Origin of the sequence: Streptomyces sp. NBC_01260, from assembly GCF_036226405.1 — a bacterium.
Lineage (GTDB): Bacteria > Actinomycetota > Actinomycetes > Streptomycetales > Streptomycetaceae > Streptomyces > Streptomyces laculatispora.
In genome coordinates, this window is the sequence record NZ_CP108464.1 from 1,720,650 (window position 1) to 1,777,036 (window position 56,387).

The following is a 56,387-nucleotide window of genomic DNA, read 5'->3' on the forward strand; positions in this document are numbered from 1 at the left end:
CACGACCGCGCGCATCAGTTGCATCACCGCGAGGCCGGTCTCCGCGTCGAGCTGTCCGGTCGGCTCGTCGGCGATCAGCAGCGCGGGCCGGTTGGCCAGCGCGCGGGCGATCGCCACCCGCTGCTGCTGGCCGCCGGAGAGCTCGCCGGGCCGCTGGGCCGCGTGGTCGGCGAGGCCGACCAGGGAGAGCAGCAGCGACACCCGCTCCTCGCGCTCGCGCGGGTCGGCCTTGCGCAGCCGCATGGGCACGCCGACGTTCTCCGCCGCGGTCAGGATCGGGATCAGGCCGAACGACTGGAAGATGAAGCCGATCCGGTCGCGGCGCAGTTCCAGCAGTCCGTTCTCGCCGAGCGCGGAGAGGTCGGTGCCGTCCACGATGATCCGGCCGCTGTCGGGGCTGTCGAGCCCACCGACGAGGTTCAGCAGGGTGGTCTTGCCGGAGCCGGAGCGCCCCTTGAGTGCGACGAGCTCACCGCGCGGTACCTCGAAGGACACTCCGCGCAGCGCGTGCACGGCCGCGGCGCCGGAGCCGTAGGAGCGGTGCAGGTCCTCGATCCGGACCATGGGCCTCTCGGCGACTGCCGTGCCGCTCTCCCCGCCGTTGCCCGCCGCGTCGATGCTCTCGGTCATGTCGCTCCCCGTACGTCCTTGGTCCTGTCGGCCGCCAGTATGTCCATGAGGCCCGGGTACGGGCAATGCCCGGTACCGGCCGCGGGCGGCCGGTACCGGGCATCGCGGGCGGTCAGCGTCCCGCGGTTTCGCTCACGAGCTGCCGCAGCGCGATGTTCAGCCGCAGGACGTTGACCCGCGGCTCACCCACGAAACCGAGGATCCGGCCGTCGGTGTGCTGGTCCACCAGCTTCGCCACCTGCCCCGCGTCCAGGTGATTGCGCTCGGCGACCCGGCGGACCTGGAGCTGTGCGTAGGCCGGGGAGATGTCCGGGTCGAGGCCGGAGCCCGAGGAGGTGACGGCGTCGGCCGGCACCTGCGCGGGGCGCACGGGGTGGCCGGGGACGGAGTTGTCCTTCACCACCGCGGCCTTGGCGGCCGTGACCCAGTCGATCAGCTCCTTGTTGTCGCCGGAGCGGTTGGTCGCGCCGGAGACGAGGAGGGAATACTGGGTGTTGACGCTGTTGGTGCCGAGGCCGTTGGAGGGGCGCGGCTGGAACCACTTGAGATCGGGGTCCGGCGTCTCCTGGCCCTTCTTCTGCGGCAGGTCGTAGCGCTGGCCGATGAGTTCGGAGCCGACGGCCTTGCCGTTCGCCGTGATCTCGGAGCCGTTGGCCCGGCCGGGCATCAGGCCCTGGGCGATCCCGGTGACGGCGAGCGGGTAGAGGACGCCGCAGACCAGGGTGAGGACGAGCAGGGCGCGCAGTCCGGCCCACAGGAGCCGGGCGGAGTTTCCTACGGAGCTGTTCATGGCAGGTCAGCCGATTCCGGGGATGAGGGAGATGATCAGGTCGATGATCTTGATGCCGATGAAGGGGGCGATCAGGCCGCCGAGTCCGTAGATCCCGAGGTTGCGCCGGAGCATCGAGTCGGCGCCCGCGGGCCGGTAGCGCACGCCCTTGAGCGCGAGCGGCACCAGCGCGACGATGATCAGCGCGTTGAAGATCACGGCGGACAGGATCGCGGACCGGGGCGAGGACAGGTCCATGATGTTGAGCCGGTCCAGACCCGGATAGACCACGGCGAACATCGCGGGGATGATCGCGAAGTACTTCGCGACGTCGTTGGCGATGGAGAACGTCGTCAGCGCACCACGGGTGATCAGGAGCTGTTTGCCGATCTCGACGATCTCGATCAGCTTGGTCGGGTCGGAGTCCAGGTCCACCATGTTCCCGGCCTCCTTGGCGGCCGAGGTGCCGGTGTTCATGGCCACACCGACGTCGGCCTGGGCGAGCGCAGGCGCGTCGTTCGTCCCGTCGCCGGTCATCGCGACGAGCTTGCCGCCCGCCTGCTCGCGCTTGATGAGGGCCATCTTGTCCTCGGGCGTGGCCTCGGCGAGGAAGTCGTCGACCCCCGCCTCCTCGGCGATGGCCTTCGCGGTCAGCGGGTTGTCGCCGGTGATCATGACCGTGCGGATGCCCATCCGGCGCAGTTCGTCGAACCGCTCGCGCATGCCCTCCTTGACGACGTCCTTGAGGTGGATGACGCCGAGGACCCGGGCGCCGTCCCCGTCGTCGACCGCGACCGGCAGGGGTGTGCCGCCCTCACGGGAGATCCGGTCGGTGAGTACGGCCACGTCGGGGTGGACCGTGCCGCCGCGCTCCCGGACCCAGGCGACGACCGAACCGGTGGCCCCCTTGCGGATCCGGCGTCCGCCGACATCCACCCCGGACATCCGGGTCTGGGCGGTGAAGCCCACCCACTGCGCGCTGGCCAGTTGCCCCTGATGCCGTTCCCGGAGCCCGTACGCCTCCTTCGCAAGGACGACGACGGAGCGGCCCTCGGGCGTCTCGTCGGCCAGCGAGGAGAGCTGGGCGGCGTCCGCCAGCTCGGCCTCCGTCACACCCGCGACCGGGAGCAGCGCCGCGGCCTGCCGGTTGCCGAGGGTGATCGTGCCGGTCTTGTCGAGCAGCAGGGTCGACACATCGCCCGCCGCCTCGACGGCACGCCCCGACATGGCGAGCACGTTGCGCTGCACCAGCCGGTCCATGCCGGCGATGCCGATCGCGGAGAGCAATGCGCCGATGGTGGTCGGGATCAAACAGACCAGCAGCGCGGCCAGCACGATCATGGACTGCTCGCTGCCCGCGTAGACGGCGAACGGCTGGAGGGTGACCACGGCCAGCAGGAACACGATGGTCAGCGAGGCGAGCAGGATGTTCAGCGCGATCTCGTTGGGCGTCTTCTGCCGTGCCGCGCCCTCGACAAGGGCGATCATGCGGTCGATGAAGGTCTCGCCGGGCTTGGTGGTGATCTTGATGACGATGCGGTCGGAGAGCACCTTCGTACCACCGGTCACGGCGCTGCGGTCGCCGCCGGACTCCCGGATGACCGGTGCCGATTCGCCCGTGATCGCGGATTCGTCGACGCTCGCCACTCCCTCGACGACGTCTCCGTCGCCCGGAATGATGTCCCCGGCCTCGCAGACCACCAGGTCGCCGATGCGCAGATCGGTGCCCGGTACCCGCTCCTCGTCCGTCCCCGTCAGCCGGCGGGCGACGGTGTCCGTCTTGGCCCTGCGCAGGGTGTCCGCCTGCGCCTTGCCGCGCCCCTCGGCGACCGCCTCCGCCAGGTTGGCGAAGACCGTGGTCAGCCAGAGCCAGACCGTGATCGCCCAGCCGAACCAGTCCCCCGGGTCCAGGGCCGCCAGCACGGTGGTGAGCACCGACCCGGTCAGCACCACGAACATCACCGGTGACTTGATCATCACCCGGGGATCGAGTTTGCGTATCGCGTCGGGGAACGAGGCGATCAGCATCCGGGGGTCGAACAGACCCGCGCCGACGCGCCCTTCGGGGCCGTGCCCGGACGGGGTGTCCCGGTGCGGTGCGCCGGCCGGTGTGACTGTGGACATCGCGTCCTCTTGCTTCGTACGGAGGGTCATGACGCCAGCCCCTCGGCCAGTGGGCCCAGAGCCAGGGCCGGGAAGTAGGTCAGACCGGCGATGATCATGACGGTGGCCACCAGCAGTCCGCTGAAGAGCGGTTTGTGTGTGCCGAGGGTGCCGACGGTCGCCGGGACGGGCCGCTGCTCGGCGAACGAGCCCGCCAGGGCGAGGACGAACACCATGGGCAGGAACCGGCCCAGCAGCATCGCCAGTCCGATCGTGGTGTTGAACCACTGGGTGTCCGCGGCCAGTCCGGCGAAGGCCGAACCGTTGTTGTTGGCGCCGGAGGTGTAGGCGTAGAGGATCTCGGAGAAACCGTGTGCGCCCGTGTTGGTCATCGAGTCGCCCGGGGTGGGCAGGGCCATCGCCGCGCCGGTGAAGCAGAGCACCAGCGCCGGGGTGATCAGGATGTAGCAGGCCGCGAGCTTGATCTCCCGGGTGCCGATCTTCTTGCCGAGGTACTCGGGTGTGCGGCCGACCATCAGGCCGGCGATGAACACCGCGATGACCGCCATGATCAGCATCCCGTAGAGACCGGAGCCGGTACCGCCGGGCGCGATCTCGCCGAGTTGCATGCCGAGCATCGTGATGCCGCCGCCGAAGCCGGTGTACGAGGAGTGGAAGGAGTTCACCGCACCGGTCGAGGTGAGCGTGGTGGCCACCGCGAAGAGGGACGAGCCGCCGACGCCGAAACGGTTCTCCTTGCCCTCCATGGCCCCGCCCGCGATATCGAACGCGGGCCCGTGGTGGGCGAATTCGGTCCACATCATCAGCGCGGTGAAGCCGAGCCAGATGACGCCCATGGTGGCGAGGATCGCGTAGCCCTGCTTGAGCGAGCCGACCATCCGGCCGAAGGTGCGGGTCAGAGCGAACGGGATGACGAGGATCAGGAAGATCTCGAAGAGGTTGGAGAGCCCGTTGGGATTCTCGAAGGGGTGGGCCGAGTTGGCGTTGAAGTAGCCGCCACCGTTGGTGCCCAGCTCCTTGATGACCTCCTGGGAGGCGACCGCGCCGCCGTTCCACTGCTGCGAACCGCCCAGGAACTGGCCGACGGAGTGGATGCCGGAGAAGTTCTGGATCGCCCCGCAGGCGACCAGCACGAGCGCGCCGATCACCGAGACCGGAAGGAGGATCCGTACGGTGCCGCGCACCAGGTCGGACCAGAAGTTGCCGAGTTCACCGGTACGGGTGGCGGCGAGGCCCCGTACGAGGGCCACCGCGACGGCGATGCCGACGGCGGCCGAGACGAAGTTCTGCACCGCGAGGCCGCCGGTCTGCACGACGTGGCCCATGGCCTGTTCGCCGGAGTACGACTGCCAGTTGGTGTTGGCGACGAACGACGCCGCGGTGTTGAACGCCTGGTCGGGGTCGATCGAGGCGAAACCGAGGGAGCCGGGCAGCGAGCCCTGGAGCCGCTGCAGCAGATACAGGAAAAGGACGCTCACGGCGGAGAAGGCCAGGACACCGCGGAGATAGGCGGGCCAGCGCATCTGCGTGTTCGGATCGGCGCCGATGGCCTTGTATATCCACTTCTCGGCCCGCAGATGCCGGGGCGAGGTGTACACACGGGCCATGTGGTCGCCGAGCGGGCGGTACGCCAGACCCAGCGCCACGACGAGCGCGAGCAGCTGGAGCACAGCTGCGAGGACGGGGCTCATTTCGGGCTCAGAACCTCTCCGGGTACAGAAGGGCGAGGACGAGATAGCCCAGCAGGGCGACGGCCACGACGAGGCCCACCACGTTTTCGGCGGTCACAGCTTCGTCACCCCCTTGGCGATGAGTGCCACCAGCGCGAAGACCGCGATCGTGGTGACGACGAAGGCCATATCGGCCATCGGGTGCTCCTGGATGAGGTGCGGATTTCTCGGACCTCATGAGCAAACCTGCCGCAGACACCGCTTTGACCTGCGTTGATGGCTTCCATACGGAGATGGGTCGGCCCTTGACGGCGCCTGTACGTGCCCGATACGCGCCTCATACGCCACGGCGACCGGTTCCCGTGCGGCGGGCGGGGCCGCACGGCGCACGGGAACGCAGAAGCCGGTGGGCCGTACCCCAGGAAAGGGGTACGGCCCACCGGCCGGTGCTTACGGGTGCGGGGTCAGCGCACCTCGGTGATCTCGGGGCCGCGCTGGAGCTGACCCATGCCGCCGGAGAACTTCGAGCCCTCCTGCTCCTCCTGCTGAACACCCTCGGGCACCATCTGGGCATCGTTGGGGAGCTTCAGGACGATCGGGTCGCGCGGGGCCATCGGGCCGTCGCCGCGGACCACCACGGTGTCCCGGAAGACCGTCTCCAGCAGACCGGCGGCCTCCGGCTGCACGGCGCCCTGGCCGGAGATCACACCGCGCAGGAACCAACGCGGGCCGTCGATGCCGACGAAGCGGACCAGCTGCACGCCGTTCGCCCCGTCGGGAAGCTGTACGGGGACCTGCGCGCGCAGCTCCCAGCCCAGCGGGCCCTCGACCTCGTCGATGATCCCGCCCTGCTGGGTGATGCCGGAGGCGATCTCGTCGCGGACCTCGCCCCAGATGCCCTCCTTCTTGGGGGCGGCGAAGGCCTGCAGCTGGATCGCGCTGTCGCGCAGCACGACGGTGGCGGCGACGATCGCGTCACCGGCGACCTCGACACGCAGCTCCATGCCCTCGACCCCGGGCACGAAGATGCCGCCCAGGTCGACCCGGCCCTCGCCGGGCTGGGAGACCTCTTCGATGTCCCACGGCCCGTCCGGTCGCGGCGCCGGCGGAAGGTTCATCCGACGCGATCCGCCCTCGGCGGCATCGGCGTCATCGAGCTCGTCGACGACCTGCTCGGCCTCGCGCGCTTCGTCCGCCGTGTCCTCGGCGGAACCACTGTTCTTGCGACGTCCGAACACGTCACTGTCCTTCCCGGTCGGATTCGACCGAAGCGTAGCTGTTCCCGTCCTGGGGAACCCCGCCCCGGACGCCATCAACATCAACGGCGGCATGACCGCCGGTGGACCCGAAGCCCCCTTCGGCCCGCGCCGAACCGGGAAGCTCCGACACTTCGTGGAAGCGCACCTTCTCGACCTGTTGCACGACCAGTTGGGCAATCCGGTCGAACCGCTCGAACCGCACGGACTCGCGCGGGTCGAGATTGATGACGATCACCTTGATCTCTCCACGGTACCCGGCATCAACCGTCCCCGGGGCATTCACCAGTGCGACTCCACAGCGCGCGGCGATGCCGGACCGGGGGTGCACGAACGCGGCGTACCCGTCGGGCAGTGCGATCGAAACCCCCGTGGGCAGCACGGCCCGCTCGCCGGGTGCCAGTTCGGCGGCCTCGGTGGTCACCAGATCGGCTCCGGCGTCGCCGGGGTGCCCGTAGGCCGGGATCGGCACGTCCGGGTCGGTCCTGCGGATCAGCACGTCCACGGGATGGCGCATCAGGGGTTCACCTCGAAGGCGCGGGCGCGCTTGGCCTGGTCGGGGTCGGCCATCGCCGCCCGGATCTCGGCCGGGCGGCCGTTCTCGATGAAGTGGTCGACCTTGACCTCGATGAAGAGGGCCTCGGCCCGGACCGCCACGGGCCCGTCCGGGCCGCCGATCCGGCCCGTCGCCCTGGAGTAGATCTTCCGGCCGTGCACGGCGGTGATCGCGGCGTCGAGGAACAGCACCGTGTCGACCGGGACGGGGCGGACGAAGTCGGTCTCCAGCCGTCCGGTCACCGCGATCACCCGCAGCAGCCAGTTCAGCGAGCCGAGCGTCTCGTCGAGCGCGGTGGCCAGTACCCCGCCGTGCGCCAGGCCGGGGGCTCCCTGGTGGGCGGCCTGCACGGTGAACTCGGCGGTGACCTCGACACCCTCGCCGGCCCGCGCCTGGAGGTGCAGCCCGTGCGGCTGTCCCCCGCCGCATCCGAAACAGTGTTCGTAGTGCGCGCCGAGGAGCTCGCCGGGGGCCGGCGCGTCGGGGTGCCGGACCGGTTTCACCGCGTCGGCCGGGGGCTTCAGAGCCGCAGATGTTCCACTCACAGCCGCAGACCTTACCCGCGCGGCTACCCGCAGGTCGCGCCGTGCCAAGCTTGGGCTCATGCAGCCTTCCGCCCCGCCATTCGACGAACGCCTCACCGCACCCCGTTCATGGTGGGTGATCTGCTTCCTCCTCGGCATCGCGTGCGCGCTGATGCTGCTGCCGCTGGGCACCCTGCCGCTGCTCGCCGGCCTGGTGGGCGGCACAGCCGCGTCGGCGGTGGTGGTGAGTTCGTACGGCTCCGTCCGGATCCGGGTGGTGGGCGACGCACTCGTGGCCGGTGACGCGCGGATCCCGGTGTCGGCGCTCGGTGAGGCCGAGGTGCTGGAGGCCGAGGAGGCGCGCGCCTGGCGCTCGTACAAGGCGGACACCCGGGCCTTCATGCTGCTGCGCAGCTACATCCCGACGGCGGTGCGGGTGAAGATCACGGATCCGCAGGACCCGACTCCGTACGCCTATCTGTCGACGCGCGAGCCGCAGGCGCTGGTGGCGGCGCTGAAGGCGGCGGTCCGGGCCTGAGGCTGGTCCCGGGCCCCACGGGCCTCAGGCAGCCCTGGACGGGGCCGGCCGGGGCCCTGAGGCCCCAGGGGGGCGCGGTCGGCCCGCGGGGCGCGTGAACGGCCCGGCTAGCCCTCGGGGGGCTGGTCCGCCGGATGTCCGGGAAAGGCCTCGTACGGGAGCGCGGGCCGTTCCAGCGGCGGCAGCTCCGGCAGCCGGTCCCAGGGGATCTGCCGCTTCCGCAGATCCTTCCTGACCCGTTCGGCAAGTCTTCTGGTCTCACGGCGGTTCATCATCGCGCCGACCGTGGCGCCGATCATGAACGGAATCAGGTTCGGCAGATTGCGCGCGGTGCGCTTCATGATCTGCTGGCGCAGCTCGCGCTTCATCTGGCCGCCGAGTGCCGCGTTGACCGTCACGGGACGGGTGATGTCGATGCCGCGCTCCTCGGTCCAGGAGGTGAGGTAGGCGGTGGAGCGCTGGGCGAGACCGCCGGGCGGGCGGAGCCCGTACACCTCGTGCAGCTCCGCGACGAGCTTCATCTCGATCGCGGCCACACCGGTGATCTCCGTGGCCAGCTCGGCGAGCATGGCGGGCGGTACGGGCATCATGGCCGCCGCGCCGATTCCGGCGCCGACGGCGGCGGTGGCCTTGCCCGCGCCCGCGATGAGCTTGTCGGCCAGCTCCTCGGGCCCGAGGTCCGGGAACTGCTTGCGCAGGGTGGCGAGATCGCGCACAGGGACGCGGGGAGCGATATCGATGATCAGGTCGGCGATATGACCGATCGCTGCCCTGGCGCTCTCCCCGCCCTTGCGTACGCCCCGTTTCACTGATTTCAGACGGCCTGCCCCGGTCACGGGCTCCGTCCTGTCGACCTGTTCGGCCCTGTCGGCCGTGTCGACTTCTGCAGCCGCTCCGGCTGCTTCGAGCGAGGCCGGCCGGCCCCGCTCGTCGTCCTGTCCGCCCGGCGAGGGTGGCAGGGCGGACGGCTCGGCAGGCGCTGCTACGCCTTCTGCCGGGCCTGTACCGCCCTGATGCGCCTCCGACGACTTACTGCGCCGGGGGCGCCGCTTCCTGAACGGTGTGTCCCCTGCCACGGCCGACCGGACCTCAGTCGCAGTCGCGGCAGATCGGCTGGCCGTTCTTCTCGCGGGCCAGCTGACTGCGGTGGTGCACGAGGAAGCAGCTCATGCACGTGAATTCGTCGGCCTGCTTGGGCAGGACCCTTACGGCCAGTTCTTCGTTGGACAGGTCTGCGCCGGGCAGCTCCAGTCCTTCGGCCGCGTCGAACTCGTCGACATCGACGGCCGAGGCCGTCTTGTCGCTCCGACGAGCCTTGAGCTCTTCAAGGCTGTCCTGATCGACGTCGTCGTCGGTCTTTCGTGGGGTGTCGTAATCCGTTGCCATGTCGCTCTCCCCCTCTGGGTGTCTGCGGTGTCTCAGCGCACGTAACGCGTGAGAGGCCGGACTTGTGCCCGACCCGAGGCGGAGATTTTGCCTCACATCAAGGTCTGTTACTCAATCGACACCCAAAAGGACCGCTCGAGAGCGATCGGCTTGGGTGGCGATGGGGACCGTACACGGTCCTGGCGGCGCCGTTGACCGGCGCCACCCCGTGTACTTCCCGTGATAATGACCCCCGAAAACCCCAACTATTGCCGGATTTCCGGTGGGGGCCCTGATCACGGAGCGTGGACGGCCGGAAATTCGCTCCTGTGATCGATCACACATGGCCCCTTCGGGGCCGGGTCCGGAAAATTCCGCTCAAAGCGAACAAAATAATCCGCGTGCGAATCGCTTCGTCCGGCCTGTCAGACAGGCAGTGAGACGCGCATCACAAGACCACCGCCCTCGCGGGGCTCCGCGATGATACGGCCTCCGTGAGCACGCGCGACGGACCGCGCGATCGACAGGCCGAGCCCCACCCCCTTGTCGCTGCCCGTCCGCTCCGTACGCAGCCGTCTGAACGGCTCGAAGAGGTTGTCGATCTCGTAGCCGGGCACCACCGGCCCCGTGTTCGAGACGACGAGCAGGGCCTGGCCCGGCAGGAGCTCGGTGGTGACCCCGACCCAGCCGCCGTCCGGAACGTTGTAGCGCACCGCGTTCTGTACGAGGTTCAGCGCGATCCGCTCCAGCAGCACGCCGTTGCCCTGGACCACGGCCGGGGCCAGCTCGTCGCGCAGCTCCACGCCCTTGGCCTCGGCCTCGCCCCGGGTCTGGTCGAGGGCGCGCGAGGCGACCTCGGCGAGGTCGACGGGTTTGCGCTCGACGATCTGGTTGTCACTTCGGGCGAGCAGCAGCAGGCCCTCGACCAGCTGCTCACTGCGTTCATTGGTGGCCAGCAGCGTCTTGCCGAGCTGCTTGAGCTCCGGGGGTGCCTGCGGATCGGAGAGGTGGACCTCCAGCAGCGTGCGGTTGATCGCCAGGGGCGTGCGCAGCTCGTGCGACGCGTTCCCGACGAACCGCTGCTGCGCGGTGAAGGCCCGCTCCAGCCGGTCCAGCATGTCGTCGAAGGTGTCGGCGAGCTCCTTGAACTCGTCGTCGGGACCGTCCAGCTCGATGCGCCTGGAGAGATCCGTACCGGCCACCCGACGGGCGATCCGGGTGATCCGGCCCAGCGGCGAGAGCACCCGTCCCGCCATCGCGTAACCGAAGGCGAAGGCGATGATGCTCAGGCCCACGAGGGCCAGCAGCGACCGGTTGAGGAGCGTGTCGAGCGCCTGCTGGCGCTGGTGGTTGACGCAGGAGTTCATCGCCGCGTTGACGGAGTCCGGTGAGCTCCCCTCCCCCAGCAGGTTGCAGACCTTGCTGGACACATGGCCGTCGACGATCTTGAACGGCAGCTCGCTGCCGACGTGCAGGGCCTGCGCGGCCAGCATGTAGATGATCGACAGCAGCAGGATGCCGGCGATCAGGAACATGCCGCCGTACAGCAGGGTGAGACGTATCCGGATGGTGGGGCGCAGCCAGGGGTACGGGGGCTCCTGCTGTTTGGGCTCCCACGTGGGTTTGGGGGGCGCCGTCGCGGGCGGCGGGACAGTGGGCACCGGCATCAGATCCGGTAACCCGAGCCGGGCACGGTGACGATCACCGGCGGCTCACCGAGTTTGCGCCGCAGGGTCATGACGGTCACCCGGACGACGTTGGTGAACGGGTCGGTGTTCTCGTCCCAGGCCTTCTCCAGGAGCTGCTCGGCCGAGACCACGGCGCCCTCGCTGCGCATCAGGACCTCCAGCACCGCGAATTCCTTGGGCGCGAGCTGGACCTCCTGCTCGCCACGGAAGACCTCCCGGCGGTTCGGGTCGAGCTTGATCCCGGCACGCTCCAGGACCGGCGGCAGTGCGACGGTCGTACGGCGCCCGAGCGCCCGAACCCGCGCGGTCAGCTCACTGAAGGCGAAGGGTTTGGGCAGATAGTCGTCGGCGCCGAGCTCAAGGCCCTCCACCCGGTCACTGACGTCTCCGGAGGCGGTGAGCATGAGCACCCGGGTCGGCATGCCCAGCTCGACGATCCTGCGGCAGACGTCGTCGCCGTGCACCAGGGGGAGGTCCCGGTCCAGCACCACGACGTCGTAGTCGTTGACCTCGATGCGCTCCAGTGCCGCTGCACCGTCGTACACGACATCGACGGCCATGGCCTCCCGGCGCAATCCGGTGGCCACCGCATCGGCGAGCAGCTGCTCGTCCTCCACGACGAGTACGCGCACGGCGCTTCCTTCCCTAGAACTTCCACAACAGAGCTGCACAACGTCCGCGACGGACCGGCGGAACGTTCGAACCAGACCGGTGGCCCATGATCCGGGCCGTACCCAGGCACGGTCTGTGCGCCTCCATCCTGCCCGTAACGCGTATAAACGGGCGGTAAGACGGCGCGGCCCGACCTGCGGCTTCCCGGAATGCAGCGGTTTTCCGGGCCAGTTGAGGTTTCTCTGAGGGCCGGGTTGGGGAGGACGAATTCACACCCGCGATCGCGCCTCTTACGTGGCGTGCCACTGGCCCCCTCCGTTCCCCCGGAGGATGCGTGATCACCCGCCCTACCGCCTCGGCGGAGGGAAACCCGGGCACACCCCCGTGCCACCGACCCACGATGAGGGGGCGCCTCATGGACGCTTTCACCGCAGGTCTGCTGCAACGCATCAAGACCACCGAGTCCGACCTCACGAAGGCCCGCGAGACGGGCGACGACTTCCTCGCGGACGTCGAGCAGAGCGAGCTGGAGGATCTGCACCGCCTCGCTGCCGAGCATGGAGTCCACATCGGCGCCTCACGCGTCTGAGCCGTCACGAGAAGGCCCCGCAGTGCCGTACCGGCACATGCGGGGCCTTCTTCGTTCCGGTGCGGCCCACGGCCCGCACAGCGGCTCAGTCGTGCCAGGCGCCCAGTTCCTCCAGCAGGGACTGCAGCGGCTCGAAGACGCCCGGTGACGCGGCCACCGTCAGGCCGCCGTCGGCGGGCATCCCCGGCCGCCCGCCGGTGAGCGCGCCGGCCTCCCGCGCGACGAGGTCACCGGCCGCCAGGTCCCACGGGTGGAGGCCGCGCTCGTAGTAGCCGTCGAGACGGCCCGCGGCGACGTCGCAGAGGTCGATCGCGGCGGAACCGCCACGCCGGATGTCCCGCAGCCGCGGGATCAGCACGCGCGCCACGTCGGCCTGGTGCGCCCGGACGTCGGCGACGTAGTTGAAGCCGGTCGACACGAGCGCCTGGTCGAGCGGCGGAGCGGGACGGCAGCGCAGGGCGGCCCCGCCGTCCCCGTAGGCACCGCCCTTCGCGTACGCACCGCCGCCGAGCACCGCGTGGTACGTCTCCCGGCGCATCGGGACCTCCACCACGCCCACGACCCGCTCGCCGTCCCGTTCCGCGGCGATGGAGACGGCCCAGGTGGGCAGCCCGTACAGGTAGTTCACGGTGCCGTCGAGCGGGTCGATCACCCAGCGGATGCCGCTGCTGCCCTCGGAGCTGGCGCCCTCCTCACCGAGGAAGCCGTCCTGGGGGCGGCGTTCGGACAGGAAGCCGGTGATCAGTTTCTCGGCGGCGATGTCCATCTCGGTGACGACGTCCACCGGGCTGGACTTGGTCGCGGCCACCCCCAGGTCAGCGGGGCGTCCGTCGCGCAGCAGCGCGCCGGCCCGGTGGGCGGCGTCCAGGGCGAGGTCGAGCAGTTCGGACAGCAGGGGGTCGGTCACAGCGCTCCCAAGGGGGTGAGGGGACGGGTCGGGCGGGACCTACGCGTACGGGCTGTCGGCGCCCGCGGCGGCCGGCCTGGCCGCACGGGCCGGGCAGCAGCCGACCGGGCAGAGGTCGTGGCTTGCCCCGAGCGCACCGAGGGCACACCTCTTCCGGCCGCGGCCCTGTTCGGTGGCCGCGCGCTCCAGCACGAGGTCGCGCACCGCCGCCGCGAACCGCGGGTCGGCGCCGACGGTCGCGGACCGGCGCACCGGCAGGCCGAGCTCGGCGGCCTTCGCGGTGGCCTCGGTGTCGAGGTCGTACAGGACCTCCATGTGATCCGAGACGAAGCCGATGGGCGCCATCACCACGGCGGGAACGCCGTCGCTGTGCAGCAGCTCCAGGTGGTCGCAGATGTCGGGTTCCAGCCACGGAATGTGCGGGGCACCGCTGCGCGACTGGTAGACGAGCTGCCAGGGGTACTCGGCACCGGTCCGCTCACGGACGGCCTCGACGATCACCCGTGCCACGTCGAGATGCTCGGCGACGTACGCACCGCCGTCGCCGTGCGCCTCCGGCGGGCCGGAGGCATCGGCCGCCGAGGTGGGGATGGAGTGCGTGGTGAAGGCGAGGTGCGCCCCGGCCCGCACGTCCTCGGGAAGGTCGGCCAGGGAGGCGAGCACGCCGTCCACCATCGGTTCGACGAAGCCGGGGTGGTTGAAGTAGTGCCGCAGCTTGTCGACGCGCGGCACCGGCAGCCCTTCGGCCTCCAGGACGGCCAGCGACTCGGCGAGGTTCTCGCGGTACTGCCGGCAGCCGGAGTACGAGGCGTACGCGCTGGTCGCCAGGACGGCGATGCGACGGTGTCCGTCCCCGGCCATCTCGCGCAGGGTGTCGGTCAGGTAGGGCGCCCAGTTGCGGTTGCCCCAGTAGACCGGCAGGTCGAGTCCGTGATCCGCGAAGTCCTTGCGCAGGGCGTCGAGCAGGGCCCTGTTCTGGCCGTTGATCGGGCTGACGCCGCCGAACAGGAAGTAGTGCTTGCCGACCTCCTTCAGCCGCTCCTCTGGGATGCCCCGGCCGCGGGTCACGTTCGCCAGGAACGGAACCACGTCGTCCGGGCCTTCGGGGCCCCCGAAGGAGAGCAGCAGCAGGGCGTCGTAGGGAGCGGGCTCACGCAGATCGGACATGACATCGATCCTGCCACCCGTCCCCGGCGCGGCTCCCACCGACATCCGTCCCGCACACCCGCCGGTCTCCCGCGGCCGGGCACACCGCCCCACCCGTAAGCTGTATCGGCCACGTTCACCCCTGACACCGCGTGTGACCACGCCGTAGCGGAGTACCCCTTGCCCAGTCCCTACCGCGCGATCTTCGCCGCCCCCGGCTCCAAGAGGTTCTCCTCGGCCGGCTTCTTCGGCCGCATGCCGCTGTCCATGATGGGCATCGGCGTGGTGACCATGGTCTCCCAGCTGACCGGCCGGTACGGGCTGGCGGGCGCGCTCTCCGCGACGCTGGCGATGGCCGCAGCGGTGGTGGGACCGCAGGTGTCCCGGCTGGTCGACCGGCACGGACAGCGCCGGGTGCTGCGCCCGGTGACCCTCGTCGCCCTGGCGGCCGTGGCCGGTCTGCTGGTCTGCGCGCAGCAGGGGCTGCCGGACTGGACCCTGTTCGTGTTCGCGGCCGGCGCCGGCTGCGTCCCCAGCGTCGGTTCGATGGTCCGGGCCCGCTGGGCGGAGATCTACCGGGGCTCGGCGCGGCAGCTCCACACCGCGTACGCGTGGGAGTCGATCGTCGACGAGGTGTGTTTCATCTTCGGCCCGATCATCTCGATCGGGCTCTCCACCGCCTGGTTCCCCGAGGCGGGCCCGCTGCTGGCCGCCGGCTTCCTGCTGGTCGGCGTCTTCTGGCTGACCGCGCAGCGGGCCACCGAACCGGTGCCGCATCCGCACGCGCGGCACACCAGCGGTTCCGCGCTGGCCTCCCGCGGCCTCCAGGTGCTCGTGGGGACCTTCGTGGCGACCGGCGCGATCTTCGGAGCGATCGACGTGGTGACGGTGGCCTTCGCCGAGGAGCAGGGCCACAAGGCCGCGGCGAGCCTCGTGCTGGCCGTGTACGCGCTGGGGTCCTGCCTCGCCGGGGCGGTCTTCGGCCTGCTGCACCTGAAGGGCAGGCCGTCCAGCCGGTGGCTGGTGGGAGTGTGTGCGATGGCCGTGAGTATGATCCCCCTCCAACTGGCCGGGAGCCTGCCGTTCCTGGCCGTGGCGCTCTTTGTCGCGGGCCTCGCCATCGCACCGACGATGGTCACCACCATGGCTCTCGTCGAACAGCACGTACCGCGCACCAGACTGACCGAGGGCATGACCTGGACCAGCACCGGGCTCGCCGTAGGTGTGGCGCTCGGCTCCTCGGCCGCCGGCTGGGTGGTCGACGCGTCCGGGGCGAAGGCGGGGTACGCGGTGCCCGTCGTGGCGGGAGCGCTCGCGGCCGCGGTGGCGTTCCTGGGGTACCGCCGGCTCAGTGGGCCGGTTCCTACGGAAGGGCGCGGGGAAGATGACCGACACCTACGCACGGACGACGACAAGCGCGTGGCGTAACTGGGCGGGGAACGTCACCGCCCGTCCGGTACGGACCGTGTCACCCGCCTCCGTGGACGAGCTGGCCGAGGAGCTGCGCAGGGCGTCCGAGGACGGCCTGAAGGTGAAGCCGGTGGGCACCGGCCACTCCTTCACCGCGACCGCGGCCACCGACGGACTGCTGATACGCCCCGATCTGCTCACCGGCATCCGGGAGATCGACCGTGCGGCGATGACGGTGACCGTCGAGGCCGGCACCCCGCTGAAGCGCCTCAACACCGCGCTGGCCCGCGAGGGCCTCTCGCTCACCAACATGGGCGACATCATGGATCAGACGGTCGCCGGGGCCACCTCCACCGGCACCCACGGCACCGGCCGCGACTCGGCGTCGATATCCGCGCAGATCCGCGCCCTGGAGCTGGTCACGGCGGACGGCACGGTGCTGACCTGCTCGGAGACCGAGAACGCGGACGTCTTCGCCGTCGCCCGGATCGGGCTCGGCGCCCTGGGCGTCATCACGGCGATCACCTTCGCCGTGGAGCCGGTCTTCCTGCTGACCGCCCGCGAGGAGCCGATGACCTTCGACAAGGTCACGGCCGACTTCGATCAGCTGGTGGCCGAGAACGAACACTTCGAGTTCTACTGGTTCCCGCACACCGGCAACTGCAACACCAAGCGCAACAACCGGAGCGCGGGCCCCGCCGCTCCGCCCGGCAAGGTCAGCGGCTGGATCGAGGATGAGCTCCTCTCCAACGGGATCTTCCAGGCGGCTTGCTCGCTCGGCCGGGCGGTACCCGCCACGATCCCCTCGATCGCCAAGCTCTCCAGCCGCGCCCTGTCGGCACGCACGTACACCGACATCCCGTACAAGGTCTTCACCAGCCCGCGCCGGGTGCGGTTCGTGGAGATGGAGTACGCCCTGCCCCGCGAGGCTGCCGTGGAGGCGCTGCGCGAGGTCAAGGCGATGGTCGAGCGTTCACCGCTGCGCATCAGCTTCCCGGTGGAGGTGCGCACCGCCCCCGCCGACGACATCGCGCTCTCCACGGCCTCGGGCCGGGAGAGCGCGTACATCGCCGTCCATCTGTACCGGGGCACGCCGTACCAGGCGTACTTCACGGCGGTGGAGCGGATCATGACCGCCCACGACGGCCGCCCCCACTGGGGCAAGGTCAACACCCGTGACTCCGGGTACCTGGCCGGGGTGTACCCGCGGTTCGGCGAGTTCACCGCGGTCCGGGACCGGCTGGACCCGGACCGCCTCTTCGCCAACGACTACCTGCGCCGGGTCCTGGGCGACTGATGACCGCGTCCGCTCACTGACCGGCGTCCGTGCCGGTGGGTGCGTTCTCCTGCGCCGGCGCGCTGCCCGACGGGGCGGGGGTGCTGCCGGTGCCGGTGCCGTCGCTGGGGGTGGGCGGCGGCGGGGCGACGGAGCCGTCGCCCGCGGAGTCCGACGGGGTGGGAGTGGGCGTCGGCGTCGGGTCGGCCGTGGAGCCGTCGCCCCGGCCCGGCTCCGGGCTCCGGCTCTGTCCGCCCGACCCCGGGTCGGTGCCGGGCGCCGTGCCGTTGTCCTGGCCCGGGGCCGGCCGGTCCTGGCCCGGGTCGGTGCTGTCCGACGGCGTGGGACCGGCCGGGGCCGAGCCGCTCTCGCCGCGTACGACGGAGCCCACGGTCGTTCCCTGGCCGCCGCTCAGGTCGTTGCCCGAGACCAGTTCGAACGTGGTGATCCCGGCCATCGCGACGACGAACACCACTGCGGCCCCGAGCGCCGAGCGCTTCCAGCCGCGGATCCGGGTGCCGTGTGTGGTCGCCTGCGAGAACTCGTCGTCCCCGGCCCCGGGGGCCGTCGCGAGCGGCCGGGTCCCGTCGAGCGACTTGATCAGCTGCGTCCGCCCGGGGTCGTCGGTCGCCCTGCGCAGGACGGTGGTGGCGTCCACGGCGCGCAGGACCGTGGTGGCGTCCGCCTCCTCGGGCGCGGTCGCCGCGTCCACCCGGCGCAGGACCGTCGTGGCGTCCATCGCGCGCGGCACCGCGGCGGCGTCGGCGGACCCTTCGGCCTCCCGCAGGGCGATCCGCGTCTCGGGGGTCCCCCACGTCCCGTCCGCGTCACCGGCATCACGCTTCTGGCGCGTGTGCACGGTCACCTCACGGTCCGGGTGCTTCACCTGGACCGTGACCTCGCGGATCTGTTCACCCGTACGACGGAAGAAGTGCTGGAAGACCGAGCCACCGCAGGTGGCCACGATGCTCATCACCCCGGCGCCGAGAATCGTTCCGTACACGCCCAGTTGTGAGGCCGCCACCGCCGCCGCGACCGCCGCGACGGCACTGCCCGCGACCTGGGGCAAGCTGAGATCGATCCGCCTTTCTCTGGGTTCTATGTCACTTTCCGGCTTCTGCACCATTTCCAGCCCTTGATTGACATCGCTCCCACCATGCAACAAGAAGGGACATTTGAGCGAAGCCGATAGTTCCGTTTACGGTGATTCTGTGAAGCAGGACACGCGGGAGGGACATACCGCCCCGACCGGGTAACCCAACTCCCGTGCCTCACGAGAACTTCGGCGGCGCGGCGGTCCACCCACATGGCCCGAATGGAGTACTGTGGCGAGCCCTGGGGCCGGACTCCCGCGTGGAAGTCCGGAACCTTCGGGACGGGGCCGAAGGAGGCACTCGATCCGGCGGCGCCGCGGCATCGCACGGAGGCCGGCTGCACGGAGTGACCGACGGTCACTTTGTGTTGCGCAAGAGGTCACCGTGTCATACCGGCGATCAAGGGCTCACGCCCGACACGCCGGGCAACACGGCAATGTTGTGGCAGGCTGCACCCGGGCAGGCCACACTCGACTAGCGGAAGCAGCGACGCACGTGACGTCGGCAGGCACCACCCGGGAGGTCCCCATGCCCGAACTGCGTGTCGTGGCCGTCTCCAACGACGGCACACGACTGGTGCTCAAGGCTGCGGACAGCACGGAGTACACCCTTCCGATCGACGAGCGGCTGCGAGCCGCCGTGCGCAACGACCGCGCGCGGCTCGGCCAGATCGAGATCGAGGTGGAGAGCCACCTCCGCCCCCGCGACATCCAGGCCCGGATACGAGCCGGTGCCTCGGCGGAGGAAGTCGCTCAGTTCGCCGGGATTCCGGTGGACCGTGTCCGCCGCTTCGAGGGCCCCGTGCTCGCGGAGCGCGCCTTCATGGCCGAGCGGGCCCGGAAGACTCCTGTGCGCCGTCCCGGCGAGAACACCGGCCCCCAGCTCGGCGAGGCGGTGCAGGAGCGACTCCTGCTGCGCGGCGCCGACAGGGAAACCGTCCAGTGGGACTCCTGGCGCCGCGACGACGGCACCTGGGAGGTCCTCCTGGTGTACCGGGTCGCCGGTGAGCCGCACTCGGCGAGCTGGACGTACGACGCCCCGCGCCGGCTCGTCCAGGCGGTGGACGACGAGGCGCGCTCGCTGATCGGCGAGACCGACGACGTTGCCGCGCCCGAACCCAGCTTCCCGTTCGTTCCGCGGATCGCCCGGCTGCCGCGCGACCGGCCGCTGGACCGCGCCCTGGACCGTCAGATGGAGCGCCCCGCCCCGCCTCCACCCCCGGAGCCGGAGGAGCGCATCGGCGGGGTCACGGCGAGCGAGCGCGATTCGCTCACCAGTCTCCTGGAGGCCGTACCCAGCTTCCGCGGCGACATGGTCGTGCCGGAGCGCCCCGCACCGCCCGAGCCCCCGGCGATCGAACCGGCCGTGCGGGAGCCGGAGGCGGAGGATCCGCCCGCTCCGGCCGCCTCCGCGGGCGCCGGCTCCGCCTACGCGGATGTGCTGATGCCTCGCGCGGTGGCCGGTCACCGCGACCGGCTGACCGGGACGACGGACCGCCAGGCCGAGGCGGACGGCGTCCGGCCGGGCCGCCGGGCCGCGGTGCCGAGCTGGGACGAGATCGTCTTCGGCACGCGCCGCAAGAAACAGGACTGAACCGGGTGATCGCAGCATGACGGGGGCCCGTACGCGCTTGCGTACGGGCCCTTGTGCGCTGCCCGGGCGGAACCCGTCGCCCCGGTTCCGGCCCGCCGCCCGGTTACCGGGGTTCGGGACCCGTGGCGACCGGACGGGACTCGTCGGCCGACCATTCGGACCAGGAGCCCGCGTAGAGAGCGGCCCGGTAACCGGCGATCTCCAGCGCCAGCACCTCGTGGGCGCCGGAGACGCCCGAGCCGCAGTAGACGCCGATGTCCGCGGTGGCCCCGTCGGCGCCCAGCCCGGCGAAGCGGGCGGTCAGCGCCTGGACGGGAAGGAAGCGCCCGTCCGCGCCGACGTTCTCCCCCGTGGGGGCCGAGACCGCGCCGGGGATGTGCCCGCCCACCCGGTCGATCGGCTCCACATCGCCGCGGTAGCGCTCGGCGGCCCGCGCGTCGAGCAGCAGGCCCGAACGCGCCAGGGCCGCCGCGCCGTCCGCGTCCAGCAGGGGCAGTACGCCCGGCTCGGGGACGAAGTCGCCTTCGGCCGGGGCCGGGGTCTCCTTCGACAGCTCGCCGCTCCAGCCGGCGAGACCGCCGTCCAGCACCCGGACGTCCCGGTGCCCCGTCCAGCGCAGCAGCCACCAGGCGCGGGCCGCCGCCCAGCCCAGCCCGCCGTCGTACACGATCACCGAGCTGTCCCGGCCGACCCCGGCGCGGCGCATCACCGCGGCGAATTCCGCCGGGTCGGGAAGCGGATGACGGCCGCCGCCGCCCGCGGGCCCGGCGAGTTCCGCGTCCAGATCGACAAAGACCGCCCCGGGGATGTGCCCGGCTTCGTAGTCGGGCCGACCGTGCGGGCCGCCCAGTTGCCAACGTACGTCCAGGAGCACCGGCGGACGTGGACCCGCCGACTCGCTCACACATTCGGATGCGGAGATGATGGGCTTCATGGGAGCCATCCTCGCGCAGTTGCCTGCCCACCCGTAACAACGGCGAAATGGTCGTACTGGAACAAATGGGACCACGTCCGTCGAGATCACGGAAAGTGCGGCGCGGCCGGGGCGCATCGAGCGCCGGGTGGTGCAAGCATCTGCACGGGGCGTACACACCCCGTACCGCACGACGGCGCGCAGGCCCCGTTCCCCCGTACGGCCACCACGATGGTCCGAGGAGATAGTGACGATGACCGAGGCTGCCGCTCGGCGTACACCCGGAACACCTTGCTGGGTGAGCTTGATCGTGCACGGTCTGGACACGACCCAGAACTTCTACGCCGAACTGTTCGGCTGGGAGTTCGGACCGGGCCCGGAGCAGCTGGGCCCGTACGTCCGGGCACTGATCGACGGGAAGGAGGTCGCGGGCATCGGACAGCTGCCTCCCGACCGGCACCTCCCGATCGCCTGGACGACCTATCTGGCCACCGACGACGCCGATCTCACGGCGGAGACGATCCGTGCCTGCGGCGGCACGGTGGGCGTCGGACCGCTCGACGCGGACGAGGCGGGCCGGATGGCCATCGCCTCCGACCCGTGCGGGGCCGTCTTCGGGATCTGGCAGGCGGCCCGGCATGTGGGCACCGCGCTGGCGGGGTCACCCGGAACGCCGGTCTGGAACGAGCTGGTGACCCGGGAGACGGTGACGGTCGCCAAGTTCTACCAGGCGGTGTTCGGCTACGAGGCGGAGGCCGTGGTCTCGGCCGACTTCGACTACCAGACCCTGCATCTGGACGGCCACCCGGTGGCGTCGCTGCACGGCGTGGGCCACGGCCTGCCACGGGACCGCGGCCCGCACTGGATGACGTACTTCGAGGTAGCCGACACGGACGAGGCGGCGCAGCACGTGGTGGAGCTCGGCGGACACATCCTCCAGCCGCCCAGGGAGGGGTCCAGCGGCAGGGTGGCGACCGTCGCCGATCCGGAGGGCGCGGCCTTCACGATCGTCCGTTCGGCGAAGCGCTGAGGCAGACGGGGCCGCCGGGTTCTCCGGCGGCCCCGGTGTGCGCTTTCGAGTGAACTTCGGGCATGTACTGGCCCGGTGCGGTCCGGTGAGCGGGACTCCACGTTCACGCTCGGTCAGGCCGACCGCAGCCACCGGGAGATCGCCGTGCACATCCTGCTCCTCACGAGTGCCTTCAACAGCCTCACCCAGCGCGTTCAAGCCGAGCTCACGGACCACGGGCACACCGTGGCCGTGGAGCTGATGCACGAGGACAGCCCGCTCCGGGACGTCGTGCGCCGGGAGGACCCGGACCTTGTCGTGGCGCCGTTCCTCAAGACCGCGATTCCCCAGGATGTGTGGTCGGTTCACACGTGTCTCGTCGTCCATCCCGGGCCGGTCGGCGACCGTGGGCCCTCCTCACTCGACTGGGCCGTCCACGAGGGTGCGGACGAATGGGGTGTCACCGTCCTGCAGGCGAACGCGGAGATGGACGCGGGTGACGTATGGGCATCCGTGGCCTGCTCGCTGCCGCCGGTGGCGAAGAGCGATCTGTACCGCAACGAGATCTCGGACGCCGCTGTGGAGGCGGTGCTCCTGGCCGTCGGACGCTTCGCGTCCACGACGTACACCCCGGTCCCGCAGAACTCCGGGGCCGACGACGGCTGCCGCCCCTATTTCGGCCAGTCGCTGCGACGCATCGACTGGCAGTCGGACTCCACCGCAACGGTGGTCCGCAAGCTCAGGGCGGCGGACTCCCAGCCCGGGGTACTCGACGACCTGCTGGGCGGCGAGTGGTTCCTGCACGGCGGGCACCCCGAGTTCCGGCTGCGCGGACGTCCGGGGGAAGTGGTGGCCACCCGCGACGGCGCGATCTGCCGGGCGACCACCGACGGTGCGGTGTGGATCCCCGAGCTGCGGCCCCGGCGGACGCCGGGCGGTCCGGCCACGTTCAAGCTTCCGGCCACCTCGGCGCTCGCCGGGCGGCTGTCCGCCGTACCCGCCCGGCCGGCTCCGCTGCACAGGACCGGGCACGAGGACATCTGGTCCGAGATCAGCTATCGGGAGGAGGCGCGGACCGGCTTCCTCTCGTTCTCGTTCCGCGGCGGCGCGATGAGCACGGACCAGTGCGAACGCCTGCTGAGCGCCTACCGGTTCGCCTGTTCCAGGCCCACCTCGGTACTGGTACTCGGCGGCGGCCGGGACTTCTTCTCCAACGGCATCCATCTCAACGTGATCGAGGCGTCGGCCGATCCCGGCGCCGAGTCCTGGGCCAACATCAACGCCATGGACGACCTGGTGGAAGCGGTTCTGACCACCACGGACCGGCTCGTCGTCTCCGCGATGGCCGGAAATGCCGCGGCGGGCGGGGTGATGCTGGCTCTCGCCGCCGACGAGGTGTGGTGCAGGGCCGGTGCGGTGCTCAATCCGCACTACCGTCTGATGGGGCTGTACGGATCGGAGTACTGGACGTACACGCTGCCGCGGCGGGTGGGTACGGCGGTGGCCGACCGGTTGACGCAGGAGGCGCGGCCGGTCAGTTCCGGGGCGGCTCTGCGACTCGGACTGGTCGACAGGGTGATCGAATGCGGCCCTCAGTCGTTCGCCTCCGAAGCCGGCGCGCTGGCCTCCCGCCTGGCAGCGCTGCCGGCGACGCAGTCCCGTGTCAACGCCAAGAAGGCGGAGGGGGACCATGTCGACCTGGCCCCCTACCGCGAGGACGAACTCGCACACATGCACCGCATCTTCGCGGATCCGCAGCATCCGTACCACGGGCTGCGCCGGGCCTTCGTGCGCAAGGAACGCCCCGCATCCGGCACCGCCCTTCACCACACCGCACACCCCCGGGGATGACCGCGGCCACCCGGCGGAGCCGCTACCGCTGCGCCGCGAGCCAGTCGTACCAGTGGGCGAGTCCCTCGCCGGTGGTCGCGGAGACCGTCAACACGTGCACGTCCGGGTTCACCGAGCGCGCGTGCCGCGCGCACTGCTCGACGTCGAAGTCGACGTAGGGCAGCAGATCGGCCTTGTTGATCAGGATCAGGTCGGCGGCGGCGAACATGTACGGATACTTCAGCGGCTTGTCCGTGCCCTCGGTGACCGAGATGATCACGACCTTGGCGCGCTCGCCCAGATCGAACAGGGCGGGGCACACCAGGTTCCCGACGTTCTCCACCATGAGCAGCGAGTCCTGGGGCGGGGACAGCGCCGTGAGCGCGTCCCGCATCATCTCCGCGTCGAGGTGGCATCCCGCCCCGGTGTTCACCTGCACCACGGCGCAGCCGGTGCGGCCGATCCGGTCGGCGTCGAGCCTGGTCTCCTGATCGCCCTCGATGACGGCCATCGGCCGACGGCCGCCGAGATCGGTGATGGTGCGTTCGAACAGGGTGGTCTTGCCCGCGCCCGGTGAGCTCATCACGTTCACGGCCACGACGCCGCGATCCGTCATCCACGTCCGGTTGCGGTCCGCGAGGAGGTCGTTCTTGGCGAGCACCTTCTGCTCGATGGTGACGGTCTCGCCGTCGCCGTTCGGCCGAAGACCCCCGTGCGGATGCGGATGCGGGTGGGGATGCGGATGTCCGTGACCGGGTTCATCATCCTCCCGCAGCATCGCGATCCTGGTCCCGCCGCTCTCCTCGGAACAACCGCAGGTGCCACACATGGTTCAGCCCACTCTCATGGAAACGATCTGCAGTTCCTGTCCCGATGTGATCTCCACATCCGCGCTGCCGCAGGGACACAGCAGAATCAGGTCGGTCAGGGTGAATTCGACAGCACAGGTACGGCAGCGGCCGGCACCGGGCGGCTGCTCGATCTCCAACTCGGCCCCCTCGGCGGCCGTTCCCTCGGTGACCAGGCCGAAGCAGAACCGCATCGAGTCGGGCACCACGGCGGTGAGCGCACCGACGCGGACGCGGACCGTGCGGACCGGACGCCCCTCGGCGCGTTCGCACACCGAGTCGACGACGTTCTGTGTGATGGCCAGCTCGTGCACCGGTGCCTCGTCCTTCCTGGGGTGGCTCCGACCGTAGGACGGCGGCGGACCCTGCCGGCGTCCGACCGGACCGGTGCCCGGCCGGATCACCCGAGCGGTCCACAGCGTGCGGTCATTCGGCCCCGGGAATCGGGCGGGGTCAGGAATTCCCCGTGTTGCCGGTGCACCCGAATCGAGGCGTGATGGTAGCAATGTGCGCGTACCCATCCGTGGGGGCCGATGGCCGGTGGGCCGTCATCCTGAAAGGCGGCACTTCCATGCCGACAGAGGAAGCGGTAAAGGCGGAGGACACTCTGATCCATGTCCTGTGGATCAACGCGGGACTGAGCTGTGACGGCGATTCCGTTTCGCTGACCGCCGCTACTCAGCCGAGCATCGAGGAGATCGCTCTCGGTGCCCTTCCCGGACTTCCGCAGGTCGCAGTCCACTGGCCGCTCATCGATTTCGAGTGCGGCCCCAACGGCGGCGCCGATGATTTTCTCGAATGGTTCTTCAAGGCCGACCGCGGAGAGCTGGAACCGTTCGTCCTGGTCGTCGAGGGCTCCATTCCGAACGAGCAGTTGCACGACGAGGGGTACTGGTGCGGATTCGGCAACGATCCCGCCACCGGTCAGCCGATGACCACCAGTGAGTGGCTCGACCGGCTGGCCCCGAAGGCCACCGCGGTCGTCGCGGTCGGGACCTGTGCGACGTACGGCGGTATCCACGCCATGGCGGGCAACCCGACCGGCGCGATGGGCGTGCCCGACTACCTGGGCTGGGACTGGAAGTCCAAGGCCGGGATCCCGATCGTGTGCGTCCCCGGGTGCCCGATCCAGCCGGACAACCTGTCGGAGACGCTCACCTACCTGCTCTACATGGCCACCGACCAGGCCCCGATGATCCCGCTCGACGAGGCTCTGCGGCCGACGTGGCTGTTCGGGTCGACGGTCCACGAGGGCTGCGACCGGGCCGGGTACTACGAGCAGGCCGACTTCGCGACGGAGTACGGCTCACCGAAGTGCATCGTCAAGCTGGGCTGCTGGGGACCCACGGTCAAGTGCAACGTGCCCAAGCGCGGCTGGATGAACGGCATCGGCGGCTGCCCCAACGTCGGTGGCATCTGTATCGGCTGCACCATGCCGGGGTTCCCGGACAAGTTCATGCCGTTCATGGACGAGCCGCCGGGCGGAAAGCTCTCGACCAACGCGGTCGGGCTGTACGGGTCGACGATGCGGCGGCTGCGCCACATCACCACGCACACCCTGGACCGCGAACCGAAATGGCGTAAGCCCGGCAAGGAACTCACGACCGGCGCCGCACGCACCTGGTAAGTGACCGCGCAATCACCGCAACGGACAGAAAGATGAGGCGGCGCACATGACCGCGACGCAGCACAAGGGTGCCGGGGGAGGCCAGGGAAAGAACGACCTGGTCGAAATGGCGTGGGATCCCATTACCCGGATCGTCGGCAGTCTGGGTATCTACACCAAGATCGACTTCAAGCAGAAGGTGGTCGCCGAGTGCCACAGCACCAGCTCCATCTTCCGCGGCTATTCGGTCTTCATGAAGGGAAAGGACCCGCGGGACGCGCACTTCATCACGAGTCGCATCTGCGGAATCTGCGGTGACAACCACGCCACGTGTTCCTGTTACGCGCAGAACATGGCCTACGGGGTGAAGCCGCCGCACCTGGGCGAATGGATCGTCAATCTCGGCGAGGCCGCGGAGTACATGTTCGACCACAACATCTTCCAGGAGAACCTGGTCGGGGTCGACTACTGCGAGAAGATGGTCGCGGAGACCAACCCCGGGGTGCTGGAGCAGGCCAACCGCACCCAGTCCCCGCACGGCGACGCCCACGGATACAAGACCATCGGCGACATCATGCGGTCGCTGAACCCGTTCACCGGCGAGTTCTACCGCGAGGCGCTCCAGGTCAGCCGGATGACCCGGGAGATGTTCTGTCTGATGGAGGGGCGCCACGTCCACCCCTCCACGCTGTATCCCGGCGGCGTCGGCACCGTGGCGACCATCCAGCTGATGACGGACTACATCACCCGGCTCCAGCGGTACGTCGAGTTCATGAAGAAGGTCGTGCCGATGCACGACGACCTCTTCGACTTCTTCTACGAGGCCCTGCCGGGCTACGAGCAGGTCGGCAACCGGCGCATCCTGCTGGGCTGCTGGGGTTCCTTCCAGGACCCGGAACACTGCAACTTCGAGTACAAGGACATGACCGACTGGGGACGGAAGATGTACGTCACCCCCGGTGTCGTCGTCGACGGGAAGCTGGTCACCACCGACCTGGTGAAGATCAATCTCGGCATCCGCATCCTGCTCGGCTCGTCGTACTACAACGACTGGGACGAGCAGGAGACGTTCGTGTCCCACGATCCGCTCGGCAACCCGGTCGACCGGCGCCACCCGTGGAACCAGCACACCAACCCGCAGCCGCAGAAGCGGGACCTGGACGACAAGTACAGCTGGGTCATGTCGCCTCGGTGGTTCGACGGCAAGGACTACCTGGCGCTCGACACGGGCGGCGGACCGCTCGCGCGGCTGTGGACCACCGCGCTGGCCGGCCTGGTCGACATCGGCTACATCCAGGCCACCGGACACAGCGTCAAGATCAACCTCCCCAAGACCGCGCTCAAGGGGCCGGTCGAGCTGGAGTGGCACGTCCCCAAGTGGAGCAACACCATCGAGCGCAACCGGGCGCGCAGCTATTTCCAGGCCTACGCGGCCGCCTGCGCGCTCCACTTCGCGGAGAAGGCGCTCGCGGAGATCAGGTCCGGGAACACCAAGACCTGGGAGAAGTTCGAGGTGCCCGAGGAGGGCGTGGGCTGCGGGTTCACCGAGGCGGTGCGCGGTGTGCTGTCGCACCACATGGTGATCCGGGACGGCAAGATCGCCAACTACCACCCGTACCCGCCGACCCCGTGGAACGCGAGTCCTCGCGACACGTACGGCACGCCGGGTCCCTACGAGGACGCCGTGCAGGGCCAGCCGATCTTCGAGGAGAACGACCGCGAGAACTTCAAGGGCATCGACATCATGCGCACGGTGCGCAGCTTCGACCCCTGTCTGCCCTGCGGCGTGCACATGTATCTCGGCGAGGGCAAGAAGCTGGAACTCCTGCACTCCCCCACCCAGTCCGCGGGCAGCGAGTGATGGCGCGGGAGGAATCCCCGCAGGCACCCGACTGGCGGACGACCGGTGACCGCATCGACACCCTGATCGCCGCCAGCGGCTCGGGCGGCGCGGTCGCCCGTGAGCGCAGCGAGGAACTGGTCCGGCTGGTCGTCGACTTCTACGGCGCCGGGCTGGAGCGGCTGCTCGACCTCGTGCACGACCAGGGGCGGCTGGACGACGAGGTCCTGGCCGCCCTGGCCGGCGACGACCTGGTGGCCAGCGTCCTGCTGGTGCACGGGCTGCACCCGTACGGCGTGGAGACCCGGGTCGAGCAGGCGCTGGAGAGCGTGCGGCCGTATCTGGGTTCGCACGGCGGTGATGTGGAGCTGCTCGCCGTGACCGACGAGGGCACCGTCCGGCTGCGGCTGCTGGGCAGCTGCGACGGCTGCCCGTCGTCCTCGGTCACGCTCAAGCTGGCCGTGCAGGGTGCGGTGGAGGCGGCGGCTCCGGAGATCACCTCGATCGAGGTCGAGACCGCCGCCGAGCAGGAGTCCGGGGCGGCGGGGCCGCTGGTGCCGGTGGACTCGCTGTTCTCCCGGCTCCACACGGATACCGAAGCCGCCCCTGACGACGGCGCGTCGTGGGAGGTCGTGCCCGAGCTGGCGGGGCTGGAATCCGGTGCCGTGGCCCGGATGGAGGTCGGCCGGATGCCGGTCGTGGCCTGCCGGGTGGGTGCGGACCTCTTCGCCTTCGAGGACCGGTGCGCGCGCTGCGAGCGGCCGTTCGAGGGTGCCACTCTGGCGCGGCGGCTGGGCGGTGGCTCAGGGGACGCGATCCTGCGCTGCGCCGGCTGCCGGGCGCACTACGACGTGCGGCGGGCGGGTGTCTGCCTCGACGAGGACGGCGCCCATCTGGCCCCGTTGCCGCTGCTGTCGGACGGCGGCGAGGTCTCCGTGTCGGTGCCCGCGGCGGTGGCGCCGTGATCGCGGCCGGCCGTTCCACCTCCCCGGCGTCCACGCTGCTGCGCCTCAGTCGCGACCGGCCGCCGCCCCTCGCCGGGGAGCGCTGCGAGATGTGTGCGGAGCCGATCGGCGAGAGCCACTCCCATGTGGTGAACCTCGACAGCCGGGCCCTGATGTGCGGCTGCCGGGCCTGCTACCTGCTGTTCACCGACGAGGCGGCGCAGCTGCGCTACCGGGCGGTCCCCGAGCGCTATCTGCACTTCGCCGGGCTGACCGTGGACGGGCGCGCCTGGGACGAGTTGCAGATCCCGGTCGGGCTCGCCTTCCTGTTCCGCAATTCGGTCCAGGACCGCATGGTCGCGTTCTATCCGGGTCCGGCCGGGGCCACCGAATCGGAACTGCCGCTGGACGCCTGGGCGGCCGTCGTCGAGTCGAGCCCGGAGCTCGCCGGGCTGCGTCCCGATGTCGAGGCGTTGCTGATCCGGCGCACTCCGGGGAGCGGCGGTTCGTGCCATCTGGTGCCGATCGACGCCTGTTACGAGCTGGTGGGGCAACTGCGCACGCTGTGGCGCGGCTTCGACGGCGGCTCCGAGGCACGCACCGCGATGGAGGCCTTCTTCGCCCGGGTGGCGGAGCGCAGCCGGCCCGCCGCGGGGATCGGGGCGACGTGAACGACTTCGCGTTCTCCGTCCTCGACGTCTTCGCCGAGCCGTACGCGGCCGCGCCGCAGCTGACGGCGCGGCTGCGGATCGAGGAGCGGACGGGCCGGCGGATCCACGCCATCGCGCTGCACTGCCAGGTCCGCATCGAGCCGCAGCGGCGCCACTACGACGATGCCGAACAGAGCGGTCTGCACGCCCTGTTCGGCGGCCGGGACCGCTGGACGGACACCCTGAAGCCGTTCCAGTGGATGAGCTGCGACACCACGGTGCAGGGGTTCAGCGGGGCCACCGAGGTCGACCTCGCGCTGCCCTGTACGTACGACTTCGACGTGATCGGCTCCCGCTATCTGCACGCCCTGGGAGAGGGCTCGGTCCCGCTCGCCCTGATGTTCTCCGGCACGGTCTTCACCCGCGGCAGCAAGGGCTTCGGGGTGGAGCAGGTGCCGTGGGACTGCGAGGCCCGCCACTCCATGCCGGTCGAGGTGTGGCGGCGCATGGTGGCGGCGCACTTCCCGAACACCGGCTGGATCAGGCTGGACCACGAGGTGCTCGCGCGCTTCGCGGACTTCCGGGCCCGGCGCGGGCTGATCAGCTGGGACGAGACGGTCCAGGCCCTCCTGGCCGAGCACGACGAGGTGAGTCCTGTGAGCGGTGACCGGACGCGTTCGGACGAGGTGGTCCCGCGATGAGCCTTGACCAGGTGCGTTCGATCGCCGACGCCGTCCTGTACGAGGGCTACCTGCTCTACCCGTACCGGGCGAGCTCCCACAAGAACCGCTCGCGCTGGCAGTTCGGGGTCCTCGGCCCGCCGAACGCCGCACCGGCGAGTTTCGGCGAGCAGCCGGAGATGGAGACGCAGTGCCTGCTGGCACCGCACGACGGACCGGCGGCCGTCACCGTACATCTGCGCTTCCTCCAACTCCAGGTCCGCGAGGTGCGGAGCCCGGGCGCGGACGGGGTGGAGGTGCCGGTCGACCAGCTCACCGTGGACGGGGTCCCGGTGCTGTCCTGGGACGAGGCGGTCGAGCGGGAAGTCGTGCTGGCCGCGCTGCCGCTGGGTGAGCCGACGGACACCGTCCATGAGGTCCCCGGCGGTGAGGACAGCGAGCCGGTGACCGACGCGCGGGGCGCGGTGGTGGGCCGGATCGTGCGGCGGCGGCTGCCGTTGACGGTCCGTATCCGTACGGACACCTTCGTGGACGACGGATATGTGCGCCTCTCGGTGGCGGTGCGCAACGAGCACCCGGAGCCGGCGGCCACCAAGGACGACGCGATCCGGGCCTCGCTGATCGGCGCGCATCTGCTGCTGCGGGCGCACGACGCGGAGTTCGTCTCGCTGCTCGAACCGCCCGCCGGGGCGGCGGGCGCCGCCGGTCGTTGCCGGCAGCGCAGGTGCTGGCCCGTGCTCGCCGGTCCGAAGGGGACGACGGACATCCTGCTCGGTGCGCCGATCATCCTGTACGACTACCCGGAGGTCGCCGAGCAGAGCCCGGGCGCCCTGTTCGACTCGACCGAGATCGACGAGATCCTGACCCTCCGGGTGATGACCATGACGGAGGCGGAGAAGGCGGAGGCGCGGGCCACCGACCCCCGCGCCAGGGAGATCATCGACCGCTGCGACGGTATGTCGCCCGCCGGCCTCCAGCAGTTGCACGGACTGCTGCGCGACCCCCACCGGCCGCAGCCCGCGGCCGTCGTGGAGCCCGCGGCCGACGTGCGGGACGTGGAGCCCGCCGCCTTCGACACCTCGGGCGCCCCCTGGTGGGACCCGGCGGCCGATGCCTCGGTACGGCCGGGGAGCGACGCGGTGGTGATCGACGGGGTCCGGGTGGCCAAGGACAGCCTGGTCCGCGTCCATCCGTCCCGGCGTGCCGACGCGCAGGATCTGTTCTTCGCCGGCCAGGTGGCCCGGGTGACCGCGGTTCTCTCGGACGTGGACGGCGGCACGCACGTCGCCCTGGTCCTCGTCGACGACCCGGCAGCGGACCTGCACGACTGGTACGGCCGCTACTTCTACTTCGCACCCGACGAGCTGACACCGCTGACCGTCCAGGAGACGGCGCGGATCCGAGAGGAGAACCCATCGTGAAGATCGTGGGCATCATCACCGCCGGTGTGGCGGCGGCCGTGGCACTGGTCGCCGTGGGCGTCGGCATCAAGTCGATCCCCGACGTCCGCCGCTATCTGCGCATCCGTTCGATGTGAGTCGTGAATTCCGATGTGAGTGAGGAAGTGCATCCCATGGCCGACACGCCGAAGAAGGACAGCACCGTCGCGGAGGAGCCGCAGGAGGAACGGGGCCCGAAGGGGTCACGCGACACCGGCTCGGACAAACCGTCGGGTGGTCCGAGTGACCGCCCCTCGGGCACCTCGGACAAGAAGTCGGACACCTCCGTACAGCCGCAGGAGCCCCGTGACCCGGACTCGCCCGACCTCCAGTCCGGCGGCGGCTGATGCCCGGACCACCCGGCCGGGGACCGCGGGCGCGGGGGGAGCTCATCAGGACGAACGAACCGGGCCGGACGGACTGCACGGACACCGGGCACAGGGTCGTGCCGCCGTGCGAGGAGGCCGTCCGGCACAGCGAGGGGTCCGGGACATCGGCCGGCGGCACGAGGCCGTCCCGCCGGCCGCGCACCCCGCGCGCCGGGGACCGGACCTGACGTGGCCGCCCGGGTACTGGTGGCAGGCATCGGCAATCTGTTCCTCGGCGACGACGGCTTCGGCCCGGAGGCCGTCCGCCGGCTGGCCCGCGACGGCGGACTGCCGCCGCAGGCAAGGGTGGTGGACTACGGCATCCGTGGCATGCACCTCGCGTACGACCTGCTGGACGGGTACGACGCGCTGGTGCTGGTCGACGCGTACCCGGGGGGCGGGGCGCCCGGGGAGCTGACGGTGCTGCGTATCGGCGCGGAGGACCTCGGTACGGGTGAATTCGACGCCCATGGGATGAATCCGGTCGCTGTCCTTGCAAACCTGGATCAATTGGGCGGTACTCTTCCGCTCACTTACCTCGTCGGCTGCACACCCGCCGGAGTCGAGGAGGGCATCGGGCTCAGCGAAGCCGTCGAAAGCGCGGTGCCCGAGGCCGTCCAGACAGTGCACACCCTGGTCCGGCAGCTCGTGCCGGCCGGACCACCCGTCCCGAACGCGTCCGTGAAGAGCGCCGAACCCCGGAGATCCTGATCATGTGCCTAGGCATTCCTGGCCGCGTCGTGGAAATCGTGGACGGGTATGCGGGCCAGCTGGCTCTGGTCGATGTGGAGGGCGCCAGACGCCGCGTCAACATCGGCATGCTCGACGAGGCACCCGGTTGCGACGACTGGGTGCTTCTTCACATGGGCTTCGCCGTCGAGCTCATCGACCGGGCGAAGGCCCGCAAGGCCCTGTCCGGCCTGGAGATGATGGGCCGCGGCCGGGCGGAGCGGGTCCGGCGCAGGTTCGAGGTGCGCGGGGTCGTGCAGGGCGTGGGCTTCCGGCCCTTCGTCTACGTCACCGCCTCCGAGCTGATGCTCACGGGCACGGTGACGAACACCGGCGACGGGGTGCTCGCCGAGGTCGAGGGACCCTCCGACGCGGTGGAGGAGTTCGGCCGCCGGCTCCGTACCGACGCCCCGCCGCTCGCGGTCGTCGAGGACGTGCGCACCAGCGAACAGCCGACGCGGGGCGGTACGGGCTTCACGATCGAGGAGTCCAGCGGGGGCGGCCGGGCCAGGACACTCGTCTCGCCCGACACCGCCACCTGCCGGGACTGCCTCGACGAGCTGGCCGACCCGGCGAACCGGCGCCACCGCCACCCCTTCATCACCTGTACGCACTGCGGTCCCCGGTTCACGATCGTCACCGGTCTCCCGTACGACCGGGCCGCCACCACGATGGCGGACTTCGAGATGTGCGGGGCCTGCCGGGCGGAGTACGAGGATCCGCGTGACCGGCGCTTCCACGCCCAGCCGATCGCCTGCCCCGACTGCGGACCGCGGCTCGAACTGGTCGGCGGGGACGGGCTGCCCCGTTCCCGTGACGAGGACGCGCTGCGGGCCGCTCGGGAGCTGCTCGCCGGCGGCGGAATCATCGCGGTCAAGGGGCTCGGCGGCTACCACCTGGTGTGCGACGCCCGAAACGGCACGGCCGTGGCCGAGCTGCGCCGGCGCAAGCGGCGCGGTTCGAAGCCCTTCGCGGTGATGGTGCCGGGGCTCGACGTGGCGCGGGAGCTGGTGACCGTCACGGCCGAGGAGGAGGAGCTCCTGACCGGCGGCCGCCGGCCGATCGTCCTCCTGCCCCGACGGGACTCGGCCGGGTCCGGGGCGTCCGGCTCCGGTGTGTCCGATGCCGTGGCGCCCGGGAGCCCCGACCTCGGACTGCTGCTTCCGTACACCCCGTTGCACGTCCTGCTCTTCGGGCTCGGTGCCGACCGGCCGGGCCCGGACGCGCTGGTCATGACGTCCGCCAATCTGTCGGGCGAGCCGATCGTCACCGACGACGAGGCCGCCCTCACCGCGCTGGCCCCGCTGGTCGACGCCTGGCTGCGCCACGACCGGCGCATCCATGTGCCGTGCGACGACTCGGTCAGCCGCTGGGTGGCCGGTGCCGAGCTGCCGATCCGCCGCTCGCGGGGATACGCCCCGCTGCCGCTCGCACTGCCCTTCGACGTGGAGCCGACGCTCGCCGTGGGCGCCGACCTCAAGAACACCTGTGCGCTGGGCGAGGGCCGCTACGCCTGGCTGAGCCAGCACATCGGCGACATGGACGACCTGTCCACGGTGGACGCGCTGACCCGTAGCGAGAGGCATCTGGAAGACCTCACCGGGGTGGCGCCCGCCCGGCTGGTGGCCGACCGTCACCCCGGCTATCACTCGGCCGGCTGGGCCCGTGCGCACGCGGCCGGGCGGCCGGTCCGCACGGTGCAGCACCACCACGCCCACATCGCGTCCGTGATGGCCGAGCACGGTCTGGGCGCGGACGAGCGCGTGATCGGCATCGCCTTCGACGGCACCGGTCACGGCGACGACGGCGCGGCCTGGGGCGGTGAGGTCCTGGTGGCGGGCTACGCGTCCTTCCACAGGGCCGCGCACCTGGGTTACGCAGCGCTGGCCGGGGGCGACGCGAGTGTGCTGCGTCCGTACCGGATGGCTCTGGCGCACCTGTACGCGGCCGGCATCCCCTGGGACGGGGACCTGCCCGCGGTCGCCGCGTGCCCGCCCGCGGAACGCGACGTGCTGGCGCATCAGTTCGCCACCGGGTTCGGCTGCGTGCCCACGTCGAGCATGGGCCGGCTCTTCGACGCCGTCGCGTCCCTGACCGGCGTCCGGCACGAGGTGGCGTACGAGGCGGAGGCCGCCATGGAGCTGGAGGGGCTGGCCCGGGGCGCACACGGTGTCCCCGCCGCTGCCGAGGGCGGCTACCGCTTCGGCATCCGGCCCGCAACGGGCGAGGAGCCCGCGATCGCCGATCCGGGGCCGGTCGTCCGGGCCGTCGTGTCCGACGTACGGGCCGGCGTTCCCGCCGGGCTGATCGCCGCGCGCTTCCACGCGTCCGTCGCCGCCATGGTCATCGAACTCGCAGACCACTGCCGTACGCACACCGGTCTCGGCACCGTGGCTCTGGGCGGCGGCGTCTTCCAGAACGCCGTACTGCTCGAAGCAGCGCAACAGGGCCTGGCGGAGGCAGGTTTCACCGTCCTGCGGCCCCGGCTGCTCCCGCCGAACGACGGCGGGATCGCCCTCGGCCAGCTCATGATCGCCGCGGCCGGCTGACCGCCCGGCGCCTCCCGTACCCAAGGGATTCACAGAGAAGAGAAACCATGTGTCTCGCTGTTCCGGGGCGTGTCCTCAGTACCGCAGAAGTCGACGGCACCGTGATGGCCGAGGTCGACTTCGGTGGGGTGCGCAAAGAGGTGTGCCTCCAGTACATCCCCGATGTGACCGTCGGTGAATACGTCATCGTGCACGTCGGATTCGCCATTCAGCGCCTCGACGAAGCCTCCGCCCAGGACACCCTGGCCAACTTCGAACGGCTCGGCATCCTCGCCGAGGAGTTCGGGGACGGCTTCGAACTCGCCGCACAGCAGAGCACGTCACCCGAAGGAGCCGGCCGGTGAAGTACCTCGAAGAGTTCAGCGACCCCGACCTCGCGAAGAAGCTGATCGACGAGATCCATGCGGCCACCACGCAGAAGTGGGCGATGATGGAGGTCTGCGGCGGACAGACCCACTCGATCATCCGGCACGGCATCGACCAGCTCCTCCCCGAAGGCGTGGAGATGATCCACGGGCCGGGATGTCCCGTCTGTGTCACCCCGCTGGAGACCATCGACCGGGCACTGGCGATCGCCGCCCGCCCCGGTGTCATCTTCTGCTCGTTCGGCGACATGCTGCGCGTGCCGGGCAGCAGCCAGGACCTGTTCTCCGTCAAGAGCGCCGGCGGCGACGTACGCGTGGTGTACTCACCCCTCGACGCGCTGAAACTGGCCCGCGAGAACCCGGACCGTGAGGTCGTCTTCTTCGGGATCGGGTTCGAGACCACCGCCCCCGCCAACGCGATGACGGTGTACCAGGCCAAGCAGCTGGGGGTCAGGAACTTCTCGCTGCTGGTGTCCCACGTCCTGGTACCGCCCGCGATCGCCGCGATCATGGAGTCCCCGGCCTGCCGGGTGCAGGCGTTCCTCGCCGCCGGTCATGTGTGCAGTGTGATGGGGACGGCCGAGTACCCTCCGCTGGCGCAGAAGTACAAGGTTCCGATCGTGGTCACCGGCTTCGAGCCGCTGGACATCCTCGAAGGCGTCCGCCGGACCGTCCTCCAGCTCGAAGCGGGCCGCCACGAGGTGGAGAACGCCTACCCCCGGGCCGTACGCGACGAGGGCAACGCGCCCGCCATGAAGATGCTCGCCGACGTCTTCGAGGTGACGGACCGGACCTGGCGCGGCATCGGGGCGATTCCCCGCAGCGGCTGGCGGCTCTCCGGGAAGTACCGGGAGTTCGACGCGGAGCAGCGGTTCGACGTGGCGGACATCCACACCGCCGAGTCGTCGCTCTGCCGATCGGGCGAGGTCCTCCAGGGCCTGATCAAACCGCACCTGTGCGAGGCGTTCGGCAAGGAATGCACGCCGAGGAACCCGCTCGGCGCGACCATGGTGTCGTCCGAGGGCGCGTGCGCCGCGTACTACACCCACCGCCGCCTGGAACTGGTCGATGCGAAGTGACGGACGCCATGCAGGACTTGACTGAAGCGACGCAGGACATGACCGGCACGATGGGCGACGCCTGCGACGCGCTGCCGGGGCCGGCCGGGCTGGACTTCGAGGGATGGACCTGTCCCCTGCCGCTGCGGGACGTCCCGTCCATCGTGATGGGCCACGGTGGCGGCGGCGCGATGTCCGGCGAGCTGATCGAGCATCTGTTCCTGCCCGCGTACGGGGCCGCGGCAGCCGCCGAGCTCGGTGACTCGGCCGTCCTGACGGTCGGCTCCGACACCCGTCTCGCCTTCTCCACGGACTCGTTCGTGGTGAAGCCGATGTTCTTCCCGGGCGGGTCGATCGGTGACCTGGCGGTGAACGGGACGGTCAACGACCTGGCCATGTCGGGTGCGAATCCGCTGTTCCTGTCGACCGCCTTCATCCTTGCGGAGGGCACCGAGCTGAGCGTCCTCGGCCGGATCGCGCGGGCGGTGGGCCGGGCGGCCGAGGCCGCCGGCGTCCGGCTGGTCACCGGGGACACCAAGGTCGTGGAGCGCGCCAGTGGTGACGGCGTCTACCTCAACACCTCGGGCATCGGCGTGGTGCCGGCCGGTGTCGACATTCACGCGCGCCGGGCGCGCCCCGGCGACGCCGTGCTCGTCAGCGGCGACATCGGGGTGCACGGGGTGGCGGTGATGAGCTGCCGGGAGGGCCTGGAGTTCGGTACGACGGTCGAGAGCGACACCGCTCCGCTGCACGGGCTGGTCGCCGCCATGCTCGCCACCGGTACGGACGTCCATGTGCTCCGGGACCCCACGCGCGGGGGTGTCTCCGCGTCGCTGAACGAGATCGCCCGTGCTTCGGAGGTGGGCATCGAGCTGGTCGAGCGGCTGCTGCCGGTGCCGCCCGCGGTGCGGGACGCGTGCAGTCTGCTCGGGCTCGACCCGCTCCAGGTGGCCAACGAGGGCAAGCTGATCGCCATCGTGCCCGCCGCGGAAGCGGACCGGGTGCTGGCCGCGATGCGGGCGCACCCCCTGGGCCGGTCCGCGTGCAGGATCGGCAGCTGCGTTCCGGATCACGCCGGGATGGTGGTCGCGAGGACGAGCCTGGGCGGGAGCCGGGTGATCGGGCTGCCGATCGGCGAACAACTGCCGAGGATCTGCTGAGTGAGCGCTGAGGGCGCGCTGATGTTCGCGCGATACGCGTACCCGCCCAATGAGCTCGGCTACTGCGGACCCGCTGACGCGGCGGCCCTCCTGCGCCGGGAGGCGACCGCCGACATCGAGCGGCGGGCCCGGCAGTTCGAGGGGGCCTGGTGCTATCTCCAGTTCCTCGCGGAGACGGCCGGGCTCCCGGACCCGCTCGATGTGCGGGTGGTCGAGGCCTACTGGATCGGCAACGAGCTGCTGGAGCTGGCCGATCCCGCCGCCCTGGTCGCACGCCTGACGGACCGTTTCCGCGGCCAGCTGGGCGGTACCTGGCGTGAGGCGGCGCGGCGGGCCCTGGCCCACCACAGCTTTCAGGTGTTCGAGGTGTATCCGTGGGCGCCGATGCTCCGGCCGGACGGGAATCCGACCGCCCTGTCCGTCCTGGACCGGTGCCGCATCCGGACGGGCGAGGTTCTCACGGGCGGCGACGAGGTGGCGACCGTACGGTCCCGTCCGCTGGTCTGGGACGGCACCGCGACCGCCACCGGCGACTGGCAGGAGGAGACCGTGCGCCTCTCGGCCGGCGGGCGGACGCTGATCGACGGCGTCTCCCCCGGCGACCGGGTGGCACTGCACTGGGACTGGGTGTGCGACGTGCTCAGCGAGGAGCAGGCCCTGCGCATCGAGTCCTTCGAGGCGCGCACCCGCACCGGGCTGGGCCTGCTCGTTCCGTAGGCCACGGCCCGGCACGCACGAAGGGGGGCGCCCGGGCAGCTCGGGGTTGCCCCGCAGGCTGCCGACGCTGGAGTTGCTGACGATGGCCCCCGTCCCGCCGGTCGCCCGGATCGCGGCGACCTCGGCGACCATGGCCAGCCAGGGGCCCCTGAGGTTCACGGCGTAGACGTGGTCGAGGACTTCTCCGCACTGGCACCGCGCGACCGCAATCTGGTGCGCAAGGTCTTCCTCGGGCCGGCCCCGCAGGGGCAGCGGCTGTACGCAGTGTCGGACGCGGACGGGTTCGCCCGCGCCTCGGCCCGGCAACTGCGCGCCACCGCCGCCCGCTACCCCGACGATCCCGAGGTGACCCGGCTGGTGGACGAACTCCTCTCCGGAAGCGCTGAGTTCGCCCGGCTGTGGGCCTCCCACGACGTCTGCGCCGAACCCACCCTGCGCAAGACCTTCCAGCACCCGCTGGTCGGCCCGGTCACGGTCAACTGCGACGCCCTGGACCTGCGGGACCGCGACCAGCGGGTCGTCATCTACACCGCCACACCCGGCTCACCGTCCGAGGAAGTACTGCGGCTGTTGTCGGTCGTCGGCACGCAGCGCATGGACGTGCCCGGCTGAGCCGCGTCGCGGCGCGGTCCGGCCGTGGAGCCGTCGGGGTGCGCCGAACGCGCCGCCGGCGAAGTCGGGCCGACGCCACCTCGGTTCCGTTCAGAGCGAGTTGATCTCCTCGCCGGACAGTACCCCGGCCCAGGTGCGCACCTCGTCGATGTCGCCGTCGAGGTGGTGGGCCCCGACTCCGTCGGCTGCGGAGCCCCGGCCGGCCTGGAGGAACCTCGTCCCACATCACGAACGTGTCGTCGCCGCAGGAGAGGCCAGCGCCCTTCGCCCGGTCCCCGCGCGTGATCCTGGAGACGTCCTGCCGCGTGGCGGTGGCAGCCATGACAGGGATCATGACGGTGCCGACGGCGCCGGGTCCGGCCACCACCCAGCCCCAGTCCATGCCGTCATGCCAAGCGGCGCACCCCACGACGAGGAAGAACGGGAACGCCGACATGCAGAGCGCGTCGAACACCGGATTGCCGACGAACACACCGGTACGGCTGCGCATTGCCTCTCCTTCACGCCAGCCCGACCGCACCGACCACGACCGCCGCCACCCCCGTGAGCAGCAGGGCGGCCACGAAGGCGACGCTCCTCGCGCCGGATCGGCGGTCGGCCGCGCGGTCGGGTGTGCAGACGGACGGGTCGGTGGGGGCGTAGTGCATGGTCAGGGCCCGGTGGAGGGAGCGGCCGGGGTCGGGGATGTGCTCACGGGACAGGACGGTGACGTGCGTGCCCTCGCGGGTGGTGAACGTGACGACGGGGGCGTGGTTGACGATGTCGCCGGCCTCGTCGTCGGCGTAGACGTCCGTGGTGACGGCCACGACACTCGCCGGGACGGCGACCGCCGAGGCGAGCAGGACGTTGCGGGCGCTCACCATGCGGATGTCGCGGCTGCGCGCCGCGAGGGCGGTCAGCAGGGCGCCGAAGCCGAGCAGCGCCCACGGGTATCCCCAGCGGACGGTCGCGTGGATCACCAGCCCGATGAGCAGCAGGATGACTGCGCAGTCGGGGCCGCCGCGTCCGTTCTTCTCGCCCGCGACGTCGAGCACGACGGCGAATCGGAGCGGTTGGCCGGGTGGGTAGCGCACCTCGAACTCGCGCCCCACCCAGGCCTCCTGGATCACGTCGCCGTGTCTTCCGGCGTTCGGCAGGGTGAACTCCTGACCGGTGACCGGGTCCTGGAACGCGATCGTCACCGGTATGCCGGGCCTCTTGGACGCGCCGTGGGCCGGCTGTCCCACCGCCACGATCCGCGCCTTCACCCACACCGCGCGCTGGGCCCGGGTCACCCCGGCGAGCGAGCGGCCGTAGCCGAGCAGGGCCAGGCAGGTCGGCAGCAACCACCAGAATTCCAGCACTTCCTGACAAGACATCAGAGATCTACCCGGAACAGACCGCCGACCGGATCCACGACGGCGGTGAGCCGCAGGCCCGCGCGGAGGCCGGGATGGTTGGTGCGGTGCCAGGTCATCTCAAACGTCCGGAACCCCGGCTCGCTGACCCGCAGACCGACCTCCACGCCGGGACTCTCTCCGTGCCAGTCGAAGTCGGTCAGGCCGGTGATCTCCGCGGCCGCCGGAACCCCGACGGCGTCGAGCCGCCGGTTCTGTTCCCTCTCGGTGACGGTGTGGCCCCAGAGTCCGAGGCCCAGGGGCAGGAAGACCACCGTGAACACAATGCCGATGATCACGACGTCCGCGCCGGTGAAGAGGGCGAGGCCCATCATGACCGGTCCGCACAGACACATCAGGGCGGCCGCTTCGTACTGCCCACGGCCGGCCCTCGACATCCGCGTCCACCGGATCCCGCCCCCGCCGTCGCCCATGTCAGTGCTCCGGGGTCCCGGCCGGGCTCCGCGCCGGCTGTTCCGCCAGGGCCTCAAGACCGGGGAGCGGGTGGTATGCGTTCGTCGGCGCCCCGTACAGCGGTGGCGAGGTCACGGGGTCACGCCGTCCCCGGCGTAGAGGTAGCCGCCCGGCCGGGCGGGGTCGGCGATCAGCAGTACCTGGTCGCCGGTGCGGGGGATGCGCAGCTTGGAGACGATGGTCTGGAGGGTGATCCGGTCGGTGGTTCCGGGCGGCTGGAGGACCAGGTCGACGACCGGGTCGAAGTTGACCAGTCGGCCGGTGTCGCTGACCGACACGACGACGACGGGTGTGGTCGGCACCCCCGCGGCGAGCAACTGCTGGACGTCGTGGCCGGACTGGTACGCGCCGATCGACTGCTGGACCTTGGCAAAGTCCTCCGCGCCGAGGAACGCGCGCGTGGTGCGCCCGTAGAAGCCCTTGCCGCTCGCCACCTTGCCGACGATCTCGGCGGCCCGCTCCTCGCGGTTCTTGCCCCGCTTCCCGAAGATTCCCATGACTGCTGCTCCTTGTGGTGATGACGGGTGCCCGGTGCGGTGCACGGGGGGAAGGCTAGGCGGGCCGTGACACCTACCGATCCCAGGTTCGCCCGCCTTTTCGTGGACCACGTACGCTCCCCCCATGCCGCCCCCGAGCCAGCCGACCGGTGAGCCCCGACCGCGCGCCATGGTCATCGACCGGGCCTGGCGTGACCTCGGGCCGGGGCTTCAAGCGCTGAGCGGGCCCGGTGGGGCGCCGCTGACCCGGACGGTCAAGCTGATCGTGCTGCCGTTGGTCGTCAGGCCGGCGCTGTGTCCCGAACTCGCGGTGGACTTCCTCGGGCCGGCCGAGGCCGCGCGCCTCGACGCGCTGATCCGGGAGTCCGGTACGCGTCTTGTGGCGACGGCACAGTGGTTCACGCTGCTCAAGAAGGCCCGCAGGGCTTTGGGCGTCGTGGCGGGCAATCCCCAGGATCTCTACTTCCAACGGTGCTTCGAACTGGCCACCCGGCACGGAGCTCCCTCTGCCGGTGCGGACGCGGTGGCCCGGGCCGTGGTCGAGGACGTGGCGGACGCGGGCGGCGGGCGCACGGTGGAGGCGCTGAAGAATCATCTGGCGGACGCCGTACGGCACGCCCGGCTCGACCGAGAACTGACCGCCGCGTGGGAGAGCCGTCGAACGGTTCCGGCCGCGGATGTGGCCGAAGCGGTGGCGCGGGCGGCCGAGGTCCTGGGGGTGTGCGGTGCGCCGGGGCAGGCGGTGAGCTCCCCGGCGTACACGTCCATGGTCGAGGCTGAGCACGGCGGGTTGTTCGGCCGGGCCCTGTGGGCGCACGCGAGCGGGGTCTGGGGCGGCGCGGACCAGCCCGCCCATCTGGGGCTGACCGTGCGGCAGGTGCCGGCGTGCCCGGAGGTCGGCCGGAGCGCCTCGACCGCGACGCTTCCCGCGCCGCTGGACCGCACGCTCTTCGAGCGGCTCTTCCTGGTCCTGCACTCGTCGGCCCGGCGCGAGGAACTGCCGACGCTGCCGGAGCTCGTCGGGCGGGAGGTCGGCCGCAGTTGCGCTCCGCTCGGCCTGCACGACGAGAGCCTGCGCGTCACCGTCGTCCTCGGCGGGCGGCTCGCGGTCGGCCTCGATCCCCTGGGCACCGGGGAAGGTCCGCAGGGGCGGACCGCGGCGCACCGGGCCGTCAACAGCCGCTGGCGCCGGGAGGCTTCGGTCCTGCGCGCCCGCAGGATGACCGTGTCTCCCCGCCCCGACCCGGAGGGCGGTGCCCTGGACGCCCTCGCCCAGGACCTCCGTACCCCCTGGGCGGCCTACATGCGGCGGCTGTGGGTGCGGCTGCACGGGCGGGATGTCCGCGGCGCACCGCTGGGGGACCTCGCGTCGGCCTGGGCGGTGCTCGACGGCGTCGCCCGCTCGGTGATGATGGACCACCGCGCCAGGGTCCGGTCGGCGCTGCGCACGCTGTCGGCGACGTCGGTGACGGAGACAGCAACCGCCGTGGCGGCGACCAAGCCGAGGAGCGCGTGATGGCGGGGGCCGGAACGGAGGTCCACGTCGGCAGGGACGGGGACGGCACGATCCGGGTCGCCGCCGGCCCTTTCGCCGGTGCCGACTTCACCCAGGCGGTTCTCGACGTCTCGGGAGCGGTTCTGCTCTGGCCCGTCCTCGCGGGCCCGGCGACCCTGCCGGTGGCAGAGGTGTACGACGTGGGGCGGACGCAGCAGTGGCTGTGGGCGGTCTACGGCGAGCGCGTCGCCGCGGCTGTGCACACGTGCGCGGCGGCGGGCGGGCCGACCTCGGTACGGGTGACGGCGTGCCTGACGGATCTCGCGGGTGCCGCCGCCCGGCTCGGCTTCGGCCACTGGGCGGCCCGGTGGTGGCCGACGTCGTACACGGACGGGATCGCGGAGCTCGAAGCGGACGTGCTCGGACTGGAGTTGGCCGCGCTGACCCACCGATGCCAGCAGTTGTTCGACGACTTCGGCGATCAGCCCGACGACTGCGCGGCCGAACTGATCGAGGAGCACCGGGCCGCCCTCGACCCGCTGACCGAGTGGTGGCGCTCGGCGGCACAACCGGCGGACGCGGCAAGCCACTTGGAGAGCGTCCTGCGGATGGTCGACGACGCGGCGGACGGCGCCGGGCTCGACTGGCCGGAGCTGCGCCGCCTCCGTGCGGCCCTCGACCAGCGCCGTCCGGCCGGGACCCCGGCCGACCCCGGCGCGCTGTTCGCCCACCAGGACGGCTACGCCCTTGCGGCGGGCGTTCCACCCACCGCCGGCGGCCGGGTGATCGCCCGGGGACCGGGGACCAACGACTGGCGCCGCTACCCGCCGGGGTTCGTCGACGCCGCCGAGGACGCGGTGTCCTGGACCGCTCGCGCGCTCGGCGCGCAGCGGCAGATCGAGGTCGAGGCCGTCGCGCACAACGCGGCACCCGCCGCCGACCCGGCCCTCGTCGCGGAGGTCCAGGTGAACGGTGGTCGCCCGCACCGGGTGCCCCTGGCCAGACGGGACGATCTGTGGGCCGGCCGGGCGACTCTGGATCTTGCTCCGGACCCGGCTCTGGCCCTTGTCACGCCGATGCCGCCGCTCGTCGAGGTCGGTGTCCTGCTGCCCGGCTTCGACCCGGGCCCCAGCCTCGGCGGCCGCGCCGACCGCGACGCGATCCGTGCCCTGGCCCGGCGCCGGCTGGCCGACACCGTTCGGCCCCAGGCGTTCGACACCTTCGCCGGGCCGTTCCTCGCCGAGATCGTCGCCGCCGCTGCCACCAGTGAGGACTACTGAGGATGACGGACGAGGACAACGCGCCGGTACAGCTTTACGGAGACCCGTTCGACAGCGGCTTCGCCCTGGCCCACGAGCATCACATGGCCGCGGACTACGCTGCCGCGTACGCCGTCTACGAGGAACTGCTCGCCCTGGCCGAGTCCCTGGAGGACTCCCCCGACGTACGGTTCCTGCGCGCGCACCTGCTGGCCGACCTCACGAGCGTCCTCCTCGGCGCCTCCGATTTTCCCAGGGCTGAGGACACCGTCGACCGCTCTCGCGCCCTGCTCGACGGCATCGCGTCGGCGCCGATGGGGCCGCGGGGGCGTCAACTGTGGCTGGAAGTGGTGCTGCGGACACTGATCGCCAGATCCGACCTGCTGCGCAGGACGGGACGTCTGGACGAGGCGCTGGCGTGTCTCGACGAGGCGGCGGCCGGACTGGCCGAGTTCGACGATCCCGACGGACTGCGCGGCTCCGAGACCGGCCTGAGCCGGATGCTCCTGCTGATGGACCGGGGCGAGTGGGGAACGGCCGAGGAGCAGGCCACGCTCCTGCTGTCCACCACTCCGGCGACCGCGGCGGAGACCGCGCCACGTCTACTGACCTCGCTCGGCGTGATCTGCTCCGCGACCGGCCGGTTCGACGAGGCCGAGGACTACTTCGCCCGCGCGGACGACGGCTTCCGGGCGTTGGGGGACACCGGTGAGCAGCAGACGCTGCTCGTGCACCGGGCGAACATCGCGATGCACCGGGGCGAACCGGACCGCGCGGAGCGGTTGCTCACCGAGGCGTCCGCGTTCTTCGAGGAACAGCGACGGTTCGGTGAACTGGCGGTCTGTGAGCAGTCCCGGAGCCTCATCAGCGCCCAGCGCGGCGACGCCGCGGGAGCGAGCGACCTCATCACGGCGAGCCTGGAGCGGTTCGCGCAACTCGGCGCCGCGGTCGCCGCCGCCGACGCCATGCTGCTCGGCGCCCAGCACTCGTACGAGCGGGGCGACACCGAGGAGATGAAGCGGCTGGCCCAGGAAGCCCGCGACGTCTACCAGGAACGGGAGATCCACGAGCGCTGTGCCCAGGTCGATCTCCTGCTCGCGCGAACCCTTGAGGACAACCTGAACCGGACCGACCACGGCGACCACGAGCCTCGGTCCATCGCCAACGCGCTCTCCCTCGCCGTCCCCGCCGCACTGACCCTGGCCGCGGCGCGCCACGACTTCGTCACCGCCCACGCGCGCAGCCAGTGGCTGGAACTGGCCGACGACGCCATGCGGTTGGTCTTCCGCCTCGCCGTACGCAGCCAGGACCAGGGGCTCCTCTTCGAACTGGTGGAACACCGCTGCGCGGGCGCGGCACTGGCCTGGGGCGGTGCACCGGGCTCCGTCGCGTCCCCCGAAGACACGGCACCGGTCTTTCCGGACGCGGGCATGAAGGCGTACGGCCACCCCGACGGCGGTGCGATGACGCTGGGCGGTGTGGCGGCCGAGGCCGCCGCCTCCGCGGGCCTGCGCGTCGCGCCGCCGCCGAAGGTGCGGATGTCGGCGGAATCCGGCCGGGTCGCGCTCCAGGAGTACATCTCGGCGGCCGAGTTCCGCTATCGGCGTCGGATCGTGGACAAGGACGAGGTGCCGTTCTGGATCACCGACGAGCTGTCGAGCCGCCCGGTGGTCCAGATCCGGCTGGCCGACGCCGGCGACCTGTTCATGACCTGGACATGGGCCGGCGGCGCCCGAGGGTTCGGTACCGGCCAGGGGCCCGCCGCCGAAGTCGACCGGGCGGTGGCCGAGTTGGCCGCCGCGCTGCCCGGGGCGGGCGAGGGCGCAAAGGCCATGCGACAGGCTTTCACCACGGGCGCGCTGGCCGGTCACGACACGGAGCACCGGCTTGCGCGGACGCTGGCCGAGGCGCTGTGGCCGGAGGGGCTGACGGCACAAATACGCCAGGTGTCGGAACGCGTGGGCCGCCCGCTGGTACGCATCCAGCCCTCGCCCCGGGTCGCCCAGGTCCCCTGGGAACTGCTGGCCGTCGATGAGGACGATGTCCGGCTCATCGATCTGGCGGACGTGGTGACCACCGCGCCGACGTCACTGCGACGACAGAACACCTCGGACCGTCCGGCGCGTGACACCGGCCCGGTCGTCCTCGTCCTCGATCCCCGGGTGCCCGGATTCCGGGCCGATTCCCCGCTCGGCTCGGTCCTGGGACCGCCCGGCTCGGATTCGGAGCTGCTGTCGTTGGTCCAGGGCCGTCTCGACACTGGCGCCGTCGAGCCGTCCCTCGGCGCCCCGGCGGAGGCGTTCCGCCGCACCGATCTGGACCGGGACTGGCTGAGCGGCGTGCTCCGCAAGGGGGCACGCCGACTGATGTATGTCGGGCACGTCAGCGGGGCACCGGTCGAAGGCGGGCAGAGCGAGGACGGCACCCTCCATCTGTGCTGCGGACCGGACAGCACCGGCCTGACCGAGCCGGTGCGCACCCACCGCCCTCTGTCGGCCAAGGACCTCCTGCTGGGCACGCTTCCCCTGCGAGCGGACGGGGAATCGGGTGCGCGGATCTGGCCCGCGCCACCGCGTGTCGCCCTGATCGGCTGCGAGAGCGGCGGCGATCTGCGGTTCGCCGAGTCCTTCGGCCTGTCCACGGCGATGCTGCACAACGGTGCCGAACTGGTCACCGCCACCCGTTGGGTCCTGCCGACCAGCTTCGCGTTCCACCGGCTGGCCGGTCTGCCCGAGTCCCTGCGCCCCCTGTCGGAGGCGATCATCGCCGTCGACACCGCCCACGAGCACCACGACCCCGTGCACCGGCTCGGCCGCTGGCAGCGCGAGCAACTCGACCGCTGGCGCGCCGGCGGCAGGATCGAGCACTCGCCCCTGCTGTGGGCGGCCTTGACCTGCATCGTCGTGTGACCGCGAGCGAGATACCGCGACGACGTCGGCCAGGGCCGTGGCCAGGAGTTCCGCCGGCAACCGGTACGAGTGAAACATCCGAAAGGCCATGCGTGCAGGCCGCGACCGCCCGTCGCAGCAGTGCACCGGTGCCTTTCGCTCCGCGTCATGAGTTGCGCTTCTCGGACGGGCGGCCGTAGGACCGATCGCGTGGCAGACGGGTTCGAGGCTCAGTCCGCGGCGACCGGCAGGACGTCCGGCGAGAGCGCGCCGGCACGCACAGCAGCGCTCGTCATACGGCGCCGATGGTGACGTCGGCACAACACCTCATAGCCGACCTCCCCGGCGGGGCAGCTCACATCACCGACCACGACCTGCTCACCCTCCACCACCATCTCGCCACCCACCGTGCGGGCATTGTGCGTAGCGCGCGCCCCGCACCAGCACATCGCCTCCACCTGGAGCGCCTCTATCCGGTCCGCCAGCTCGATCAGTCGCTGCGAGCCCGGGAAGAGCCTGGCCCGAAAGTCGGTCGTGATACCGAAGGTGAAGACGTCGAGGTCCAGGTCGTCCACGACCCGCGCCAACTGGTCGACCTGCTCCGACGCCAGGAACTGTGCCTCATCCACAATCAGGTAGTCGACCCTGTCGCCCTGCGACATACGACCCACGACGTAGGCGTACAGATCCATCTCCGGCGCCGCCTCGACAGCATCCGTCATCAGACCGAGCCGCGAAGACAGCTTCCCCTCCCCCGCCCGGTCATCGCGCGTAAAGATCACACCCTGCAGACCCCGCGCCGACCGATTGTGAATTCGCTGCAGAGCAAGTGTGCTCTTCCCGCAATCCATGGTTCCGGAGAAAAACACCAGCTCGGGCATGAGGGGTCGAGCACCTTTCGGGACGGACGGGGAGGGTCGTGGAGCGGGCCGGTACGGCTACGGCGTGTGCGGGACTTTCAGAAGACGCCTAGGTGCGTACTTCGAAGAGCGGGACGAGCTGCTCGACGGGGGTCATCGAGCCGTGCATGCCCACCATCGCCGACTCGTGGGGCTCGTTGTCGGAGGCGGTGATCACCACGTCGTCGTGGGCCGCCGCGACCACGTCGCCGATCCGGCCGAGGACCCGTTCGTCGACCCGGGGGCCGAACCAGCCCGCCGCGACGGCCTCGTCCCGGCTCGCCACCCAGAACTGCTCGCCGAGCACCTCGCGCCAGACGGTCAGCACATCGGCCTCGGCGCCCGGGACGGCGTACACATGGCGGGCGCGGCCCTCGCCGCCGAGCAGCGCGACGCCCGCGCGCAGCTCCCAGTCCTCGTCGAAATCGATCCTGGACTGCTCGTCGAACGGGATGTCGATCATGCCGTGGTCGGCGGTGATGTACAGCGCCGAGCGGGGCGGGAGCTGTTCGGCGAGGCGCCTGGCCAGTCCGTCGACGTGCATCAGCTGGCCGCGCCAGGCGTCGGAGTCGACGCCGAAGCGGTGCCCCATGCCGTCGACCTCGCTGTAGTACGTGTAGACGAGGGTGCGGTCGCCGGCGGCCAGTCGCTCGGCGGCGACGTCCATCCGGTCCTCGCCGGTCAGCCGGCCGAGGAACGAGCCGCCGCTGAGCGCGACCTTGGTGAGCGGGGTCTGCTCGAAGGCGGGCGCGGAGACCTGCGCGGTACGCACTCCGGCCGCGTCGGCGAGCGTGAAGACGGTGGGGTGGGGCTGCCAGACCCTGGGCTGCGTCCAGGGCCTCCAGCGGAGCTGGTTCATCAGCGCGCCGGTGTCGGGATTGCGCACCGTGTACCCCGGAAGGCCGTGCTCGCCCGGGGGCAGCCCGGTGCCGACCGAGGCCAGCGAGGTCGCGGTGGTGGCCGGGAAGCCCGCGGTTATCGGGCGGCCCGTGCCGCCGCGCGAGGTGGGCAGCAGGGAGTGCAGGAAGGGGGCCTCGTCCGGGTGGGCCCGGATCTGCTCCCAGCCGAGTCCGTCGATCAGGAAGACGCAGTTCCGGTCGGCGGGCGTGAGCTCGGCGATCGCCGAGGTGAAACCGGGCACGCCCTGTCCCGCGACGAGCGTGGGCAGCAGATCGGCGAGCGAGCCGCTGCCGTACTCGGGCACCGGGGCGGTGTCGACGGGCAGCAGGACGGGGTCCTGCCAGGCCGGCTGGACCATCAGCGGCCGGCCGCCGCGGTCGCGGCCGTGGCCTCGGAGAGCGCCTGGGCGAAGGCCAGGGTCTGGCGCACGGTGTCGGGACCGTCGCCGGCCTCGCTGACCCGCAGGCTCAGGTCGTCGGCGGTGGAACTGCCGGTGTAGCCGTGGTCGGCCTCGCAGTTGGGGTCGCCGCAGGCGGCGGGCTCCAGGTCGATCCGGGAGACCGCGCCCCAGCCGATGGTCAGGACGACCTCACGGGGCAGCGTGCCGGGGACGTACTTCTCCGGGTTGGCCACGACACGGCTGACCACGACCGAGGAGATCCGGTCCAGCTTGACCGACTCGGTGGAGGTGGTGGCGTAGGGCGTCGGGGAGCTGGTGTCGGCGTTCTGCTCGTCGGTGTGGCTGACGACGAAACGGTTGTCCGTGAGCACCAGGACCGTGACGTGCCGGCGCACCTCGTTGGAGTCGAAGGTGGTCTCCTGGTGCACCAGGTACGAAGCGACCGGCTCACCGCCCACGGCGGCCTCCACCGCCTCGGCCACGAGGGCCGGGTAGTAGCCGCTGCGCTCGATCGCCGCGCGCAGCCCCTGGGTCGTCGTACCGGTCTTAGCCATACGGACCATCCTACGGGGGGCGGATGACTGCCGGGGACGTCCTGCCCACCCCGTCCCGGACGGCTTCCGCGGCGACGCGGGCCGGGACGGTTCAGTAGTTGGAGAGGCGGCGGGGGCCGAGGTCGGTGCGGGCCGGGGGCGGTGAGAGCCGGACGCTCGCCCCGAGGACGGTCAGCCCCTGGGTGGCGACCACGACCGGCTCCAGGGCGATGGAGACCACCTCGGGGTGGTCGTCGACCAGCAGGGAGACCCTGAGCAGCAGTTCTTCCAGCGCCGCGGTGTCCACGGGGGCCGAGCCGCGCCAGCCGAAGAGGACCGGGGCCGCCCTGATCGAGCGGATCAGCTCGGCGGCGTCCCGGTCGGTGGCCGGAACCAGGCGGTGGGCGGTGTCGCCGAGGAGCTCGGAGGGCGCACCCGCCAGGCCGAAGGAGAGGACGGCGCCCGCGGCCGGGTCGATCGTGGCCCGCACGACGGTGTCGACACCGCGCGGGGCCATGGCCTGCACGACGGGACGGAGTTCGGCGGGCTTGCCGAGGAGGTCGGTCAGTTCGGCGTACGCGCGGCGCAGCGCGGACTCGGTGGCCAGGTCCAGCCGGACGCCGCCCAGGTCGGCGCGGTGGCGCAGATGGGGCGCGGTGGTCTTCAGCGCCACCGGGTAGCCGAGTTGCGCGGCGGCGGCGACGGCCGCCTCCGCGTCGGGGGCCGGCAGCGTCGGCCGGACGGCGATGCCGTAGCAGGCCAGGAGCTCGCGGGCCTCGTCATGAGCCAGGGGCCTGCCCCGCGGATCAGGGTCCTCGCCGAGCAGCGCGTCGATGCGGGCGGCCGCACCCGGCTCGTCGATGGTGTCGTCGAGGAACTCGGGCACCTTGCCGGGGACCGCGGCCTGGCGTCGCCACTGGGCGTAGTTCACCGTTTCGGCGAGCGCGCGGACGGCACGTTCGGCGGCGGGGTAGGCGGGGATCCTGCCGACGGCGCGGGCTCCCTCGGGGGCGGCCGACGCGGGGGCGGTGTCCGGTCCGCCGGGGGGCGGGGGCGTTGCCGGAGGCGGTGTCGCCGCGGAGGTGCCCGAGGACCGTCCCGGCGCCGCGACACCGGATGAGGCCGGGGCCGGGCGCTGCTGGGCCACCGTACTGGTCGCCGCGGCCAGGGCCTCCGCGAGGCCGCCTATCTCCACATGGACGACGGCCACCGGCTTGGCCGGCCCCGCGGCGGCCGCCGTGTGCAGGGCGGTGGCCAGTACCTCGCCGTCACCGGGCTCCGCCTCGCCGTCCTCGCCCACCCACGGGATCGCCGTCACGATCACCGCGTCGCAGCCCTCGTCGGCCAGCGCCTGGGCCAGCGCCTCCCGGAAGTCCTGCGGGGTGGCCGCGGTGGTCAGGTCGATGGGCGGCCTCGGCCGGAGCCCCTCGGCCAGGCAGGCGTCGTAGGTGAGCAGCCCGAGGGACTCGGAGTTGCCGAGGATCGCGACGCGGCCGCCCGCCGGGAGCGGCTGGCCGGCGAGGAGCAGGCCCGCGTCGACCATCTCCGTCACCGTGTCGACGCGGATCACGCCCGCCTGCCGCATCAGCGCGGAGACCGTGGCGTCCGGGATCCGGCTGATGGGTACGGCGTGGCCCGGCGGGGTGGAGCCGCTGTGCCGGGCGCCCTTCACCACGACCACCGGCTTCACCGCGGCGGTACGCCGGGCGAGGCGGGTGAACTTGCGGGGGTTGCCGAGGGATTCGAGGTACAGCAGGGCGACATCGGTGTCCGGGTCCTCGTACCAGTACTGGAGGAAGTCGTTGCCGGAGATGTCGGCGCGGTTTCCGGCCGAGATGAAGGTGGAGAGCCCCGCGCCGCGCCGGTAGAGCCCGGAGAGCAGTGCGATGCCGATCGCGCCGGACTGGGTGAACAGGCCGATGCGCCCGGAGGCGGGCCGTTCCGGGGCCAGCGAGGCGTTCAGCCGGACCGCTTCGGAGTTGTTGATGATGCCGAAGGCGTTCGGGCCGATGATCCGCATTCCGTACGAGCGGGCCTGGCGCACCAGTTCGCGCTGCCGTTCGCGGCCCTCGGCGCCCCACTCGGCGTATCCGGCGGAGAGGACCACCAGTCCCTGGACGCCGTGTTCCCCGCAGTCGGCGACGGCCTCCGGCACCCGCTCGGCGGGTACGGCGACGACGGCGAGGTCGACGGATTCGCCGATCTCGCCGAGGGAGCGGTGGGCGGGCACCCCGTCGATGGTGTCCTGATCGGCGGGGAAGGCGCTGTTCACGGCGTAGGTGCGGCCGGTGAAACCCGCGCCCAGGAGGTTGCGCAGGACCGTACGGCCGACGCCGCCGGGGGTGCGGCCGGCGCCGATGACGGCGACGGAGCCTGGGGCGAGCAGCCGCTGCACGGACCGCGCCTCGGCACGCTGCTCCCGGGCGCGCTGGACGGCGAGCGACTCGGCGGTCGGTTCGAGGTCCAGGGTGAGGTGGACGGTGCCGTCCTCGAAGCTGCGCTGCTGGGTGTACCCGGCGTCCCGGAACACCTTGATCATCTTGTTGTTGGCCGGCAGCACCTCGGCGGCGAAGCGCCGGATGCCGCGCTCGCGGGCAACGGCCGCGATGTGTTCGAGCAGCGTGGAGGCGACGCCGCGGCCCTGATGCGCGTCCTGGACGAGGAAGGCGACCTCGGCCTCGTCCGCCGGGGCCGACGCGGGCCTGCCCCGGGCGTCGATCCGGTCGAAGCGGACGGTGGCGATGAACTCGCCGCCCACCGTGACGGCGAGTCCCACCCGGTCGACGTAGTCGTGGTGGGTGAAGCGGTGGACGTCCTTGGCGGAGAGCCGGGGGTAGGGAGCGAAGAAGCGGTAGTACTTCGACTCCGGGGAAACCTGCTCGTAGAAGCTGACCAGCCGTTCGGCATCGTCCGTGGTGATCGGCCTGATCCGCGCGGTGCCGCCGTCGCGGAGCACCACGTCCGCCTCCCAGTGGTCGGGGTAGACGTGATGCGGACTCTGCTCCGGAGAGGGCTCCATGGGCAAAGCGTACGGCTCTGTCAGCGGTCGCGTGGGGGCCGGGGCCGGGGCAGTCTGAGGGTGGCCGATCGACGGTACGACGCGGGCCGCGGACGGGCCGCGGGTCGGCCGGAGCATCGCGCACTGCATGAGAGACTGGTCTAGACAACCATTGATTCGTGAAGGGCAGAACCATGGCTGAGCGCCGCGTCAACGTCGGTTGGGCCGAGGGCCTGCACGCCCGCCCCGCATCCATCTTCGTCCGTGCCGCCACGGCCTCCGGTATACCCGTGACCATAGCCAAGGCCGACGGCAACCCGGTGAACGCCGCGTCCATGCTCGCGGTGCTCGGGCTCGGCGCCCAGGGTGGCGAGGAGATCGTTCTCGCCTCCGATGCCGACAACGCCGAAGCCGCTCTGGACCGTCTGTCCAAGCTGGTCGCCGAGGGGCTCGACGAGCTTCCGGAGACCGTCTGATCCAGCGGTCCCGACCGCCGGAATTCCTGCGCACGAGCCGCGGCGCCCCTGACGGGGAGTCGCGGCTCTTTCATTTGCGCGGGATTCCGGCCCCTTGGGACGGGCCGCCGGAATGAATTCAGGGCAGCGAAAAGAAAGCCCTACCGAATAGCCGCTCCTTGTATACGGCGTCATTGTTAATGCCGGCCGCTCGGGGTGTTTACAGCATGTTGCGAAGATCTCACCCGGCCGGCGCGGGGCACGACGCCGGCACCCGGCCGACCGGGGCGGCGCAGCCGGTGCGCGGCGGTGGCCCGCTCGGCGTGCTGCGCGGCCAGCGCCCTCGCCCGTTCCGCGTCACCGCGCGCCACGGCGTCCACGATGGCCCCGTGCTCGGCCCAGGAATCGGCGGGGCGGGCCGGCTGGTCGACCACGTACATCCAGGCGATCTTGTGCCGGAGCTGGGTGAGCAGCGCGATCAGACCGGGGCTGCCGGAGGCCTGGGCCAGGGTCTCGTGGAACCAGCCGCCCAGTGAGCGCAGATCCTCGCCCTCGCCCCGGCGGGCCCGCTCCTGACCCAGCCTGACCAGGCCACGCAGCACCTTGAGGTGGGCCTCGGTGCGGCGCTGGGCGGCACGGGCCGCACCGAGCGGCTCCAGCAGCATCCGGACCTCCAGGAGGTCGGCGGCCTCCTGCTCGTCCGGCTCGGCGACGCAGGCCCCGGCATGCCTGCGGGTGACCACGAAGCCCTCGGACTCCAGAGTGCGCAGCGCTTCACGCACCGGGACGCGGGAAACCCCGTAACGGCGTGCGAGCACCTCCTCGGTGAGTCGGCTGCCGCGTTCGAAGACACCGGAGACGATGTCTTCACGGATTGCCGTGCATACCGAATGCGCCGGAATGCGCATGTCCGAACCTCCGCCTTAATCCCCGCGGAACGCGGCCGATCGACGCCTGCCCTGCGACTCTATTGCAATGCGGTCGCATTTCCGATGCCGGGTGGAAATTCATCAATATCTTTTGGTCATGGACGGGTTCAAAAACGGGCTCCGCGCCCCGGTCCGACGGCCGGGCACGACGAAGGCCCCGGCGCGGTGCCGGGGCCTTCACCGAGGTTCCTCGCGTCGGTCAGACGGTGACGCCGTGGGCGCGCAGATACGCGACCGGGTCCATGTCGGAGCCGTACGACGGCGTGGTCCGGGCCTCGAAGTGGAGGTGCGGTCCGGTGGAGTTGCCGGTGGAGCCGGAGAGGCCGATCCGCTGTCCCTGGCCGACACTCTGGCCGACGGAGACGCCGATCGAGGAGAGGTGGCCGTACTGGGTGTACGTGCCGTCCGTCATCCGGAGCACGATGTTGTTGCCGTACGCGCCGCCCCAGCCGGCCTCGACGACCGTACCGGCGCCGACGGCGACGACGGAGCTGCCGGACGCGGCGTGGAAGTCGATGCCGGAGTGGCTGCCGGAGGACCACAGGGAGCCGCTGGACTTGTAGCCGGTGCTCACATAGGAACCTGCGACGGGGAGCTGGAAGGTGCCCAGCCGGGCGCGCTCGGCGGAGCGGGCGGCACGCGCCTCGGACTCGCGGGCCTCCTCGGCCCTGGCGGCGGCCTTGGCCTTCGCGGCCGCCCTGGCCTTGGCCTCGGCCTTCTTCTTCGCTTCAGCCTTCTTCTCGGCCTGGGCCTTCGCCTTGGCTTCCGCCTTCGCCTGGGCGGCGACGTCGGCCTGGTGCTGCTGCGCGTCCGCCTGCGCGTTGATCCGGTCGGCCAGGTCGCCCTCGATGGCGATGACCTGGGAGAGGCCGGTCTCGCCGGGGGCGGGGGTCTCGGTGTCCGCGGCGAGGGCCGGGGAGGCCAGGGAGCCGATGACGCCGGTGGTGGCCAGGGTCGCGATGCCGACGGCCTTCGCGCCGCAGCGCGTCAGACGGCTCGGGGCACGGTGCTTCCCCGTGGCACGGGTGAACGCCATGAAGTGGCTGGTCCTTTCCTTCCTTCTCGCCTACCGGGTTAGCTGACGGGTTCGGAGCAGGAAGGTCTCCTACGGATCCCCCGGCCTCGCTGAGGCATGGGCATCCGATTCACCCCAGGGACTGCGTGGGTCCCCGGCTCCCCGGGCTCGCGCCTGACGGGGACTCGGCGATGACTGCCCGGTATGTCGCGGATGCGGCATACGAGTGACGGACAGCCGAGCCGACGCTAGACGGGGGCACTTCCCCACACCAAACGGACAGGCGGTTTTGTAGCGCATCCCACAGGGCAGACAGGCAACCTCTCCCCTATACCGGACAAAAAGGAAAGACCCTGGCGGATCACCGACCGCCAGGGTCTTTCTTTTGCCCCGTTATCGGGGAGAGTGACCGGTCAGCCGGTGACGACCGAAACCTCTCCGATACCGAGGGCCCTGACGGGCTCCTCGATCTGCGCGGCGTCCCCGACGAGGACCGTGACGAGCCGGTCCCCCGGGAAGGCGCTGACCACGGCTGCCGTCGCCTCCACCGTGCCGGTCTCGGCGAGGCGCGCGTACAGCTGCGCCTGGTAGTCGTCCGGGAGGTGCTGCTCGACCTGGTCCGCGAGGGTGGCGGCGACGGAGGCCGCCGTCTCGAACTTCAGCGGTGCGACACCCACGAGGTTCTGCACGGCCGTCTCGCGCTCGGCGTCCGTCAGGCCCTCCGCGGCCAGGGTCCGCAGCACCTTCCACAGGTCCTCCAGCGCCGGACCGGTGGACTCCGTGTCCACCGAGCCGCTGATGGCGAGCATCGAGGCGCCCGTCGCCCCCGCCGCGGAGTCGGGGGCCGAGGAACGCAGCACCTGGGCGAAGGCGCGTACGCCGTAGGTGTACCCCTTCTCCTCGCGCAGCACCCGGTCCAGCCGGGACGTCAGCGTGCCGCCCAGGCAGTAGGTGCCGAGCACCTGGGCGGGCCAGACGCTGTCGTGCCGGTCGGCGCCGATCCGGCCGATCAGCAGCTGCGTCTGCACCGCTCCGGGGCGGTCCACGATCACCACCCGGCCGGTGTCGTCGGCGGTGATCGGCGGGACCGGACGGGACTCGGCCGTGTTGCCCGACCAGTCGCCGACGGTGTCTGCGAGCAGGGCGTCCAGGTCGATGCCGGTGAGGTCACCGACGACCACGGCGGTCGCGGTGGACGGCCTCAC

General features: G+C 71.3%; 53 protein-coding genes, 2 pseudogenes and 1 riboswitch (2 of these 56 cut by a window edge). Of the genes and pseudogenes, 26 read left to right on the forward strand and 29 right to left on the reverse strand.

Translation table 11 applies throughout. The features are described 5' to 3' along the window. The 8 genes from OG322_RS07490 to OG322_RS07525 all read right to left on the reverse strand — a co-directional run. On the reverse strand, positions 1-630 hold the 5' portion of the coding sequence (locus OG322_RS07490) for an ABC transporter ATP-binding protein (protein WP_123462933.1). Its footprint begins 108 nt before the window's first position; the window shows 630 of its 738 coding nt (coding positions 1-630); it begins with the start codon at positions 628-630; its stop codon lies beyond the left edge, outside the window. A 112-nt stretch (positions 631-742) separates the two neighbouring features. Next, on the reverse strand, positions 743-1,420 hold the full coding sequence (locus tag OG322_RS07495; protein WP_123462931.1) for a potassium-transporting ATPase subunit C: 678 nt from the start codon (positions 1,418-1,420) through the stop codon (positions 743-745). Positions 1,421-1,426: 6 nt separating this feature from the next. Beyond that, on the reverse strand, positions 1,427-3,523 hold the full coding sequence (gene kdpB / locus OG322_RS07500; protein WP_266410816.1) for a potassium-transporting ATPase subunit KdpB: 2,097 nt from the start codon (positions 3,521-3,523) through the stop codon (positions 1,427-1,429). A gap of 26 nt (positions 3,524-3,549) precedes the next feature. Further along, positions 3,550-5,214 (reverse strand): potassium-transporting ATPase subunit KdpA, encoded by a 1,665-nt coding sequence (gene kdpA, locus OG322_RS07505; RefSeq protein ID WP_123462926.1) that lies wholly within the window; start codon positions 5,212-5,214, stop codon positions 3,550-3,552. A 7-nt stretch (positions 5,215-5,221) separates the two neighbouring features. Continuing rightward, entirely contained in the window at positions 5,222-5,311 is a 90-nt protein-coding gene (gene kdpF / locus OG322_RS07510; protein ID WP_037777601.1) for a K(+)-transporting ATPase subunit F, read from the reverse strand. Positions 5,312-5,657: 346 nt separating this feature from the next. Further along, the gene (locus OG322_RS07515) at positions 5,658-6,431 is read right to left on the reverse strand and encodes a DUF3710 domain-containing protein (RefSeq protein WP_123462924.1); all 774 of its coding nucleotides are present in this window, start codon (positions 6,429-6,431) and stop codon (positions 5,658-5,660) included. Between the two features lies 1 nt (position 6,432). Next, the gene (gene dut, locus OG322_RS07520) at positions 6,433-6,966 is read right to left on the reverse strand and encodes a dUTP diphosphatase (protein ID WP_123462922.1); all 534 of its coding nucleotides are present in this window, start codon (positions 6,964-6,966) and stop codon (positions 6,433-6,435) included. After that, the gene (locus OG322_RS07525; protein ID WP_123462920.1) at positions 6,966-7,550 is read right to left on the reverse strand and encodes a PaaI family thioesterase; all 585 of its coding nucleotides are present in this window, start codon (positions 7,548-7,550) and stop codon (positions 6,966-6,968) included. Before OG322_RS07525 ends, dut begins: the two co-directional genes overlap by 1 nt. 58 nt (positions 7,551-7,608) lie before the next feature. Between OG322_RS07525 and OG322_RS07530 the strand changes: the two genes are divergently transcribed. Next, positions 7,609-8,067 (forward strand): DUF3093 domain-containing protein, encoded by a 459-nt coding sequence (locus OG322_RS07530; protein ID WP_123462918.1) that lies wholly within the window; start codon positions 7,609-7,611, stop codon positions 8,065-8,067. 107 nt (positions 8,068-8,174) lie between these two features. On the opposite strand, the gene OG322_RS07535 is transcribed toward OG322_RS07530, so the two are convergent. The 4 genes from OG322_RS07535 to OG322_RS07550 form a co-directional block, all read right to left on the reverse strand. Beyond that, positions 8,175-9,143 (reverse strand): hypothetical protein, encoded by a 969-nt coding sequence (locus OG322_RS07535; RefSeq protein WP_123462915.1) that lies wholly within the window; start codon positions 9,141-9,143, stop codon positions 8,175-8,177. Between the two features lie 13 nt (positions 9,144-9,156). Next, the gene (locus OG322_RS07540; protein WP_003965732.1) at positions 9,157-9,453 is read right to left on the reverse strand and encodes a DUF4193 domain-containing protein; all 297 of its coding nucleotides are present in this window, start codon (positions 9,451-9,453) and stop codon (positions 9,157-9,159) included. Positions 9,454-9,857: 404 nt separating this feature from the next. After that, a complete protein-coding gene (locus tag OG322_RS07545; protein ID WP_398911838.1) occupies positions 9,858-11,093 on the reverse strand; it encodes a sensor histidine kinase in 1,236 nt (411 codons plus the stop codon). Positions 11,094-11,098: 5 nt separating this feature from the next. Beyond that, the gene (locus OG322_RS07550; protein WP_024490544.1) at positions 11,099-11,752 is read right to left on the reverse strand and encodes a response regulator transcription factor; all 654 of its coding nucleotides are present in this window, start codon (positions 11,750-11,752) and stop codon (positions 11,099-11,101) included. 395 nt (positions 11,753-12,147) lie between these two features. Here OG322_RS07550 and OG322_RS07555 point away from each other — a divergent pair, with 395 nt between their 5' ends. Next, positions 12,148-12,321 (forward strand): hypothetical protein, encoded by a 174-nt coding sequence (locus OG322_RS07555; RefSeq protein ID WP_164494452.1) that lies wholly within the window; start codon positions 12,148-12,150, stop codon positions 12,319-12,321. Between the two features lie 85 nt (positions 12,322-12,406). Here the strand turns inward: OG322_RS07555 and OG322_RS07560 are convergent, their stop codons facing one another. Both OG322_RS07560 and OG322_RS07565 read right to left on the reverse strand, forming a co-directional pair. Then, positions 12,407-13,228 (reverse strand): inositol monophosphatase family protein, encoded by an 822-nt coding sequence (locus OG322_RS07560; RefSeq protein WP_329306233.1) that lies wholly within the window; start codon positions 13,226-13,228, stop codon positions 12,407-12,409. A gap of 39 nt (positions 13,229-13,267) precedes the next feature. Then, positions 13,268-14,395, reverse strand: coding sequence for a ferrochelatase (locus OG322_RS07565; protein ID WP_329306234.1), 1,128 nt, complete (start codon positions 14,393-14,395; stop codon positions 13,268-13,270). Positions 14,396-14,554: 159 nt separating this feature from the next. On the opposite strand from OG322_RS07565, the gene OG322_RS07570 reads away from it, so the two are divergent. Next, complete coding sequence (locus OG322_RS07570; RefSeq protein WP_123462907.1) at positions 14,555-15,802, forward strand: MFS transporter; 1,248 nt, start codon at positions 14,555-14,557, stop codon at positions 15,800-15,802. Beyond that, a complete protein-coding gene (locus OG322_RS07575; protein WP_123462905.1) occupies positions 15,759-17,081 on the forward strand; it encodes a D-arabinono-1,4-lactone oxidase in 1,323 nt (440 codons plus the stop codon). Before OG322_RS07570 ends, OG322_RS07575 begins: the two co-directional genes overlap by 44 nt. A 13-nt stretch (positions 17,082-17,094) precedes the next feature. On the opposite strand, the gene OG322_RS07580 is transcribed toward OG322_RS07575, so the two are convergent. Beyond that, positions 17,095-18,186: a hypothetical protein gene (locus OG322_RS07580; RefSeq protein WP_123462903.1), complete on the reverse strand. Its 1,092-nt coding sequence runs from the start codon at positions 18,184-18,186 to the stop codon at positions 17,095-17,097. 496 nt (positions 18,187-18,682) lie between these two features. Between OG322_RS07580 and sepH the strand changes: the two genes are divergently transcribed. Continuing rightward, the gene (gene sepH / locus OG322_RS07585) at positions 18,683-19,747 is read left to right on the forward strand and encodes a septation protein SepH (protein ID WP_123462902.1); all 1,065 of its coding nucleotides are present in this window, start codon (positions 18,683-18,685) and stop codon (positions 19,745-19,747) included. 103 nt (positions 19,748-19,850) lie between these two features. Here the strand turns inward: sepH and OG322_RS07590 are convergent, their stop codons facing one another. Then, complete coding sequence (locus tag OG322_RS07590) at positions 19,851-20,681, reverse strand: sulfurtransferase (protein ID WP_266410819.1); 831 nt, start codon at positions 20,679-20,681, stop codon at positions 19,851-19,853. A gap of 232 nt (positions 20,682-20,913) precedes the next feature. On the opposite strand from OG322_RS07590, the gene OG322_RS07595 reads away from it, so the two are divergent. Both OG322_RS07595 and OG322_RS07600 read left to right on the forward strand, forming a co-directional pair. Then, entirely contained in the window at positions 20,914-21,690 is a 777-nt protein-coding gene (locus OG322_RS07595; RefSeq protein WP_185095456.1) for a VOC family protein, read from the forward strand. 144 nt (positions 21,691-21,834) lie between these two features. After that, complete coding sequence (locus OG322_RS07600) at positions 21,835-23,520, forward strand: hydrogenase maturation protein (RefSeq protein WP_123466136.1); 1,686 nt, start codon at positions 21,835-21,837, stop codon at positions 23,518-23,520. 22 nt (positions 23,521-23,542) lie between these two features. On the opposite strand, the gene hypB is transcribed toward OG322_RS07600, so the two are convergent. Both hypB and OG322_RS07610 read right to left on the reverse strand, forming a co-directional pair. Continuing rightward, positions 23,543-24,277 (reverse strand): hydrogenase nickel incorporation protein HypB, encoded by a 735-nt coding sequence (gene hypB / locus OG322_RS07605; RefSeq protein WP_206432411.1) that lies wholly within the window; start codon positions 24,275-24,277, stop codon positions 23,543-23,545. Between the two features lie 54 nt (positions 24,278-24,331). Then, positions 24,332-24,661 carry a hydrogenase maturation nickel metallochaperone HypA/HybF gene (locus tag OG322_RS07610; RefSeq protein WP_164494451.1) on the reverse strand — a complete coding sequence of 110 codons (330 nt, stop codon included), beginning with the start codon at positions 24,659-24,661 and terminating at the stop codon, positions 24,332-24,334. A 257-nt stretch (positions 24,662-24,918) separates the two neighbouring features. On the opposite strand from OG322_RS07610, the gene OG322_RS07615 reads away from it, so the two are divergent. The 14 genes from OG322_RS07615 (at position 24,919) to OG322_RS07675 (ending at position 38,452) form a co-directional block, all read left to right on the forward strand. Further along, a complete protein-coding gene (locus tag OG322_RS07615) occupies positions 24,919-25,974 on the forward strand; it encodes a hydrogenase expression protein HypE (protein WP_123462892.1) in 1,056 nt (351 codons plus the stop codon). 46 nt (positions 25,975-26,020) lie between these two features. Beyond that, on the forward strand, positions 26,021-27,814 hold the full coding sequence (locus OG322_RS07620) for a nickel-dependent hydrogenase large subunit (RefSeq protein ID WP_123462890.1): 1,794 nt from the start codon (positions 26,021-26,023) through the stop codon (positions 27,812-27,814). After that, a complete protein-coding gene (locus tag OG322_RS07625; RefSeq protein WP_123462888.1) occupies positions 27,814-28,758 on the forward strand; it encodes a NifU family protein in 945 nt (314 codons plus the stop codon). Before OG322_RS07620 ends, OG322_RS07625 begins: the two co-directional genes overlap by 1 nt. Continuing rightward, positions 28,755-29,408 carry a DUF5947 family protein gene (locus tag OG322_RS07630; RefSeq protein WP_329306235.1) on the forward strand — a complete coding sequence of 218 codons (654 nt, stop codon included), beginning with the start codon at positions 28,755-28,757 and terminating at the stop codon, positions 29,406-29,408. Before OG322_RS07625 ends, OG322_RS07630 begins: the two co-directional genes overlap by 4 nt. Next, a complete protein-coding gene (locus OG322_RS07635) occupies positions 29,405-30,088 on the forward strand; it encodes a DUF6084 family protein (protein WP_123462886.1) in 684 nt (227 codons plus the stop codon). The genes OG322_RS07630 and OG322_RS07635 overlap by 4 nt, the downstream gene beginning before the upstream one ends. Beyond that, the gene (locus tag OG322_RS07640; RefSeq protein ID WP_329306236.1) at positions 30,085-31,488 is read left to right on the forward strand and encodes a hypothetical protein; all 1,404 of its coding nucleotides are present in this window, start codon (positions 30,085-30,087) and stop codon (positions 31,486-31,488) included. The genes OG322_RS07635 and OG322_RS07640 overlap by 4 nt, the downstream gene beginning before the upstream one ends. Beyond that, complete coding sequence (locus tag OG322_RS41530) at positions 31,485-31,604, forward strand: DUF6893 family small protein (RefSeq protein ID WP_372446678.1); 120 nt, start codon at positions 31,485-31,487, stop codon at positions 31,602-31,604. The genes OG322_RS07640 and OG322_RS41530 overlap by 4 nt, the downstream gene beginning before the upstream one ends. 36 nt (positions 31,605-31,640) lie before the next feature. After that, entirely contained in the window at positions 31,641-31,853 is a 213-nt protein-coding gene (locus tag OG322_RS07645; RefSeq protein ID WP_207316338.1) for a hypothetical protein, read from the forward strand. Positions 31,854-32,063: 210 nt separating this feature from the next. Continuing rightward, positions 32,064-32,585, forward strand: coding sequence for a hydrogenase maturation protease (locus OG322_RS07650; RefSeq protein ID WP_123462880.1), 522 nt, complete (start codon positions 32,064-32,066; stop codon positions 32,583-32,585). Between the two features lie 2 nt (positions 32,586-32,587). Further along, positions 32,588-35,152, forward strand: a complete 2,565-nt coding sequence (gene hypF, locus OG322_RS07655; RefSeq protein ID WP_329306237.1) for a carbamoyltransferase HypF — start codon at positions 32,588-32,590, stop codon at positions 35,150-35,152. A 47-nt stretch (positions 35,153-35,199) separates the two neighbouring features. Then, positions 35,200-35,496 carry a HypC/HybG/HupF family hydrogenase formation chaperone gene (locus tag OG322_RS07660; RefSeq protein WP_123462876.1) on the forward strand — a complete coding sequence of 99 codons (297 nt, stop codon included), beginning with the start codon at positions 35,200-35,202 and terminating at the stop codon, positions 35,494-35,496. Further along, on the forward strand, positions 35,493-36,596 hold the full coding sequence (hypD, locus tag OG322_RS07665; protein WP_123462874.1) for a hydrogenase formation protein HypD: 1,104 nt from the start codon (positions 35,493-35,495) through the stop codon (positions 36,594-36,596). The genes OG322_RS07660 and hypD overlap by 4 nt, the downstream gene beginning before the upstream one ends. A 50-nt stretch (positions 36,597-36,646) precedes the next feature. Then, positions 36,647-37,735, forward strand: coding sequence for a hydrogenase expression/formation protein HypE (gene hypE, locus OG322_RS07670; RefSeq protein ID WP_124286081.1), 1,089 nt, complete (start codon positions 36,647-36,649; stop codon positions 37,733-37,735). After that, positions 37,736-38,452 carry a DUF6390 family protein gene (locus tag OG322_RS07675; RefSeq protein ID WP_329306238.1) on the forward strand — a complete coding sequence of 239 codons (717 nt, stop codon included), beginning with the start codon at positions 37,736-37,738 and terminating at the stop codon, positions 38,450-38,452. 33 nt (positions 38,453-38,485) lie between these two features. On the opposite strand, the pseudogene OG322_RS07680 reads toward OG322_RS07675, so the two are convergent. Further along, positions 38,486-38,626 (reverse strand): annotated as a pseudogene (locus OG322_RS07680) (short-chain dehydrogenase); the annotation flags it as partial. On the opposite strand from OG322_RS07680, the pseudogene OG322_RS07685 reads away from it, so the two are divergent. Continuing rightward, positions 38,621-39,064: pseudogene (locus tag OG322_RS07685) on the forward strand (MmyB family transcriptional regulator); the annotation flags it as partial. The pseudogenes OG322_RS07680 and OG322_RS07685 sit on opposite strands and share 6 nt — an antisense overlap. 500 nt (positions 39,065-39,564) lie before the next feature. Here OG322_RS07685 and OG322_RS07690 read toward each other — a convergent pair. The 3 genes from OG322_RS07690 to OG322_RS07700 all read right to left on the reverse strand — a co-directional run bounded on the left by OG322_RS07690 (position 39,565) and on the right by OG322_RS07700 (position 41,411). Next, entirely contained in the window at positions 39,565-40,422 is an 858-nt protein-coding gene (locus OG322_RS07690; RefSeq protein WP_124285403.1) for a DUF3592 domain-containing protein, read from the reverse strand. Then, positions 40,422-40,874, reverse strand: coding sequence for a hypothetical protein (locus tag OG322_RS07695; RefSeq protein ID WP_123462870.1), 453 nt, complete (start codon positions 40,872-40,874; stop codon positions 40,422-40,424). The genes OG322_RS07690 and OG322_RS07695 overlap by 1 nt, the downstream gene beginning before the upstream one ends. Positions 40,875-40,985: 111 nt before the next feature. Then, positions 40,986-41,411 carry a hypothetical protein gene (locus OG322_RS07700; protein WP_123462868.1) on the reverse strand — a complete coding sequence of 142 codons (426 nt, stop codon included), beginning with the start codon at positions 41,409-41,411 and terminating at the stop codon, positions 40,986-40,988. A gap of 124 nt (positions 41,412-41,535) precedes the next feature. On the opposite strand from OG322_RS07700, the gene OG322_RS07705 reads away from it, so the two are divergent. From OG322_RS07705 to OG322_RS07715, 3 genes are read left to right on the forward strand one after another with little or no spacing between them, the layout of a single operon-like run. Further along, positions 41,536-42,927: a hypothetical protein gene (locus tag OG322_RS07705; RefSeq protein WP_124285401.1), complete on the forward strand. Its 1,392-nt coding sequence runs from the start codon at positions 41,536-41,538 to the stop codon at positions 42,925-42,927. Continuing rightward, positions 42,927-44,186 (forward strand): hypothetical protein, encoded by a 1,260-nt coding sequence (locus OG322_RS07710; protein ID WP_329306239.1) that lies wholly within the window; start codon positions 42,927-42,929, stop codon positions 44,184-44,186. The genes OG322_RS07705 and OG322_RS07710 overlap by 1 nt, the downstream gene beginning before the upstream one ends. Before the next feature lie 2 nt (positions 44,187-44,188). Continuing rightward, positions 44,189-47,074 carry a hypothetical protein gene (locus OG322_RS07715; protein ID WP_329306240.1) on the forward strand — a complete coding sequence of 962 codons (2,886 nt, stop codon included), beginning with the start codon at positions 44,189-44,191 and terminating at the stop codon, positions 47,072-47,074. Positions 47,075-47,283: 209 nt separating this feature from the next. Here the strand turns inward: OG322_RS07715 and OG322_RS07720 are convergent, their stop codons facing one another. From OG322_RS07720 to OG322_RS07735, 4 genes are all read right to left on the reverse strand, one after another. Continuing rightward, a complete protein-coding gene (locus tag OG322_RS07720) occupies positions 47,284-47,934 on the reverse strand; it encodes a thymidine kinase (RefSeq protein ID WP_329306241.1) in 651 nt (216 codons plus the stop codon). Positions 47,935-48,022: 88 nt separating this feature from the next. Then, positions 48,023-49,210, reverse strand: coding sequence for an alkaline phosphatase family protein (locus OG322_RS07725; protein WP_123462858.1), 1,188 nt, complete (start codon positions 49,208-49,210; stop codon positions 48,023-48,025). Further along, positions 49,210-49,806, reverse strand: a complete 597-nt coding sequence (locus tag OG322_RS07730) for a DUF5998 family protein (RefSeq protein ID WP_123462856.1) — start codon at positions 49,804-49,806, stop codon at positions 49,210-49,212. Before OG322_RS07730 ends, OG322_RS07725 begins: the two co-directional genes overlap by 1 nt. 91 nt (positions 49,807-49,897) lie before the next feature. Further along, complete coding sequence (locus OG322_RS07735) at positions 49,898-52,804, reverse strand: bifunctional acetate--CoA ligase family protein/GNAT family N-acetyltransferase (RefSeq protein WP_329306242.1); 2,907 nt, start codon at positions 52,802-52,804, stop codon at positions 49,898-49,900. Between the two features lie 173 nt (positions 52,805-52,977). Here OG322_RS07735 and OG322_RS07740 point away from each other — a divergent pair, with 173 nt between their 5' ends. Further along, positions 52,978-53,259, forward strand: coding sequence for an HPr family phosphocarrier protein (locus tag OG322_RS07740; RefSeq protein ID WP_266410823.1), 282 nt, complete (start codon positions 52,978-52,980; stop codon positions 53,257-53,259). Positions 53,260-53,435: 176 nt separating this feature from the next. Here the strand turns inward: OG322_RS07740 and OG322_RS07745 are convergent, their stop codons facing one another. From OG322_RS07745 to OG322_RS07755, 3 genes are all read right to left on the reverse strand, one after another. After that, the gene (locus OG322_RS07745) at positions 53,436-54,146 is read right to left on the reverse strand and encodes a GntR family transcriptional regulator (protein WP_123462849.1); all 711 of its coding nucleotides are present in this window, start codon (positions 54,144-54,146) and stop codon (positions 53,436-53,438) included. A 220-nt stretch (positions 54,147-54,366) separates the two neighbouring features. Next, positions 54,367-55,203: a M23 family metallopeptidase gene (locus tag OG322_RS07750; protein WP_123462847.1), complete on the reverse strand. Its 837-nt coding sequence runs from the start codon at positions 55,201-55,203 to the stop codon at positions 54,367-54,369. A 13-nt stretch (positions 55,204-55,216) separates the two neighbouring features. Next, positions 55,217-55,383: riboswitch (cyclic di-AMP (ydaO/yuaA leader) on the reverse strand. Between the two features lie 212 nt (positions 55,384-55,595). Further along, a protein-coding gene (locus OG322_RS07755) for a M16 family metallopeptidase (RefSeq protein ID WP_123462845.1) crosses the window boundary here: on the reverse strand, positions 55,596-56,387 show its 3' portion. It continues 591 nt past the right edge of the window; 792 of the gene's 1,383 nt are visible here — the last part of the coding sequence; the start codon falls outside the window, past its right edge; it ends in the stop codon at positions 55,596-55,598.

Excerpts from the sequence above, each read along its gene's own strand:
- OG322_RS07495 (WP_123462931.1), bottom strand. The coding sequence starts at position 1,420 with ATGAACAGCTCCGTAGGAAACTCCGCCCGGCTCCTGTGGGCCGGACTG.
- kdpB (WP_266410816.1), bottom strand. The coding sequence starts at position 3,523 with ATGTCCACAGTCACACCGGCCGGCGCACCGCACCGGGACACCCCGTCC.
- kdpA (WP_123462926.1), bottom strand. The coding sequence starts at position 5,214 with ATGAGCCCCGTCCTCGCAGCTGTGCTCCAGCTGCTCGCGCTCGTCGTG.
- dut (WP_123462922.1), bottom strand. The coding sequence starts at position 6,966 with ATGCGCCATCCCGTGGACGTGCTGATCCGCAGGACCGACCCGGACGTG.
- OG322_RS07530 (WP_123462918.1), top strand. The coding sequence starts at position 7,609 with ATGCAGCCTTCCGCCCCGCCATTCGACGAACGCCTCACCGCACCCCGT.
- OG322_RS07540 (WP_003965732.1), bottom strand. The coding sequence starts at position 9,453 with ATGGCAACGGATTACGACACCCCACGAAAGACCGACGACGACGTCGAT.
- OG322_RS07555 (WP_164494452.1), top strand. The coding sequence starts at position 12,148 with ATGGACGCTTTCACCGCAGGTCTGCTGCAACGCATCAAGACCACCGAG.
- OG322_RS07565 (WP_329306234.1), bottom strand. The coding sequence starts at position 14,395 with ATGTCCGATCTGCGTGAGCCCGCTCCCTACGACGCCCTGCTGCTGCTC.
- OG322_RS07575 (WP_123462905.1), top strand. The coding sequence starts at position 15,759 with ATGACCGACACCTACGCACGGACGACGACAAGCGCGTGGCGTAACTGG.
- OG322_RS07580 (WP_123462903.1), bottom strand. The coding sequence starts at position 18,186 with ATGGTGCAGAAGCCGGAAAGTGACATAGAACCCAGAGAAAGGCGGATC.
- sepH (WP_123462902.1), top strand. The coding sequence starts at position 18,683 with ATGCCCGAACTGCGTGTCGTGGCCGTCTCCAACGACGGCACACGACTG.
- OG322_RS07590 (WP_266410819.1), bottom strand. The coding sequence starts at position 20,681 with ATGAAGCCCATCATCTCCGCATCCGAATGTGTGAGCGAGTCGGCGGGT.
- OG322_RS07595 (WP_185095456.1), top strand. The coding sequence starts at position 20,914 with ATGACCGAGGCTGCCGCTCGGCGTACACCCGGAACACCTTGCTGGGTG.
- hypB (WP_206432411.1), bottom strand. The coding sequence starts at position 24,277 with ATGCTGCGGGAGGATGATGAACCCGGTCACGGACATCCGCATCCCCAC.
- OG322_RS07615 (WP_123462892.1), top strand. The coding sequence starts at position 24,919 with ATGCCGACAGAGGAAGCGGTAAAGGCGGAGGACACTCTGATCCATGTC.
- OG322_RS07620 (WP_123462890.1), top strand. The coding sequence starts at position 26,021 with ATGACCGCGACGCAGCACAAGGGTGCCGGGGGAGGCCAGGGAAAGAAC.
- OG322_RS07625 (WP_123462888.1), top strand. The coding sequence starts at position 27,814 with ATGGCGCGGGAGGAATCCCCGCAGGCACCCGACTGGCGGACGACCGGT.
- OG322_RS07640 (WP_329306236.1), top strand. The coding sequence starts at position 30,085 with ATGAGCCTTGACCAGGTGCGTTCGATCGCCGACGCCGTCCTGTACGAG.
- OG322_RS07645 (WP_207316338.1), top strand. The coding sequence starts at position 31,641 with ATGGCCGACACGCCGAAGAAGGACAGCACCGTCGCGGAGGAGCCGCAG.
- hypF (WP_329306237.1), top strand. The coding sequence starts at position 32,588 with ATGTGCCTAGGCATTCCTGGCCGCGTCGTGGAAATCGTGGACGGGTAT.
- OG322_RS07660 (WP_123462876.1), top strand. The coding sequence starts at position 35,200 with ATGTGTCTCGCTGTTCCGGGGCGTGTCCTCAGTACCGCAGAAGTCGAC.
- hypE (WP_124286081.1), top strand. The coding sequence starts at position 36,647 with ATGGGCGACGCCTGCGACGCGCTGCCGGGGCCGGCCGGGCTGGACTTC.
- OG322_RS07690 (WP_124285403.1), bottom strand. The coding sequence starts at position 40,422 with ATGTCTTGTCAGGAAGTGCTGGAATTCTGGTGGTTGCTGCCGACCTGC.
- OG322_RS07695 (WP_123462870.1), bottom strand. The coding sequence starts at position 40,874 with ATGGGCGACGGCGGGGGCGGGATCCGGTGGACGCGGATGTCGAGGGCC.
- OG322_RS07700 (WP_123462868.1), bottom strand. The coding sequence starts at position 41,411 with ATGGGAATCTTCGGGAAGCGGGGCAAGAACCGCGAGGAGCGGGCCGCC.
- OG322_RS07705 (WP_124285401.1), top strand. The coding sequence starts at position 41,536 with ATGCCGCCCCCGAGCCAGCCGACCGGTGAGCCCCGACCGCGCGCCATG.
- OG322_RS07710 (WP_329306239.1), top strand. The coding sequence starts at position 42,927 with ATGGCGGGGGCCGGAACGGAGGTCCACGTCGGCAGGGACGGGGACGGC.
- OG322_RS07715 (WP_329306240.1), top strand. The coding sequence starts at position 44,189 with ATGACGGACGAGGACAACGCGCCGGTACAGCTTTACGGAGACCCGTTC.
- OG322_RS07720 (WP_329306241.1), bottom strand. The coding sequence starts at position 47,934 with ATGCCCGAGCTGGTGTTTTTCTCCGGAACCATGGATTGCGGGAAGAGC.
- OG322_RS07725 (WP_123462858.1), bottom strand. The coding sequence starts at position 49,210 with ATGGTCCAGCCGGCCTGGCAGGACCCCGTCCTGCTGCCCGTCGACACC.
- OG322_RS07730 (WP_123462856.1), bottom strand. The coding sequence starts at position 49,806 with ATGGCTAAGACCGGTACGACGACCCAGGGGCTGCGCGCGGCGATCGAG.
- OG322_RS07735 (WP_329306242.1), bottom strand. The coding sequence starts at position 52,804 with ATGGAGCCCTCTCCGGAGCAGAGTCCGCATCACGTCTACCCCGACCAC.
- OG322_RS07740 (WP_266410823.1), top strand. The coding sequence starts at position 52,978 with ATGGCTGAGCGCCGCGTCAACGTCGGTTGGGCCGAGGGCCTGCACGCC.
- OG322_RS07745 (WP_123462849.1), bottom strand. The coding sequence starts at position 54,146 with ATGCGCATTCCGGCGCATTCGGTATGCACGGCAATCCGTGAAGACATC.
- OG322_RS07750 (WP_123462847.1), bottom strand. The coding sequence starts at position 55,203 with ATGGCGTTCACCCGTGCCACGGGGAAGCACCGTGCCCCGAGCCGTCTG.